The 53,810-nt window shown below is 58.5% G+C and carries 61 protein-coding genes and 1 tRNA gene (1 of these 62 only partly in view); 26 read left to right on the top strand and 36 right to left on the bottom strand.

The annotated features are described in order from the left end of the window. The first annotated feature begins 947 nt into the window (after positions 1 to 947). Both NDI79_RS20495 and NDI79_RS20490 read left to right on the top strand, forming a co-directional pair. Entirely contained in the window at positions 948 to 1,775 is an 828-nt protein-coding gene (locus NDI79_RS20495; RefSeq protein ID WP_049984715.1) for an IS5 family transposase, read from the top strand. Positions 1,776 to 1,844: 69 nt separating this feature from the next. Next, positions 1,845 to 2,051 (top strand): hypothetical protein, encoded by a 207-nt coding sequence (locus NDI79_RS20490; protein ID WP_156105561.1) that lies wholly within the window; start codon positions 1,845 to 1,847, stop codon positions 2,049 to 2,051. 475 nt (positions 2,052 to 2,526) lie between these two features. On the opposite strand, the gene NDI79_RS20485 is transcribed toward NDI79_RS20490, so the two are convergent. Both NDI79_RS20485 and NDI79_RS20480 read right to left on the bottom strand, forming a co-directional pair. Continuing rightward, the gene (locus NDI79_RS20485) at positions 2,527 to 2,919 is read right to left on the bottom strand and encodes a DUF7342 family protein (RefSeq protein ID WP_310930547.1); all 393 of its coding nucleotides are present in this window, start codon (positions 2,917 to 2,919) and stop codon (positions 2,527 to 2,529) included. Between the two features lie 125 nt (positions 2,920 to 3,044). Beyond that, positions 3,045 to 3,737, bottom strand: a complete 693-nt coding sequence (locus NDI79_RS20480; protein ID WP_310930546.1) for a nucleotidyltransferase domain-containing protein — start codon at positions 3,735 to 3,737, stop codon at positions 3,045 to 3,047. A 765-nt stretch (positions 3,738 to 4,502) separates the two neighbouring features. Here NDI79_RS20480 and NDI79_RS20475 point away from each other — a divergent pair. Next, positions 4,503 to 4,871, top strand: coding sequence for an ArsR family transcriptional regulator (locus tag NDI79_RS20475; RefSeq protein WP_310930545.1), 369 nt, complete (start codon positions 4,503 to 4,505; stop codon positions 4,869 to 4,871). Positions 4,872 to 4,990: 119 nt separating this feature from the next. Here NDI79_RS20475 and NDI79_RS20470 read toward each other — a convergent pair whose 3' ends face one another. After that, positions 4,991 to 5,392: a VOC family protein gene (locus NDI79_RS20470; protein ID WP_310930544.1), complete on the bottom strand. Its 402-nt coding sequence runs from the start codon at positions 5,390 to 5,392 to the stop codon at positions 4,991 to 4,993. A 111-nt stretch (positions 5,393 to 5,503) separates the two neighbouring features. Continuing rightward, on the bottom strand, positions 5,504 to 5,830 hold the full coding sequence (locus NDI79_RS20465; RefSeq protein ID WP_310930543.1) for a hypothetical protein: 327 nt from the start codon (positions 5,828 to 5,830) through the stop codon (positions 5,504 to 5,506). A 593-nt stretch (positions 5,831 to 6,423) separates the two neighbouring features. On the opposite strand from NDI79_RS20465, the gene NDI79_RS20460 reads away from it, so the two are divergent. The 3 genes from NDI79_RS20460 (at position 6,424) to NDI79_RS20450 (ending at position 8,011) form a co-directional block, all read left to right on the top strand. Beyond that, the gene (locus NDI79_RS20460; protein ID WP_310930542.1) at positions 6,424 to 7,038 is read left to right on the top strand and encodes a hypothetical protein; all 615 of its coding nucleotides are present in this window, start codon (positions 6,424 to 6,426) and stop codon (positions 7,036 to 7,038) included. Between the two features lie 63 nt (positions 7,039 to 7,101). Next, a complete protein-coding gene (locus NDI79_RS20455; RefSeq protein WP_310930541.1) occupies positions 7,102 to 7,407 on the top strand; it encodes a helicase C-terminal domain-containing protein in 306 nt (101 codons plus the stop codon). Positions 7,408 to 7,456: 49 nt separating this feature from the next. Beyond that, positions 7,457 to 8,011, top strand: coding sequence for a hypothetical protein (locus NDI79_RS20450; protein WP_310930540.1), 555 nt, complete (start codon positions 7,457 to 7,459; stop codon positions 8,009 to 8,011). Between the two features lie 9 nt (positions 8,012 to 8,020). On the opposite strand, the gene NDI79_RS20445 is transcribed toward NDI79_RS20450, so the two are convergent. The 3 genes from NDI79_RS20445 to mntA all read right to left on the bottom strand — a co-directional run bounded on the left by NDI79_RS20445 (position 8,021) and on the right by mntA (position 9,339). Continuing rightward, positions 8,021 to 8,173, bottom strand: a complete 153-nt coding sequence (locus NDI79_RS20445) for a hypothetical protein (protein WP_310930539.1) — start codon at positions 8,171 to 8,173, stop codon at positions 8,021 to 8,023. A 302-nt stretch (positions 8,174 to 8,475) separates the two neighbouring features. After that, a complete protein-coding gene (gene hepT / locus NDI79_RS20440; protein ID WP_310930538.1) occupies positions 8,476 to 8,904 on the bottom strand; it encodes a type VII toxin-antitoxin system HepT family RNase toxin in 429 nt (142 codons plus the stop codon). Then, positions 8,905 to 9,339 carry a type VII toxin-antitoxin system MntA family adenylyltransferase antitoxin gene (gene mntA, locus NDI79_RS20435; protein ID WP_310930537.1) on the bottom strand — a complete coding sequence of 145 codons (435 nt, stop codon included), beginning with the start codon at positions 9,337 to 9,339 and terminating at the stop codon, positions 8,905 to 8,907. 379 nt (positions 9,340 to 9,718) lie between these two features. Between mntA and NDI79_RS20430 the strand changes: the two genes are divergently transcribed. From NDI79_RS20430 to NDI79_RS20420, 3 genes are all read left to right on the top strand, one after another. Then, positions 9,719 to 10,048 carry a hypothetical protein gene (locus NDI79_RS20430; RefSeq protein WP_310930536.1) on the top strand — a complete coding sequence of 110 codons (330 nt, stop codon included), beginning with the start codon at positions 9,719 to 9,721 and terminating at the stop codon, positions 10,046 to 10,048. 619 nt (positions 10,049 to 10,667) lie between these two features. Beyond that, a complete protein-coding gene (locus NDI79_RS20425; RefSeq protein WP_310930535.1) occupies positions 10,668 to 11,870 on the top strand; it encodes a basic helix-loop-helix domain-containing protein in 1,203 nt (400 codons plus the stop codon). Positions 11,871 to 12,132: 262 nt separating this feature from the next. After that, on the top strand, positions 12,133 to 12,915 hold the full coding sequence (locus NDI79_RS20420; protein ID WP_310930534.1) for a recombinase family protein: 783 nt from the start codon (positions 12,133 to 12,135) through the stop codon (positions 12,913 to 12,915). 609 nt (positions 12,916 to 13,524) lie between these two features. Here NDI79_RS20420 and NDI79_RS20415 read toward each other — a convergent pair. The 6 genes from NDI79_RS20415 to NDI79_RS20390 all read right to left on the bottom strand — a co-directional run bounded on the left by NDI79_RS20415 (position 13,525) and on the right by NDI79_RS20390 (position 21,586). Next, entirely contained in the window at positions 13,525 to 13,911 is a 387-nt protein-coding gene (locus NDI79_RS20415; protein ID WP_310930533.1) for a DUF8076 family protein, read from the bottom strand. Between the two features lie 2 nt (positions 13,912 to 13,913). Beyond that, positions 13,914 to 16,568 (bottom strand): DUF1156 domain-containing protein, encoded by a 2,655-nt coding sequence (locus NDI79_RS20410; protein WP_310930532.1) that lies wholly within the window; start codon positions 16,566 to 16,568, stop codon positions 13,914 to 13,916. After that, positions 16,568 to 17,506, bottom strand: a complete 939-nt coding sequence (locus tag NDI79_RS20405; protein WP_310930531.1) for a PglZ domain-containing protein — start codon at positions 17,504 to 17,506, stop codon at positions 16,568 to 16,570. The genes NDI79_RS20410 and NDI79_RS20405 overlap by 1 nt, the downstream gene beginning before the upstream one ends. Then, on the bottom strand, positions 17,499 to 20,312 hold the full coding sequence (locus NDI79_RS20400) for a DUF499 domain-containing protein (RefSeq protein ID WP_310930530.1): 2,814 nt from the start codon (positions 20,310 to 20,312) through the stop codon (positions 17,499 to 17,501). The genes NDI79_RS20405 and NDI79_RS20400 overlap by 8 nt, the downstream gene beginning before the upstream one ends. 358 nt (positions 20,313 to 20,670) lie before the next feature. Continuing rightward, positions 20,671 to 20,916, bottom strand: coding sequence for a hypothetical protein (locus NDI79_RS20395; RefSeq protein WP_310930529.1), 246 nt, complete (start codon positions 20,914 to 20,916; stop codon positions 20,671 to 20,673). 94 nt (positions 20,917 to 21,010) lie between these two features. After that, the gene (locus tag NDI79_RS20390; RefSeq protein WP_310922360.1) at positions 21,011 to 21,586 is read right to left on the bottom strand and encodes a hypothetical protein; all 576 of its coding nucleotides are present in this window, start codon (positions 21,584 to 21,586) and stop codon (positions 21,011 to 21,013) included. 155 nt (positions 21,587 to 21,741) lie between these two features. Here NDI79_RS20390 and NDI79_RS20385 point away from each other — a divergent pair, with 155 nt between their 5' ends. Then, entirely contained in the window at positions 21,742 to 22,035 is a 294-nt protein-coding gene (locus NDI79_RS20385) for a hypothetical protein (RefSeq protein ID WP_310930528.1), read from the top strand. Between the two features lie 239 nt (positions 22,036 to 22,274). Here the strand turns inward: NDI79_RS20385 and NDI79_RS20380 are convergent, their stop codons facing one another. The 4 genes from NDI79_RS20380 to NDI79_RS20365 all read right to left on the bottom strand — a co-directional run bounded on the left by NDI79_RS20380 (position 22,275) and on the right by NDI79_RS20365 (position 24,281). Beyond that, positions 22,275 to 22,625 carry a nucleotidyltransferase domain-containing protein gene (locus tag NDI79_RS20380; RefSeq protein ID WP_310930527.1) on the bottom strand — a complete coding sequence of 117 codons (351 nt, stop codon included), beginning with the start codon at positions 22,623 to 22,625 and terminating at the stop codon, positions 22,275 to 22,277. Between the two features lie 34 nt (positions 22,626 to 22,659). Next, positions 22,660 to 22,872, bottom strand: a complete 213-nt coding sequence (locus tag NDI79_RS20375) for a type II toxin-antitoxin system HicB family antitoxin (RefSeq protein ID WP_310930526.1) — start codon at positions 22,870 to 22,872, stop codon at positions 22,660 to 22,662. A gap of 447 nt (positions 22,873 to 23,319) precedes the next feature. Further along, positions 23,320 to 24,027 carry a hypothetical protein gene (locus NDI79_RS20370; protein WP_310930525.1) on the bottom strand — a complete coding sequence of 236 codons (708 nt, stop codon included), beginning with the start codon at positions 24,025 to 24,027 and terminating at the stop codon, positions 23,320 to 23,322. Next, on the bottom strand, positions 24,024 to 24,281 hold the full coding sequence (locus tag NDI79_RS20365) for a hypothetical protein (protein ID WP_310930524.1): 258 nt from the start codon (positions 24,279 to 24,281) through the stop codon (positions 24,024 to 24,026). Before NDI79_RS20365 ends, NDI79_RS20370 begins: the two co-directional genes overlap by 4 nt. A gap of 951 nt (positions 24,282 to 25,232) precedes the next feature. Between NDI79_RS20365 and NDI79_RS20360 the strand changes: the two genes are divergently transcribed. Then, entirely contained in the window at positions 25,233 to 25,481 is a 249-nt protein-coding gene (locus NDI79_RS20360) for a hypothetical protein (protein WP_310930523.1), read from the top strand. Between the two features lie 504 nt (positions 25,482 to 25,985). Here NDI79_RS20360 and NDI79_RS20355 read toward each other — a convergent pair. The 7 genes from NDI79_RS20355 to NDI79_RS20325 form a co-directional block, all read right to left on the bottom strand. Further along, on the bottom strand, positions 25,986 to 28,118 hold the full coding sequence (locus NDI79_RS20355) for a tyrosyl-DNA phosphodiesterase (RefSeq protein ID WP_310930522.1): 2,133 nt from the start codon (positions 28,116 to 28,118) through the stop codon (positions 25,986 to 25,988). Between the two features lie 113 nt (positions 28,119 to 28,231). Further along, a complete protein-coding gene (locus NDI79_RS20350) occupies positions 28,232 to 29,083 on the bottom strand; it encodes a hypothetical protein (RefSeq protein ID WP_310930521.1) in 852 nt (283 codons plus the stop codon). Beyond that, complete coding sequence (locus NDI79_RS20345; RefSeq protein ID WP_310930520.1) at positions 29,080 to 29,313, bottom strand: hypothetical protein; 234 nt, start codon at positions 29,311 to 29,313, stop codon at positions 29,080 to 29,082. Before NDI79_RS20345 ends, NDI79_RS20350 begins: the two co-directional genes overlap by 4 nt. Further along, complete coding sequence (locus NDI79_RS20340; RefSeq protein WP_310922369.1) at positions 29,310 to 29,573, bottom strand: hypothetical protein; 264 nt, start codon at positions 29,571 to 29,573, stop codon at positions 29,310 to 29,312. Before NDI79_RS20340 ends, NDI79_RS20345 begins: the two co-directional genes overlap by 4 nt. A 1-nt stretch (position 29,574) precedes the next feature. Continuing rightward, entirely contained in the window at positions 29,575 to 29,808 is a 234-nt protein-coding gene (locus tag NDI79_RS20335; protein ID WP_310930519.1) for a hypothetical protein, read from the bottom strand. Further along, the gene (locus NDI79_RS20330; RefSeq protein ID WP_310930518.1) at positions 29,805 to 30,041 is read right to left on the bottom strand and encodes a hypothetical protein; all 237 of its coding nucleotides are present in this window, start codon (positions 30,039 to 30,041) and stop codon (positions 29,805 to 29,807) included. Before NDI79_RS20330 ends, NDI79_RS20335 begins: the two co-directional genes overlap by 4 nt. Positions 30,042 to 30,358: 317 nt before the next feature. Then, positions 30,359 to 30,431: transfer RNA gene (locus tag NDI79_RS20325), tRNA-His, on the bottom strand. A 124-nt stretch (positions 30,432 to 30,555) separates the two neighbouring features. Between NDI79_RS20325 and NDI79_RS20320 the strand changes: the two genes are divergently transcribed. Beyond that, positions 30,556 to 31,011 (top strand): DUF5814 domain-containing protein, encoded by a 456-nt coding sequence (locus NDI79_RS20320; RefSeq protein WP_310930517.1) that lies wholly within the window; start codon positions 30,556 to 30,558, stop codon positions 31,009 to 31,011. A gap of 65 nt (positions 31,012 to 31,076) precedes the next feature. On the opposite strand, the gene NDI79_RS20315 is transcribed toward NDI79_RS20320, so the two are convergent. The 3 genes from NDI79_RS20315 to NDI79_RS20305 form a co-directional block, all read right to left on the bottom strand. Next, complete coding sequence (locus tag NDI79_RS20315) at positions 31,077 to 31,484, bottom strand: DUF8146 domain-containing protein (protein ID WP_310930516.1); 408 nt, start codon at positions 31,482 to 31,484, stop codon at positions 31,077 to 31,079. A 94-nt stretch (positions 31,485 to 31,578) separates the two neighbouring features. After that, a complete protein-coding gene (locus NDI79_RS20310) occupies positions 31,579 to 32,253 on the bottom strand; it encodes an RPA family protein (RefSeq protein ID WP_310930515.1) in 675 nt (224 codons plus the stop codon). Further along, positions 32,254 to 33,183, bottom strand: a complete 930-nt coding sequence (locus tag NDI79_RS20305) for a replication factor A (RefSeq protein WP_310930514.1) — start codon at positions 33,181 to 33,183, stop codon at positions 32,254 to 32,256. Between the two features lie 198 nt (positions 33,184 to 33,381). On the opposite strand from NDI79_RS20305, the gene NDI79_RS20300 reads away from it, so the two are divergent. Together NDI79_RS20300 and NDI79_RS20295 are read left to right on the top strand one after the other, a co-directional pair. Next, the gene (locus NDI79_RS20300; RefSeq protein ID WP_310930513.1) at positions 33,382 to 33,669 is read left to right on the top strand and encodes a DUF7091 family protein; all 288 of its coding nucleotides are present in this window, start codon (positions 33,382 to 33,384) and stop codon (positions 33,667 to 33,669) included. Beyond that, positions 33,666 to 34,733 carry a mannose-1-phosphate guanylyltransferase gene (locus NDI79_RS20295; protein WP_310930512.1) on the top strand — a complete coding sequence of 356 codons (1,068 nt, stop codon included), beginning with the start codon at positions 33,666 to 33,668 and terminating at the stop codon, positions 34,731 to 34,733. Before NDI79_RS20300 ends, NDI79_RS20295 begins: the two co-directional genes overlap by 4 nt. A 16-nt stretch (positions 34,734 to 34,749) precedes the next feature. Here NDI79_RS20295 and NDI79_RS20290 read toward each other — a convergent pair whose 3' ends face one another. Continuing rightward, a complete protein-coding gene (locus tag NDI79_RS20290; RefSeq protein ID WP_310930511.1) occupies positions 34,750 to 35,298 on the bottom strand; it encodes a Tfx family DNA-binding protein in 549 nt (182 codons plus the stop codon). 83 nt (positions 35,299 to 35,381) lie between these two features. Continuing rightward, on the bottom strand, positions 35,382 to 35,885 hold the full coding sequence (locus NDI79_RS20285; protein WP_310930510.1) for a TRAM domain-containing protein: 504 nt from the start codon (positions 35,883 to 35,885) through the stop codon (positions 35,382 to 35,384). 121 nt (positions 35,886 to 36,006) lie between these two features. Here NDI79_RS20285 and NDI79_RS20280 point away from each other — a divergent pair, with 121 nt between their 5' ends. After that, positions 36,007 to 36,705, top strand: a complete 699-nt coding sequence (locus NDI79_RS20280) for a hypothetical protein (protein WP_310930509.1) — start codon at positions 36,007 to 36,009, stop codon at positions 36,703 to 36,705. 109 nt (positions 36,706 to 36,814) lie between these two features. Here NDI79_RS20280 and NDI79_RS20275 read toward each other — a convergent pair whose 3' ends face one another. Next, positions 36,815 to 37,810: a radical SAM protein gene (locus NDI79_RS20275; RefSeq protein WP_310930508.1), complete on the bottom strand. Its 996-nt coding sequence runs from the start codon at positions 37,808 to 37,810 to the stop codon at positions 36,815 to 36,817. Between the two features lie 212 nt (positions 37,811 to 38,022). Here NDI79_RS20275 and NDI79_RS20270 point away from each other — a divergent pair, with 212 nt between their 5' ends. Together NDI79_RS20270 and NDI79_RS20265 are read left to right on the top strand one after the other, a co-directional pair. Continuing rightward, positions 38,023 to 39,150: a DUF373 family protein gene (locus NDI79_RS20270; protein ID WP_310930507.1), complete on the top strand. Its 1,128-nt coding sequence runs from the start codon at positions 38,023 to 38,025 to the stop codon at positions 39,148 to 39,150. Positions 39,151 to 39,324: 174 nt separating this feature from the next. Further along, the gene (locus NDI79_RS20265; RefSeq protein WP_310930506.1) at positions 39,325 to 39,495 is read left to right on the top strand and encodes a hypothetical protein; all 171 of its coding nucleotides are present in this window, start codon (positions 39,325 to 39,327) and stop codon (positions 39,493 to 39,495) included. A gap of 104 nt (positions 39,496 to 39,599) precedes the next feature. Here the strand turns inward: NDI79_RS20265 and NDI79_RS20260 are convergent, their stop codons facing one another. Beyond that, positions 39,600 to 40,442, bottom strand: a complete 843-nt coding sequence (locus tag NDI79_RS20260) for a polyprenyl synthetase family protein (protein ID WP_310930505.1) — start codon at positions 40,440 to 40,442, stop codon at positions 39,600 to 39,602. A gap of 123 nt (positions 40,443 to 40,565) precedes the next feature. On the opposite strand from NDI79_RS20260, the gene NDI79_RS20255 reads away from it, so the two are divergent. Further along, the gene (locus NDI79_RS20255) at positions 40,566 to 42,224 is read left to right on the top strand and encodes a potassium channel family protein (RefSeq protein ID WP_310930504.1); all 1,659 of its coding nucleotides are present in this window, start codon (positions 40,566 to 40,568) and stop codon (positions 42,222 to 42,224) included. Positions 42,225 to 42,370: 146 nt separating this feature from the next. Here the strand turns inward: NDI79_RS20255 and NDI79_RS20250 are convergent, their stop codons facing one another. From NDI79_RS20250 to NDI79_RS20240, 3 genes are all read right to left on the bottom strand, one after another. After that, positions 42,371 to 43,327: an electron transfer flavoprotein subunit alpha/FixB family protein gene (locus NDI79_RS20250; protein ID WP_310930503.1), complete on the bottom strand. Its 957-nt coding sequence runs from the start codon at positions 43,325 to 43,327 to the stop codon at positions 42,371 to 42,373. Then, positions 43,324 to 44,127: an electron transfer flavoprotein subunit beta/FixA family protein gene (locus tag NDI79_RS20245; RefSeq protein ID WP_310930502.1), complete on the bottom strand. Its 804-nt coding sequence runs from the start codon at positions 44,125 to 44,127 to the stop codon at positions 43,324 to 43,326. Before NDI79_RS20245 ends, NDI79_RS20250 begins: the two co-directional genes overlap by 4 nt. A 74-nt stretch (positions 44,128 to 44,201) precedes the next feature. Further along, positions 44,202 to 45,482 (bottom strand): helix-turn-helix transcriptional regulator, encoded by a 1,281-nt coding sequence (locus tag NDI79_RS20240; protein WP_310930501.1) that lies wholly within the window; start codon positions 45,480 to 45,482, stop codon positions 44,202 to 44,204. A gap of 125 nt (positions 45,483 to 45,607) precedes the next feature. Between NDI79_RS20240 and NDI79_RS20235 the strand changes: the two genes are divergently transcribed. Both NDI79_RS20235 and NDI79_RS20230 read left to right on the top strand, forming a co-directional pair. Next, the gene (locus tag NDI79_RS20235; protein WP_310930500.1) at positions 45,608 to 47,002 is read left to right on the top strand and encodes a DUF7096 domain-containing protein; all 1,395 of its coding nucleotides are present in this window, start codon (positions 45,608 to 45,610) and stop codon (positions 47,000 to 47,002) included. A 79-nt stretch (positions 47,003 to 47,081) separates the two neighbouring features. Further along, positions 47,082 to 47,654, top strand: a complete 573-nt coding sequence (locus NDI79_RS20230) for an archaellin/type IV pilin N-terminal domain-containing protein (RefSeq protein WP_310930499.1) — start codon at positions 47,082 to 47,084, stop codon at positions 47,652 to 47,654. Between the two features lie 115 nt (positions 47,655 to 47,769). Here the strand turns inward: NDI79_RS20230 and NDI79_RS20225 are convergent, their stop codons facing one another. Next, on the bottom strand, positions 47,770 to 48,438 hold the full coding sequence (locus tag NDI79_RS20225) for a methyltransferase domain-containing protein (protein ID WP_310930498.1): 669 nt from the start codon (positions 48,436 to 48,438) through the stop codon (positions 47,770 to 47,772). Positions 48,439 to 48,572: 134 nt separating this feature from the next. On the opposite strand from NDI79_RS20225, the gene ahaH reads away from it, so the two are divergent. Together ahaH and NDI79_RS20215 are read left to right on the top strand one after the other, a co-directional pair. Continuing rightward, entirely contained in the window at positions 48,573 to 48,905 is a 333-nt protein-coding gene (gene ahaH / locus NDI79_RS20220; protein ID WP_310930497.1) for an ATP synthase archaeal subunit H, read from the top strand. Next, on the top strand, positions 48,892 to 51,183 hold the full coding sequence (locus tag NDI79_RS20215) for a V-type ATP synthase subunit I (protein WP_310930496.1): 2,292 nt from the start codon (positions 48,892 to 48,894) through the stop codon (positions 51,181 to 51,183). The genes ahaH and NDI79_RS20215 overlap by 14 nt, the downstream gene beginning before the upstream one ends. A gap of 200 nt (positions 51,184 to 51,383) precedes the next feature. Here NDI79_RS20215 and NDI79_RS20210 read toward each other — a convergent pair whose 3' ends face one another. After that, on the bottom strand, positions 51,384 to 51,572 hold the full coding sequence (locus NDI79_RS20210; RefSeq protein ID WP_310930495.1) for a hypothetical protein: 189 nt from the start codon (positions 51,570 to 51,572) through the stop codon (positions 51,384 to 51,386). 269 nt (positions 51,573 to 51,841) lie between these two features. Between NDI79_RS20210 and NDI79_RS20205 the strand changes: the two genes are divergently transcribed. The 4 genes in view from NDI79_RS20205 to NDI79_RS20190 are tightly spaced (at most 26 nt apart) and all read left to right on the top strand, a layout consistent with a single transcriptional unit that may run on beyond the window. Further along, a complete protein-coding gene (locus NDI79_RS20205; RefSeq protein ID WP_310930494.1) occupies positions 51,842 to 52,081 on the top strand; it encodes a hypothetical protein in 240 nt (79 codons plus the stop codon). Positions 52,082 to 52,107: 26 nt separating this feature from the next. After that, the gene (locus tag NDI79_RS20200; protein WP_310930493.1) at positions 52,108 to 52,695 is read left to right on the top strand and encodes a V-type ATP synthase subunit E; all 588 of its coding nucleotides are present in this window, start codon (positions 52,108 to 52,110) and stop codon (positions 52,693 to 52,695) included. Beyond that, positions 52,692 to 53,738 carry a V-type ATP synthase subunit C gene (locus NDI79_RS20195; protein ID WP_310930492.1) on the top strand — a complete coding sequence of 349 codons (1,047 nt, stop codon included), beginning with the start codon at positions 52,692 to 52,694 and terminating at the stop codon, positions 53,736 to 53,738. The genes NDI79_RS20200 and NDI79_RS20195 overlap by 4 nt, the downstream gene beginning before the upstream one ends. Then, a protein-coding gene (locus NDI79_RS20190; RefSeq protein ID WP_310930491.1) for a V-type ATP synthase subunit F crosses the window boundary here: on the top strand, positions 53,735 to 53,810 show its 5' end (the start). 254 nt of this gene lie beyond the right edge of the window; only the first 76 of its 330 coding nucleotides appear in the window; its start codon is at positions 53,735 to 53,737; the stop codon falls past the right edge of the window. The genes NDI79_RS20195 and NDI79_RS20190 overlap by 4 nt, the downstream gene beginning before the upstream one ends.

Raw genomic sequence — 53,810 nt, 5'->3', positions numbered from 1 at the left:
ATAGAACAGCATATAATCAGCTCCTCGACTTCCCTCTGTGGGGGCACCCCCGTCTAGAAGAGAAGTCACACGTTATGGACTGGTCTCTCTACCGGTTCAACATCTCTGGATGCTACGATGACAAATACGATTATTGGTGTGCGACTCAAGAAACTAATATGGACTCGGACGACCGTGTGGAGGCGACAACCGAAGACGCCAACGTTCGGTCAAATACAGTCCGACCGTGGCGGTATTCTCTCTTCCAGATACTCCGACGCTGGTTCGGAGGAGAAAACTAGTTCTCATTAGTGGCGCTCCCGCTGGTACCACAGTTTGACACCCAGCACGGTGACCGTGGTCTAAGCAAGTGGATTCTGCTCCCGGGAACCGAATGACTGGAACAACAGCAGCCCGAGAGACACAGACATAGCAAACAGAGTAATGGCTGTCACGAGTTTGCCAGTCAAGGCACCAGACATAGCAGAGAGACTCAGACTGGCCGTGAGAGCGGCAGTAGCAACGATGAGCATAGAGATTGGTCCCCTATTATCCATACTGGAGAGGACGAACTCCCCACCCAAAATATCGACGACAGAGGGAATCCGTTATTGATGTAGAGCTCACGCCACACAACTAGTCTGGCGCTTCCAAAGACAGGCCGCGGCACGAATCTATAGAGTTGGATTGAGCGCGAGAATTTTGAGGATGGCTCTGTTGAATCCCTCAGATACGGACAAGAGTTGTGTGCTGAATATAGAGGGTGTATTCAGCACAGAGGACTCGTTTATTCCGTCTCACTCACGCGGAACTAACTGCAGAGTAGCGCGTGCCCAGCTAACGATATGAAGGCGCTGCTAATCGGAGCGAGTTCTATTCAAGGACCCATACTATGTTGAATTAGAGTCCCGTCGTGGGCTCTGTTGAAATCCTCGGAGGGTTACAGGTTCGCCCGGTAGTCTGACCGGATGCAGGCCCTCCCAAAGTCGCAGTTGCTTCGGTTCGTTGAGCAGGCGTATCACTTGGCTCGGCGAGCTGTTGCCCGCTACTCGTCGAAGTTCTCGAAACGCCGGTACACACTCCACCAGCACATCGTCTTGCTCTGTCTCAAGATGCGGAAGAATACGACGTACCGGACGCTCCTTGACGAACTTATCGAGATGCCTCGCATTCGGAGCGCCCTTGACCTTGAGGAACTCCCGTCTCCTTCGACGTTATGTAAGGCGTTTAACCGGCTCGATATGGCGGTTTGGCGTGTGCTTCTCAACCTCTCGGTTACCCTCCTCCCGACCAACGGTGTCGTCGGTATCGATGCCTCTGGCTTTGACCGTAGTCACGCCTCGAAGCACTATACGAAGCGAACGAAGTTGACGATTCAGCAGTTGAAAGTAACGCTTCTCGTAGATACGAGGTCGAACGCGATTCTCGACGTACACGTGACAACGACACGAAAACACGACTCGCAAATCGCACCATCGCTCCTCAAGAGGAATACTGGTGACGTAGCGATTCTCCTCGGCGACAAGGGATACGACGACCAGAAGATTCGCGCATTAGCCCGTGAGACTGGTGTTCGTCCGCTAATTAAGCACCGCGAGTTTTCATCACTCCATAGGGCGTGGAACGCTCGACTTGACGCCGACCTCTACGGTCAGCGGAGTCAAAACGAGACCGTAAATTCTCGCCTCAAACGCAAATATGGCGCATTCGTCCGCTCACGGCGCTGGTGGAAGCAGTTCCGTGAGATTACTCTCGTCTGTTTGGTTCACAACCTCGACAAGGCCCTCGCATCATAGCGCGACTATCGGAGTGTGACTACTGCAACTCGCAGAAGGCTCATATGAAGCGGCGATAATGGCTAAACAATGACCGAAGATACGCTTGTACCGTGGAAGACACTCATCAATATGATTGGATTAGGACTGATAGCTGCGCTGGTGGCAGTTCTTCTCATTATGTTCATTCCACTTCCAAGCCTTCCGTCATGGGCTCCAATTCTACTGGGACTACTCGTCGCATTTCTGTATTATTCCTATGAGGAATTTGGAGGGGACGAAGTGACAGCGTCGTAATTCGCTGAGATACTATTTAGCACGCGTTCGTGTCTATCTGATAGGATTTCAACAGAGCCCCGTCGTGTGTTTTGGTACATGTAGACGAGAAGACCGAGAATACCAAGAAACCCGTACGCGACTCCTCTAAACTGTGGGGAAGAGAGACCTCTCTCCTTTGAATCGGAGTAGACGTAGTATCCAACTGTGGGCCAGAAGATAAGAAGATAAAGGCCCATCCTGACGAACACACCATTAAATGTGGTGAAAGGGTCCATACATCTAAGATTGGAGTCTACAGCTATATTTGTTCCCCTTGTGTCGGACAGACAACGTTACCAGAGCACTGCGAATCTATTCGCATGTCCTGAGCGACTCGATTCTCTCATATGGGGGCGCTGTGTCAGCGACCGATTCGCGCTCTCTATTCAGCACGGTCTCAACAAACTATCATCAGTAGAGGGTTTCAACAGAGCTGTGAGGACGAGAGTCAAGGTCACTTATTCTCCTCCTGTTGAAGATTGAGTGCTGCGCGGGCAAACACAAGATTTCTCCGCGTTGTTTCGTCTGGTTCGTCCATCGCCTCCATCTCGTGAACTCGCTCCAGCAGAACCTCGCGGTCGTCAACGCGGTCTAAGATGTCACGAGCCTGCTCGTCGACCACTGACTCCCAGTTTCGCGTCCACTCGTCTTCGTCAACGTGGTCAATAAACCCCTCCTCCTCCATCTTAGTGAGATGTTCCTCGGTCTTTGACTCAGAGACGTGGGCTGTCGCTGCGATGTCTGAGAGAGGTCGCGGTTCGTACGAGCGACGCATCACCTCGCGGACGCGGTCGTACGGTGTAGTCTCGTCAACCCATTCCGAAATGACCTGCTCGTTCACGTCCATTTGAGTAGAAATCAACCGCGTGGATAATTAGCATGGGGGTGGCTTGTGAAGGTGAAGTGTTGTTCTTCGTTGAAGTCGTCAAATCCCAGCCGAGGTTTAGCTGGGGACGAATCCGACACTACCATTCACTCATTGACGCTACCGTGCAAAATCATACTGTAGACGGTGTCGAACCCGCCTGTTCGGTGGGTAACGATACTGTTCTGGAGGATTTCCCGTAGGTCTTCTACGTAGTTCGGCACGGCTTGCAAACCCTCAACATCAATGTCGAAGGCATATCGATTGCCGTCAAACGTGTTCTCTTCAAGGGACTTCCTGACTTGATTCGCCCGCCGCTGATTGCTCATCCTGTTTTCACGCACTAATACCCAGAGGTCAATATCACTACGGCGGTCAGCTTCTCCATGGGATACACTCCCGTAGAGGACAACGGCAAGGACACCATTGAGTTCCTCTATCAGTGCTTCTGTCGCCGCCTCTACCGGCGCATGAAACTCCGACTGAGGGATTTGGAGATAGGGACTATCTGGGATGGTCAATCGGTTCCGATTGATTTGTACGAGACGACGCGAACCATCACGCTCCTCAACAACAAGGTCGTTATTCGAGAGGCAATCGACTGCTTTGGTAATTGTCGGTCGTGTGTAGCTGACTGCTTCAGCGATGCCTGTCATTGAGAATGATTCGTTATGATGTCGGGCTAAATAAAGAAGGATGTCGTCAGCGGCTTTTCCTCTGAATAGTCGACTATCTTGAAGAGGAACATCAATCGCTATTTGAGCTCCATTACTGGAGTTGTCGTTCGCACCAGTTTCCATTGTAAACCGAGTGCGCACAGGAGAATTTAAACTTTATACGTATCAGAGCATCTCTACGGAAACCCTCTGCTGATGATAGTTTGCTGAGACCGTGCTGAATAGAGAGCGCGAATCGCTCACTGATACAGCGCCCGGTCTGAGATAATTGAATCGCTCAGAACAGCGTGCGAATTTAGCAAACCCGATACCTCCATTTGGAGTGTTCTGATTTGATAATCTTCGAGTCCTATATCGCGGGAGTAGACTTATTACATTTTAATTGAAATTCACTCTTAATGTCACGGAGACCGCCAAATGCGGAGGTAGTTGATTGCGGCTATTGCAGGGGAACTGGGGTTGAGGGAATCGGTGAGTGCCCAGCGTGCCGCGGTAGAGGGCGTCACAAGTTTCAACTCCGACAGGGGGAGCAACTGGAGAGGTGCCGCCCTTGTAATGGTAGCGGCGCTCACGGGGTCAGTCTCTGTTCACAGTGCGGCGGCTCAGGTTGGATTAGATTTTAATTGGACGCCTACCGGCATGGGTGGTTTGAATCTCACGGGCTAACTACGCAAGATGCATCCTGTGTATCTTGCACACCGCTACTGACAGTGGTTGAGGAGTTAGCTTACCGCCTGCAGAATACAACCCAGCAAGTAGCAGTGGGGGGTCTGCACATGAAGCGGAAGTCCGCAACAATCTCTCGTCACAATAGAACGGATTTCTATCCAACCGGAACGGGCAACAAAATAGACCCGGCTATTTACTACCGAGCGACCGAGTACAAGCATGGTAATAGATATCGCTATAGCTTCCGACAAGGACCACGCCGATATTCTTGCAGATGTCGTCGGCCACCCGGCAGGAGCACCGACTGTCGAAGAACTCGATTATATGTGTTCAAACTTCGACGCAGAAGAGATTCGTCGCCATCTGAGTACGCTTGAAGACGCAGGTATCGTTCAGATTAGCGAACTGGAGCCAGTCCCTTCACCTTCAGATTCTCCGACTCAATTCGCCAAGCTGACCAGTGACGCGCGTGAGCGACTCAACGCCGAGGGTCTGTTTCCTCAGGAAGCATGGCAGCGACAATACACCGCTGTTGAGAAGCCACCTCGAATCAAAGAGCTTGAAGCGTTACCACGACCGAGGTCGTGATTCTCCTCAGTGCAAACTTATCGTCTCGTCCTCCTACTAACGACCTCTCTTACTATCCAACGCAGACTTCGGATGTTCCCCCATAAGCCCTCTTTCAGCTTTACTGGTGGCTATAGTAGCTAGTTGTCGGTAAGTTGTGGACACGCCACCTCCCAAAGATGTTCGTCTGGGTCAGCAAAATAACCAGAATAGCCACCCCAAAAGGCTTCCTGAGCTGGATTCACGATGCGCCCACCAGCAGCTTCTGCTTCAGCAAGAACTGCATCTACCTCTTCTTTCGTCGATACATTGTGAGCGATAGTGACTCCAGAAAAGCCGCTGCCGTCCGTGGTAACGGTCGCGTCTTCGGCGAGTAATTCTCTTGGATAGAGTGAGAGCCATGTTCCGTCGAGAGGGAAGAATGCGACGTTGCTGTCATCTTCCTGTTCTTGCATCGGCAATCCAAGACCATCTCGATAGAATCGAATAGATTCAGCAAGGTCAGACACACCAAGCGTAATGAGCGTAATCCGAGGGTCCATGCTCAATAGACGAGTACTGTGGCGATAAGTCGTTCAGCTGTATGAAGTGGGCTGCTGCCAAGAGGCGATTGTGGAACAGAGCGTACAGTTTGCTTTAACGAATTCAGCTTCTCAGGAGAAGAGTGTAAATAGAATTACGCCTCCTACAGCGAGTGAAGAGTATGTGTACCAAACAATCTCGTAATACCCCTTGGGAAGATTCGTCTCCATTACATACGATACTATCGCAACTCCACTTACGAGAATCCCGATATCAGCGTATAGAAGCAGCCATTCTGGCGGTATCGGAATCTCGTAAACGTAGACGTTCAAGGCGATTCCATTAGCGAACATCGCTGGGCGACTCACGTAGTGCTTCTCAACAAGAAATCCGGTAATAATTAGCCCGAACACCCCCAAATTCACGACGAAGAACTCAGGTAGCGACTCCACTATCATGCTACCTCTTCTGAGAGCTACAATATTATAAGAATTTCTTTGATTAGACTATTTCTTAGAGAGAACAAGTGCCAATTCTTACTGAGCGTCACTCTTGTGACTGCACCGTTGGAGGTGAAGCTTTTCGCGTATCTCTCGTGCTGAAACCTTAGTCCCACACTTTTCACATCGATAAAACTCGCCCGACTCGTGTTGATAGATGAGGAACCCGTCAGTTAGCTGCCGTGGCCATGTAGTCATAAAAGACCAGAGACAGGCAGACTGCAATGGTTTTATTCAGAAAATAACCTCTGGACTAAACTGTCTACTTCAAATATGCGCCCGTAGAAAAGAGGGCTGAGAAATTCATGACGCTACGTGACGAGGCTTGGAACACCGTCCTAGAGCAGATTATCCGGACTGGGAAATTTAAAATCGGAGACCTACCGTTCAGAGAAGACGAGCGACATACTGTCCGACGGGTCCTTAGAGAGGCGGAAGCATTTGACTGGCTAACAAGAGATTCCTGTGGGAGTTCTATCTGGCGGGCAGGCCCCAAGGCTGAGATGCTGATGAATCTCAGTGAGCACAAGTTGAGACAAGCGCAGAAGTAGATGCATATCGAGAGACGGAGCGCCGAAGCTGCGCTGGACATTCCACCTCCCGGCAAACACGAAAATAGCCGACTGAAAAGCCTGATAGAGAAAGAGTATCTCTCACTGGAAACTGCAATCTTCCCATTTGACGAGATTCCGACATCCGAATTTGCGCGTGCTCGTCGAGCAGTGGCCGGGTCTGTCGTACTGACTCCCCTCCACGCCGACCTGAAGGCAGTGGCGACATGGTATCTACAGCGACAAGGCGTCTCCAACATCGCTTATGAACCCTGCTACCCCGGTAGTTCTCGACGTGCAGACGTTGCAGAAATCTCACAAGGATTTTACGCCGAAGTAGGACAGGTTGAGGACTTATCGCGGGTCTATGAGCAGTTGGGCATAGATGTCGTGATGCGCGGGAGCTCTGTTTCCTCGGTTCTCAGGAGATATCCCACCGACGAAGACCCAACCGATGACGTGAACGCCATCCTGTCCATTCCGTTTCCAGTGGCTGATTCCTACGCCCGAGCATGGACACTCGACGAGCTTTCAGTTCATACCTTTACTCGGGGAGCGAAGGTTCCGACAACCCCAAATCGGCGAAATCCGTGGTGGGGAAAAGAATCTATCTGAGACCTCTGCCCGAAAGGAAGACCATACGGTCAGATACGGAACTGGCAACTGAGCGACCGAGATATGTTCTTCTCGCCCGCCGCGACCGACGGCGTGGACCTACCGGGCGACGAGTGCCGCTGGCAGGCGCTCGTGAAGGTACCCTACCCGCAACCGAGCGACCCGCGGGTACGATTCCTCTTAGACGAACATAGCGCGTGGAACTGGTACTACGAGATAACGTCGCAGGGCGTACAGCAGGCCGTTGGACGCGGTGTACGGAGCATGGAGGACGAGTGCTCCTTCTACGTCCTTGACGCATCGTTCTTCGACGCACTCGGTCGTGCATCGGTTCCGAGTTGGTTCAGTGATGCGATAATTGAGGCATAGGCAGACTCAGACGGTTACTTTATCTGACAACAGAACCACACGCTAAACCATGGTTTCTGAGACCGTAGCTGTTGGACTGATTAGTGTTGGTGGTACTCTTGGTGGTGCTCTTGGGGGGGCACTACTCAGCGGTTTCTTCAACCTATTATCAACTCGTGAGCGTCTCAAAGAGGAGAACACACGCCAACACGCAGATTACTTCTTGCAGCAGAAGGTCGAATCACTGGCCGAACTTCATGCACAGATGGAGCGATGCTACCAGTATTATCGTTCTAACTGGGGCCAAGCCCACAAGATGAGCGAGCAGGATTACGAAGATGAGGTCTTAGGCCGATTCCACGACTTTGAGTATGCGATGCAACGCGCTTCGATATTCCTCGATGAAGAACAGTTTAGAGTTATGAAGAGGTTGCGCTGGAAGTTCCAGAAGACAAATACGTATTTCCTGAATCAGGCGCTACACTTCGATGAAAACTCATCAGAAGAAGACTTCCTTAACCAAGATGTCGAGTACAACGACGTAGAGTTGATAGCTGAAATGAACGTAGTCCGAGAAATGCTTCAAGGGGAAGTCAATGAGCCAATCAAGTATTTCGAAGGGTAAACTACGCCCTTAGACGTTCAGCCGAAACACGTTCTCCCGGTACTTCCGCTCTATCCGGTCGTCGTGCGGGTGTAGGTACTCGTCCATCGCCGCTCGGTCCTTCATCTTCCCGACTCTGTCGCCCCGCACGTACTGAATCTCCTCGTACTCGAACGCATCCACGTCGAACGCCAGAACGACCTGAAGAAGTGACGCCCGAGTGCGACATAACCGGCCGGTACTCCGCTGTTTCCTCGTATTCCGGCTGAAAGTGACGAGACCTGATTGATAGCGTCCTTATCTTCATGGTCGTGCGTTATCTCCGAGAAAACCCACAGCTTCCCATCAGAGGCCCGGACGAGCAGGTAGTCACAGGCATCCGTCGCACCTCGTCATTGACTGGGTGCACCACCGGAACCTCGCTTGAACTCAATCTAGATGAGGAAGTGGTCCCGTCTGACTGTAATACTCAGGCGAGTAGATAGTCATGAGCCGAACTGCTGGAACCACTGAGCGAGTTCCTGCTGAAACTGCTCGAACCAGTGGAGGTCGTTATGGAGAACATCATACACAACATCGTGGTCAATATCTCCATATCGGTGTGCGAGGATATTCCGAAACCCGATGGCCTCTTCCATTCTCCCTTGTGTTTCGGGCGAGAGGATGTCCGCATTCTCAAGGGCTTGCATCTCCTGTTTCGCCGTTCCACTCGGAGAAAGGTCCTCTTCCGAGCGGATGTGCTGAGCAAGGTCGATGCATGCTTGGACGAGGTTCATCAACGTTCGTTCGACTGCTCGTTGCATGACCACGTCCTTGACGTACTCTTCCTTCGACATTCCACGCATCTGCTTCAGGTCGTCAGTGTACTGGTTGATATACCGTAGCTTGTCTACGACGACATCTTCATCAACCATCTACGTATCTCCACGAGCTAGTCGGTCGATGAATTCCCGGCGTTCTTGTTCTCGGTCAACTGCAGTATCCTCGTACTCCTGCTTCACTTGCTCTTGGTACGACTTGACTGCCTGTTCATCGCCAACGAGAACGATACCGTCCCGGAGTGCAGCGTGGGCAACTGGTGTTGGGAGTGAGCCGATATCACTCACATCGACGAAACCTTCGGCGTACTCCTGCAGATGAGCATCGATACGGTTGCGGAGGCGGAACCGTTCGTGGGCGTCCATGTTATCGGGGAATTGGAGGGCGATATCTACATCGGATGAATCATGAGCTGTCCCCCGGGCGTGCGAGCCGAACAGCAGCGCAAAGACAATCTCCGTCTGGGCGAGATACTCACTCATCTCCTTGGTGTTCACGCCTTCAACGGTTGGCTCGTCCCCACTCGACATACGAGGATGTTCGAGAGCCGCCATTAATACATTTGCGTCCACTTCCAGCTAGAATACGCTATTGCATCTCGGTGGCCCAGTATCGGCAACCTATCCATTGGGCACTAACAGTTGTATCTCAATTCCTCTTGAAACCTTGAATCAGGACTCGGACCAGTTGTTAAAGACGAACCAATTTCTCGCTGAAAGTTATTCCTGTCTTCCGGGCAAGGCATCGCGTGTCGCAGGTGTTGTTGTGATTTCTTCCCGTATCCGCTCTTCTCCTTTCCACTTGATGTACTGATACCAGATTTCACCTGAGTCATGGGAGAGTGTGTCAGCTATGCCGTGCTCACACTTGACACCTAAGATTCATAATATTTAGTGAATATATGCCATCATGGCAATCGTTCGCTGTCAAGACCACCCCCCGCGGAATACACACTACGCAATCGCAGTCAAACCAGTCGGTTATCCCGACACAGCGCTCGTCTGTGGTCGCGAAGGCGATGAACATGGTGAAATCGGGTGGGTATACCTTCTCCCTGATGAGCATCGTGAATACGAAGATGGGAAGCGTGTTTTCGGTCTCTGGGGGCCGGACTCATCTTCTACTGCGGCTAAGGTCTGCGTGAGTAACGAGGTCGTTGAAGGCCTAAACAAGTGGAATAAGAAGGAGAAAGCTCCGAGAACAGGCCTACAGTCTCAGTCGAGTATAGACCGCTACTGAACGGACCCTGAGAACTGCGTTGATAGATGCTCCAGTCCAGTAGCGTACTTACTATGAGACCTGTCTCACCAGTATTTTAGTTGAGGATTTGTCCTAATCGTTATCTGGACTTAACAGAAGTTCGCCTTCATGTACTCTGTAGTTCACTGCGGTCGTTTTCTCAGGATTGACGCCTAGTTCTTTTAGCTGTGCTGATGAATGGAAAATTGCAACTCCTATCGGTTGACCTTCACTGTGTCGACTAATCCTTGCAGTTCGGACTTCATCCTTCTTTTCTGCTCTGTTTGTGCCCATTCGATGTGATTGTGAATACTGTGTGTATAATAAGAATATGAACACCTTGGAATCGCATCAGTGAAGCCATGGAAGTAGTAACTACAAAGTCGGTACTCGGTGTTCTGTACCTAATTAACTCAGTCAGTACCAGTAGAGACCGATTCCTCGTATTATATATCAATAACACTACTGGACTCTAATCAGACACTATTCAATGGTTTAAAAAGAAATGCTGATAAACAGGAGGAGGAAATAGGATGTCAGTCACAGGTGTGTACTACCTCTCTTCGGTGATTTCTTTAAGTGGGTGATGGCGGGGGACAGTCAACCAGCGAGCGAACGAATGCCGGGTATCTATTCATTCGTAGAGAATAGGGTGTCCAGTGTTTTGCAGGATTACTCGGCATGGCCTGCAAATATCCTCAAGCTAGAGTGCGAAAAGTATGGAATTTACCAAGATGCAACTGGGGCGGTTTTAGCCGAGTTGCTAAGCAACGGAGACGTAAGCAAAATTTCAGTTGAAATTAGTAATAGTAATCACCCTTTCTTTACTGAACCCGGCGGAAGCAAAGACAATGTTACCCATGAGATAGAATCGGCTCTCAAAGACTTGGACAAGTTCCAGACGAATTACGCCTACTTCGCAGAACTAACGGCATTTGTTGCTCTGTGCAAAGTACACGACGAGATAGGACCACATATTGCAGGATTTGACGTACTTCCCAAAGGACCGAGACCTCATTTACTGCATACCTCTGATGGTACTCCAGATGGCTTTGCAATACTTCCGGGGGAGTACCTACCTCTCGAAGTATACAATGGGCGCGATTATCTGGGAACCGGTGGTGACAAGCATGGTCAATTATACGATTTCTCTTCTGACGAAGGAATCATAAGCAACCCAATTTTAGTCAACCGACGTTCGGACCAAGAAATCAAGAAAGAAGCAAGAAGTCTAAACGGGATGGTGATTGATACCGATGTGATAATTGGTTGTGAGGATGCTGTTCCTAATCTTCCAGAAATATTGGAACTATTCAATATTGAGGAACTCTTCGAACTGCTATCTCCATTAGAGACAGAAGGTGGACTCAAACTTGACGGGGGAGACTATCACAGCATCGCCCTTAACGGTGAAGAAGGTCGAAGCCTCAGACCACCTTCAAAGATGGTTCCCGCAGCCAAGCAACTCCCAGAAAAGTATATAAAGAGAATCCGAGGTGGAATACAACTTCAGTACGTAAACTCTTACTATCGTCAAGCCACCGACCGGACACAGCGCGAAGCGAGTTTGGTGCTACAAAACATCTACAACCATCTACTACGAGAGGGTGGGAAAAGACGAAGTACAGCCATAGATGCTGGTTGGGACAGAATGATTGACCAGTATCGGCGAATTAAGAGCGCTCAAAAACGCCGTGAGATGATATTGGACAAAACAAGAGAGTATATAACGGAGCTGCACAGTAAGAACGTAATCTACGAAAGAGACGGGAAAATTTACGCCCGGTCTTCGGAACATCCGCAGCAGTCACTATCGTTCTGAGTACTCTTCTTGGTTCAAGCTACATTCAGGAATACACCCGACCAGAACGCAAGAAGCGGACTCTGAATATCTATGCTGAATACACACTTTGAGAAAACTCCTGTTCAACCCCCCTTAGTAGGCGGTCAATTTCCATTGGCTCTCTGACGAACGGTAGTGTAGTCTATACGACAACTTCTGAATATAACTACCCAAATCAACAGTTCTGAGTAAGCTACCCAAAAGCAGGTGAGATTATATACAGATTCATCTTACTCAAACTATGACTGCGACTGCCGTCTATCTCCGCGTCTCTACACGGAAACAATCTACTGAACGACAACGACGCGAAATTGAAGACTACCTCAACGGTGACGTGTTCTCTGAAGCTGAAGTCTACGTCGACGTAGCAAGTGGAGCTAATGACTCTCGTCCGGACTTCCAGCGTTTGAGAGAGGATATCGAGATGGGCGACATCAATCACGTTGTGACCTACGAGATGAGCCGTCTGTCCCGACGACTCACTACGACATCAGATTTCATCGACCTGTGCGTCAAGCACGAAGTTGCGCTTACGACTACGAACGACGGGTTCCCCAATCTGAGTGGTGAGGGGAATATGGGGGACGCCCTCATCGGCAAACTCTTCGGCTGGTTGATGGAGTTTGAGCTCCAGATGATTCGTGAGCGTGTTCAATCCGGAGTCAATCGAGCAATTGAGGCCGGGAAGTGGGTCGGTCGTCCTCCGTATGGCTTCGTGACTGATGACGATGGATACCTCGTCATAGACATGGAAAATTATCTTGCGATGCAGATGGCAGTGGAGACGGTGCTACTCAACCCAGAGCAATCAGTGAATAGTATTGCTCGTGCATACGGGGTTCCCCAATCAAGCCTTGACCGCATCTACAAGGACGAAGAACGCCGCAAACTCTACCTATACGGTGATTCCGACGACGAGCGGCTTTCTACGGCTGTTGGAGAAACGACTAATCGTAAGAGCGAACTGAGCGACCTAAAGGAGCGTCTTGCAGAACTCGAAGCCAAGGTTACTGCCGACGAGTAGAAACCATCCCGCTTTGCAACTTGCTCGACTGAGCTCATTTCAGTTGCCGCTGGGCACTGATATCCGTCGACGAGCAACGTTAGGAGTTATTGTGCTTATGCCCTCAACGACTGCACCCGAGAAGGCTAGCCAGCGAGCCCAGAATGTACTTGATGCTCGTGGGTTCCAGTTGTCAAAATAGCATACGTCGTATTCCCGTTCAATCAGGAACTGCTATATACACCCGAAACCTACGTTTTACACAGTAGAGACGCTGAAGCGGGAACCGAGGCCCGTTCAGGAACGGTGCACTACCAACCTACCTGTGTTGGCAGGTCGGATTTGTGGAAAATTGGTAGTAAACCACCGATTTAGCTCCTCCACTGAAGAAGGACAATCAAAACCTAGCCGAACCCTCTCTGTACTTCGTTATTAGACTTCCTCGGTTAGTGTACCGTCTACTACCTACAGGGTGTCCCATAGGGTCACGCTGTCAGTTAGCCCGGATACCCACCTGCCAACATTGGTAGGTGAGATTTCTGTTGGCTTCGTGCTCCTCTTGTTACCTCTTCAGCTCAATCAATGATACTGGTATCCGCTAAAACTCAAGCTAAAAAATACAGCCAGCCGTTACTTCCGAGCAACCGCGTGTGTTGCGCTCATCGGCTGGGGTTCTTCAACGAACATTTGCCCGATGTCTAGATAGATACCGTCACCACTCCGCTCGATTCGAACGCGGAACTCCGAGTCGTCAACGAACCGACCGTCAAGGATGAACTGCACGGCATCCATCGACCCGAGCGACCGACTCTTACGGAGCGTCTGCCGAAGGTCACTAAGAATCGCCTTCCGCTCGTCTTCCACAGAGCCATAGAGCAGGTCGGTGAGTCCAGTAACCGTGACTGGCGTCTCTATGTCCTCGTCGGCGGCGACTCGCCTGAAGAACTCCAGTGCGGCCAGTTCGCTCTCGGTTTCGGCGACCGACTCCGTCACAAGGTTGTATCCGGGTTGGAGCATGGTCAGAACTGGCTGAGGTTCATCTCCATCACGTGTTCGTAGCGCTCGTCGCCGGTCACCTCGGACATAAACTCGGCGAGTTCCTGTCGGTCGTCGCTCTTCCAGTCCTTGAGGTACTCGGTCGTGTTCTGGTCTGTCTTATACAGGTGGTAGAGATACTGCACCTTGTCGATGTCCAGTAGGGCCTCTCCATCGCTACCGTTCTTGTTGAGCTTCCGTTCGATGAAGCGAACGCGCTCGTCGGCGGCGACGGGTTCCTTCTTGTCGCGCGGCCCCTTCACGAGCTTCTCGTCTTCGAGGTCGCTGACGTTCAGGTTCTTCCCGAGCAGAGTCTTGTTCAGGTCGTCGAAGGACTCACTCCCGCGCTGACAGAACGCGGCGTACGCCTGTGTGAGCGAGTCGATACTCGACGGGAGATTCACCGACCCTTCGAGAACTTGTTCGATGACGGAGTCAACCGTATCAAGCGCCTCGTCGATGCCGACCTCCTCGCCGTCGGAGTACACGTTCGGGTAGTGCTTCGAGTAGTAGTACATACACTTGCCACGGAGGATGACACCGAGGTCGGCTTTCGAGAGGTCGTCGTGTCGCTCACGTTCCTCTGCGGCGAGGTCTTGTAACTCGAAGAAGAGGTTCTTTCGCAGACCGCCGAGCGTGAGTTCTTCGTCGACACGCTCCTTGTTGGCGTAGATGAGGATGTCGTACTCCGCATTGTCAAGGTCAGAGATGTGAGGGTTGTTCGGGAACTCTGACTGAACTGGGTATGCGCCAGTAATAGTGAATCCACTTCGGACAAGGGCTTCCAAGATGACTGACCAAGCTTCGTTCTCGTTGTGGTGGTAAGTGAACACTATCTCCCCATCACTCTTCAGAACTCGGTGACACTCAGAGAAGACATTAGCCAATGAATCTACGAAGAACGTCTCGTCTTTTCCAGACCTGCTGTTGGCGACGATTTCACGTGCTTTCGGTACCACCTCTGGCTGGAATTCTTCATAGTCTTCAAGTAGACCTTCGCGTAACCACACGTAGAAGAAGTCAGATAGTTCCGAGTATTGAACATTATCAAAGTATGGTGGGTCGGTGATGATATAGTCTACAGATTCATCTTCCTGAGACATACGCTCTGAGGTTTTGCAATAGAGGCCAGCAACGCGGTCTTCACTTATATTCTCACCTTCGACATAGAACTGCTCTACTTTACCTTTCGAGTTGTTCTTTATTTTTTCAAATGGCCGCTCGCAGAACCTCTTGGCTTCGTAAACTTTATTGAAGTAGTTCTGAAGAGAGGTCAGGGTTCCTGACGAATTTAACAAGTTTGACTCAACAGGCTGAACACGTGGCACTAGCGAGTGTCGCCGGAAAACGTTCTCTCCCTTGCTATCTATATAATTCCACATTGTGAGCTTACAGTTCCGTTCAAGGCAAGAAGAAACTGCAGTAAGTAGGAATTCAGAAATATTCTGCGAATCCCCATTGTCGAATTCCTGCTCTTTAACATCTATACATTTGTCAATTAGGACACCGAATGTGAGAAGATGCCTGTCGGTGAATAGGTGCTTAAATCGTTCGTAATTGTAGTTATTAACAATCCTATTTGTCTCTTCTCCGACCGGTATCCGCTGACTCGGGATTGGTAACGAACTTTTTCTCTCTAAGAATTCGTCATTGGCATCTGAAGCGGTTTTATAATCATCATCGTCGAGTTCTTTTATCCGCTTCTTCCCTCGGGGGTCTGCATATTGAAGTGCAAACCGTTCAAATTTCGGCCTCTGGTCAAGCCTTTGTAGTGTTTCCTTTACGTCGTGTTTATGGCCATTTGAACACGTATACTTCCCATACCCGTATGTTCCGTCGGTTGGGTCAAACTCAATACCACAGTTTGTACAGACTTCGTTCCCGTCCTCACCTACAGTCACTGTGCTACCGCCTTTGACTGTGACCGTCTCGCCTTTGTCGAGGCCTTTTTCACGGCTTTTCAGTTCAATGATACGGTCGTCGCAGTCCTGATTCGGACAGTAGAGCGCACCGGGGCGCGTCTTCTTGGTCTTTGCAAGTTGGTATCGTGGGAAGAGCTGAACCTCTTCGTCGCAGGTTAAACAGGGAATCCGCTGTGACTGGAAGTAGTAGAGGACTTCGCACTCTTGTCCTGTCTCGGGGTCAACAGTCGTGTAGTAGTCTCCGAGTTCCTCGCGCGTCTCTTCCAGAATTCGGTCAAACTCTCGTCTGAGGACATTGAGGTTCACGTCGTCCATCGATTTCTTCTCAGTCCACCACGCGACGGGATTGAGTTCGTATCCGATAACGTCCGCACCGAGTCGGTTGAGTTCAACCAGCGTCGTCCCGCCGCCACCGAAGGGGTCAAGTACGGTTACATCACGGTCAATATGTTCGTCATCAGGATTGATTCGCTCGTCGTACGAGTCGATGTAGAGACCGTCATGACTCCCGCTGTTCCGCTTGGTTAGGATGTCGTCCTTCGTGATGGTATCGTCGGTAAGAGCCGCGAGACCAAGACAGCGAAATGTCGAACCGGGACGGCGTGCCCACCACTTGTGTAACGAGTATATAGGGCGATACACGTCGCGCCGGTACGATTCTTTTTCTGCGAGTTTGTCCATCAAGCTGAGGGGGAGTTTATCCCAAGTTTCGGTCATTAGTTATCTCCAGTCGCGTTTGTGTTGATACGCAGTACAGGCGTCATGCACTCAGGCAGGCTGAAGCCCCCGTGCATAATCTTCTTCGTCGCACCTCGTTTCGTCCATTTGTGGTGACCGCGTACGACGTAGTGGTCACCTACCCGTTGAATAATGTTCGCATGTTCGAGCAGTTGGAACGCTTGGCTGTTCGAGACCTCGGTGAAGCGGCTACTGAACTTGCCTTTCAGCGACTCTTCCAACTCGTCCGAGAGCGTGTATGGAGACGTTCCGAGGTGATTCACGTAGCCGTGGTCGCTTGTGACGAAGAACTCTGTGTGAACACTCTCGTGGACGATGTCCTCCAGAAGGCCCTTTGCATCCTCGTAAATATCCTCGACCTCCTCGGTCGAGTAGTTACCTTCGAGTGCCGCTTCGAGTCGTTTGTCGGGGTGTCGCGTCCAGACGTACTCCGGGGACGTGCCGGGTAGTTGTGGTACGTCGAGGTCACCGATGTAGCGGTAGTCGTCGCGGTTGACCACCGACGGACTCTGTGCGTCGAACCACTCCCGGCAGATGAACTGCGTCTCACTCGGAAGGCGCTCAATGGGAGCCCACGTGAGCGATACATCCCAGCCGTGTTCATTCGCGAGTTCCTGTTCAAGGCGGAACCCCTCGCGGAGACTGAGTGCGTCCATAATGACGCCACAGCCGTCTTCGAGCGACGTGATGGGGTGGTCGCCCATCTGCTCGGCAAGCTCGTCGTAGAGCGGTGGATATAGCTTAGCAAGTTCACGTTCGAGCAGTCGGGTTCGATATTCCGACCCCCCGAGTTTGCGTTCACCGAGTGCATCCTCGGTACCCCAGATTCGACGGAGACACTCGAAGACCCCGTCGAAGACGTTCTCTTCGGTCAGGAGTGCATCGAACTCTGACTGACCATAGAGTCCGTCAGTCACCCTTGTTCACCTTCAGCTTGACCGAGAGCGAAGCGTGTTCGGGGACGTTCAGGTCCATCATGAGCCCTAAGAACGACTGTCTATTCATTGGCTCGTCAAGCTCGATTGTGAACGTCTCTGTGAGCGAAACCTGCTTGTCGAGGGCACTCGCGCTGATACCGTAGTTCGAGAGTTCGTCTGCGGTCAGCGTCCCATCGACCGTGATTTCTGTCTCGTGAATTTCCCACTCTAACCCGAGTTCGCGCTCCAGCGTGTCGATGATGTCCGGCTTGTTGTCGGCGTCCAGCGTCCCCATAATCGGGTGGGGACGAATCGTCGGCCCACTCTCTTCCTCGATACCGAACGCATCGAGCATATCCTCCGTGTTCAGGCCGTCAACCGAGACTTTCCCTTCACGAACGTCGCTCGCGCTGAATTCGAAGCCGCACTCGCTACACTCTGAGCCTTCTAACTCGGTACCGCACTGTGGACACTCAAACGCGGCTGATGCCTCGTCCTTCTCTTTCTCTTCCGTTTCTGTATCGGGCTTGGTTGTCGCACCAGTCGACGTAGTTCCTCCGTTAGTACCCTTCGGAGACGTAGAGGATATGCTGGTCGTGTCGATAGTGATAGCCGACTCGTCTTCGTCGTCATCCTCCTCTTCGATGTACTGCTCGTGGAGGAGAGTCGTATCGCTCCCAAGGCTCCCGACCCGCTTCTCGAAGTAGTTACCGACTTGGATGACTCCGTCACGACAGAGCGAGTCGATGGCGTCTTCGAGTCCATCTTCACTGGTCAGCGTCGTGAAATCCGTATTGCGGTAGAAGTCGTTCTTGAGGTGTTCGTACTGGATTCCTTTGGCTCCTGCCTGCTTAACGACGTTTTTGACTTCCGAGCGAAGCTGACTGCTGTCCGGCTTGACGACCTCGACTGTCGCCGCGTAGAAGTCGATGTTGCCTCCGGTCGGAAGGTCTTGCGGGAACAGGCCCCGCTCCGTTGACGTGTGGACGGTCCCATACTTGTCACGGACCCGGTCACGGAGACTCTGGTAGTTCTGCTCGTCAATCTCGTCGAAGCCCTCGGGGAGAACGTCTTCCTCGCGCGTGAGCTGTTCTCCAGCAACAACCTTCCGCGCGAGTTCGATGATGCCAGTGTTGGTATCAACACTCGACCGCTTCTCAGGCGTGACGAGGACGAGGGTGTTGTTAAATTCCCGACTTTGACCCGTCGTGAGTTCCTCGAAGTCTTCGTCGTAGCTCCGCTTCGCGCCGAGTGAGACGACAATCTTCAGTGCCTTGTTATCGGGGATGTCCTGCTCAGTATTGACTGGGTCGAGGATGTGGACATTATTGTGGCCTTCAAAGAGGTCTTCGCGGACGAGAGACTCGACACGGTGAATTGCGGTGTGTTTGTGGATGTCCTGAGCCTTCTTCTCGATTCGCGCCGCAGGATTCTCGTCTACGTCGAAGGCGTACTCGCCGTTGATACGATGTACGTGCCACGCATGGCCGTAGACCTCCTCAGTGAATATTTGGATGATTCGATGAGCATTGACTCCCTTCCTCATCGTACCCATCAGCATCTGACGCTTGTTCGCGCCTTCCTCGCCCCCACGCGCGAGACTGTGGAGCAGAACGATGTTGAGTAGTTCCTCGTGGAATTCGTTGAACGTTCCGTCGGGCTTCTGGAGTCGGTGGTAGTCGTTGACGTACTTCCCGACTAACTCACTGTCGATGTATTGGAAGCGGTCGGTGTAAGCGAATACGTCTACGTCCCCGGAGAGAATGAAATCCACCTCGGAGAAGTTGTCTCGAAGAATTTCGGTCAGGAAGCGGAGGAGCCCACGTGCGTCCGAACTGATTCGCTGTTCAGAGTACTTCTCCATGAGGAGATTCAGCAAGAGCGGATGGAATGGATAGTAGCGCTCAATACGCTCCTGCATATCGTGGTAGTCGTCAAGTTGTATCTGGTCGTTCTGACGGTACACGTCAGTGTACTCCTTCGCCAGAGCAGAGACCCCGTTCGCGTCGTCAACAGAACCAATGAGACGGTGGAGGATGAAGTCGATTTTCTCGTCACGCCGGGACGAGAGGTCGTGTGTGAACGGATTCGTTCGCTGAGTAATCGCCTGTATCTCTTCGTCCTTGTAGAGGAGTGAGACGAAGACGCTCAGAGGAGTATCGTCACGCCCAGCCGCTTCGAGCAGGTTCTGGAGGAACGCGAGGTTATCCTCTTCGTATTCGGTACGGCTGGCCATCCCGAACCAACGCTCAAGCTCGTCAATGAGGACGAGCGTTGGTTTATCTTCGAGCGTGTTCCTTATCTCGTGAACTTGCGGGAGGTCGGCACCATCGGCCCATTCGTCGATACCAAGATAATCGCCCACTGCTTCTGACAGTCGGTCGTAGTTCTTGTCCAGATTGAACATCTGGAGCGCCGCTGTTCGCGTCTCACTCGGAAGCTCCACGTCAATTCCGCGTTGGTCAAGCCACTGCTGACCAATGTCTGGTGAGTTAAAGAGGTGATAGACGACGAGTTCGATGTGACTCTTCCCACTCCCGTACTCACCACCGACGATTTGACCTCCTTCAGCAAAATCTACATTCCCGCTGAGCTTACGAGCGGTATTCTTGATAATTGCAGTGAGAGTTTTTGTTGGGTAAGTGATGTCAAGGATTCGTTCTGCGTCTTGCTCTGGTGAGTCGCGTTCGTCGTAGAGGTTGTAGAGCGAAACCTCGTCAAGTAGACCAGCCGGGTCTATTCTCCCATCAGACGCTTGAATCTCTTCACTAGGAGTGACATAGTCGGCGATGACGCCCTCAGTCATCGAATTCCCCCATGGAGTAGATTCCGCAAGTTGAACGCATATCCTCACCCTTTCAGAGGTAGTGACATATATGTTATGAAGAAACCATTTTGAAGAAAATCGAAGCTCTGTCTCTCCGTCTTTCCAGAGGCTAAGAATTCACGAATCCGGTTTTCACGAGTCGCAGCCTATGCACTAACTCAGTCTTCATCACCGTCATCTCCTCGTAACTCATTGTCCTCGTCCTCAAACTCTCTCTTGGCGACCCGCCAGCAATAATCGCAGACAATCCCAGCGCAGTCGCGGACCAACTGCTGACCGCACTTGGGGCAATTACTCGCTTCCGGGGCAGGGATAGTTCCCTCCCAAGTCTCGTTGTTCATTGTGCGTCACCTGTGTTTAGGACGTTGTCGAGCCAGTCGCGCATCGAAATTGAATATCCCCGGGTCTCACCAACCGCGAAGGGAACAACGTCAACGTCGGTGCCATAGGCCCCGCGACGCTCGTCAGCGAGATGCTCTGCTTCGGTCTCCTCAATGTAGATTCCAAGGATGTCGTATTCACCAAGGACGAGCCAGACGCTGTCTGTCTGTTCTTCCTGTGCTTGTTCTGTGTTTTGTTTCATGTGTTTTAGCACCTCCCGTTTGGATTTTGAGACTGGGCGGAGGTCAGTCGGAATCCTGAATCGGGACTCGAACCCGAATCATCGTGCAACCGGCTCAGAGAAACGCTCGTTCGTACTCGTCTTCACTCACTACCAGCACCCTAACGAGATGTGGAGTCGTCCGCATAATGTCAATCGTCTCGTCAGAGAGCTTCTGACTCGTCTCGTCAGAGAGCTTCTGACGGATAACCTCAGTGAGCTCCTCATCTGACATTCGGACCATATCTTGCCTTTCAAGGTCATACTCAGACGCCGAGGGAAGTTCCCCCGACATCCTATCATATTGATTTGAGTATCGTAGGTGAGTTAGATATTCCTCAAGACCGCTTTTCACTGAAATTTTAATATCGCTCTGAATCTCCTCTCGGATTTGGGTGATAGCATTATCTATAGCGTCTACAGCATATTGTCCGTACCCGACTGTATAGCGCAAATCCGACATTTTGTCGTAATCGCCATCTACTAATATCTTATCGTTGTTGGGAAGATAACCAGTTTCATGCAGGATATGTGATACAACTGCTTTTGCATCTGCTTCAACGCGTTCTGAAGTAGTGGCGAACCGACGACTAGTGTCAACAAGAATTCTTGGTGCTTCTGTACGGTCGTTATCGTCCGTGTTTGGTGCCATAACCGCCAAGACGGGAAGAAAGTATATATTCCTTTCGGCTATACTATGGTAATAGTCCCAGAATACAGTAGGGTGGATGGTAGTGGTCCCAGAATACAGTAAGAGATATGTTCATAGGCACAATAGAGATAGGCAGATACCACGAACCATAGAACATGACAGCATCACAGAAAGCAACTAAAGATGCCGTAGAACAGCTCATCAAACACAAGAAACTCCAAATCAAGGATTTACCCGGACGCGGAACCGACTACAAAGACGACACCATACGCGCAGTCCTACGCGACCTCGAAGCAGATGACTGGGTCGTCCGACGAACAAAAAACAGCCAAATCTGGTACATCGGCAAAGACCTCGTCGACCTCATGTGGGCCAACTCACAGCCCGTGGCAATCCCCGAAGAAGCACTTGAGCTCTACGAAAACGAGGAAGAAGGCGACTCTCAATAGAACGGTCAGCCTTGTTTAGACGCTCCAGATAGCGTCGGTTGGTGACTCTGTGGGTTGAACAGAATCTGTTCGTGAGAGTTGCTCTCCCCGATTTCGTCGGTTGGCAAATAGCTGTAGAGGACGAACTGAACCGCGTCTAAACAAGGCTGAGAGGGAGTATTCAGCACAGGGGTCCGTTTATTCAATCTCACCGACGCTGAACTAACTGCCGGGTAGAGAGGCTGTTCTGAGCGGTTGATTCAAAGAAGATTCAGCGAATCAAATGAGTCGAATACCCTCTCAGCTGCCTTGATGAGACTGTTTGGCCGTTCTCTATACTCGTCATACTCCTCAGGAGTGTAGCAGATGTCGTGAAAAGCCCCGTATTCCTCGTAGTCCCAGAGCTCTCTGAATGGGGTCCCTCGATGAGCCCCGGAGACGCCCTCAAAATCAGCGGAGACGACGATGACATCAATGTCGCTGGTCGCATCATGTTCCTCCCGAGCGACTGAACCAAAGACGATTGCGCGGTCAATATCTATGTCAACTTCGTCAAGGACATAGCGCAGGTGGTCGAGGAGGTCATCTCGGTCAACCCGGTCCATGCTCATTTAGGAGACACCCCTGTTTCCGGAGCTCTTTGTTCTACTGAGAGACGCCAAATCGCTCGAACCATTCATCACTCGCTTCCACAGCTTCGCTATCTGACCGTTGATGAAGTTTCAGTGCTTCCACAAGGGCTCGCAGAGCGTCTTCCCGGGTATCTCCTTGTGAGGCAACGTTGGAGGGCACATGACGGGCGCAGTACCCAAATCCTTCTGCGTAGGTGAGTTCTACTATCTCTACGTCTTCGCTCATTGCTTCTATTGTGCCAGTCTGGGAGTATAGATGTGTGTGCGACCACTATTTTGAGAATATGCACAGAAACCCTCGTGGGAACCTTTGCAGGAACACTCTGAGCAATCTTCTGGGGAATATTTGCGGAAATCTTCTAAACAATGGGGTAGACAAGCGTCGTCTACCCCCCATGTCCATGTTACGACAAAAGACCGAGTAGCTCAGCTTCGCTTCTACTACTCTCCTCAAAATAGACTTCCATCTCAGTAATAGTAGGTAGGGGGTGGGGGTATATATATCTATCTCTTGGAGGAGAATGTCGGGCTAACGAGAAATAAAACTCGAAGGCTAAGACATTCTCCGAGTTACTTGTATATACCAACTCTTCTGCTCGAATAGGCCGTAGGTAGACAAAAATCTTCGAGAGAGGTAGACGACGTTTGTCTACCCAAAACCTGATAAAAGTAGTCAGTTCTTGTCCGAGATATTCGCTCTCAGCTCTTCTTGCGACCACACAGCGTTGTTGTAGTCATCAGTATCGATGTGGACGATATTCACTCCCCGGTCATTCTTGGTATGCTTTGCTTTGCCATCCCAAAGGTCCGCGAATTTTTTCATCGCACGGGCAATCTGTCGAGGGGTGAGTTGGTCCCCCTTCGAGAGGTCAGAGCCCGGTTGTTCTATCTCTCGTTGTGATACAAGGGACTTGAGCGAGTGATTGTCCATAGCCAGCGTATGGCCAGTTGGTGTGCGCGTCCCGCTAAGGTCGTGCATCAGTTCTGCGAGGATGACTGCACGAGATTTACTCGTTCCCGGAGAGGGTCGTTCCTCCAGACCACAGAGGATACGTTCCATTTGGGAGAGTTCAACTTCGACTTCAATTCCTACTCCAGTTGTGAGCAATGCTTCAAGAGAGGCGATGCGGGATTCGATATCCTGCTCTTCGTCACCCCACCATTCATCGTACTTCTTTGTACGCCTACCATCGTAGCCATGGATACCGAGTCCTTCTTCAATTCCGGTTACTCGCTGTGCAAGTTGAGATATACGGCGTTCTTGGTCCGAACGATTGTGGTCGACTTTCTTCTCCAGTTCGTCAAGCCGTTCCATCAACTCATTGAGAGAGGCCCCACTGTCAATCGCTGTTGAGGGCTGTCCTATCTGTTCTTTGTTCATTGCTCATCACCATCTGATTCCTCAAATCCGTTAAACCGAACTTCGGTAGTCTTGAACGTGGTCAGTTTCTCTGACGCATAGCACGCGTGCGTTTCATCGTTTTCCTTAACGAGCCATCCGTCTTCTCGGAGACCTCGGAGGACTCGGGCTGCTATCTCTTCGCTGTACTTCCCGTTGAGGTCTGTTGTGTCTACGTGTTCCCGCCTGTAAAGCAGCGAGAAACAGCTAGATAGCATACCAGTCATTAGCGACATATCAATAATATTGGGACAACCGAATAAATGGATTATGCAAGGATGGCTCTGTTGAAATCCTCAGCCGCTGATAGTTAGATGATGTCGTGCTGAATACAGAGCGCGAATCGGTCACGGACTCGGCACCTGCTGTGAGAGAATCGAATCGCTCCGAACGGGGCTAAGAATTGTTTGGCGGAGAAGAAAGTACTTACTAACAAGACAACAATTTCACACATGGTCCAATCTCGTCGTTCGGCTCTCCATTTGGTAGGTACAACCCTGATTGGTGTCCTCGGCGGTTGTACCCGGGACCCAATAGCAGGTGAGTCAACTGAGCAGACAGTGAGTGAACCAACTCGAACGCCTCGTCCTCCAGCGACGAATGCGACTCGGAGTGGAGGTGGCGTCCGTAGTTGGTCGGTGCCGTTAAATCTCGAATCAAGTGGAGGACCTTTCGTCTCTTTCACCGTCGGGGACCCCCAATCACTTCCAAGAGACGTTTACCCTCACTATGTAGTAGTGGAGAATCAGGGAGACAGTGAGCGAGAGATAGCGATACGAGTCCGAGACCAAAAAGCCACTACAGCCGCCATCAACACAGAGATTCAGTTCCCGTCTCATGGAATCGCTCAAATCGAGATAGCAACACCTGCTACCTACGAGGTATCAATTACCGCTTCGGGGAAGACAGCGAACCTCACCGTATCTCAGTCGACGTTTGATTGCAACGATTCTGCGACGGGCGTGTACGTCCGCTCCGATGGCGAGATTGAACATGCGAGTGTTACAACGGAGATGGCGTGTAGCACGGAGACCGAACACTGAAGTTCCTCCCCCGCTGTGTACGTCCCTCTGAGTCGCTCACGACGCTTCTGACAGCGTTCGGTGAGGTTTCTATGGGCGTGCTGAATAGAGGGCGCGAATCGGTCATGAGGGAAGTTTAATTTCCACAACAACTTACTCAACGATATGGCGGATACCCTTACAGAACTCTCCCAGCGGAACGAAGCGTTCTGGATTGGTTTAGCCCTCTTTCTTCTAGGGGTGATTGCTCCCGAGACCCTCCTCCTCGGAGGAATTGAACTCTCACGGGTTCTCATCTGGGTTGGTGGTGGGATTCTCATGGTCAGGGTTCTCGTTGGAATATACCGAATCCTGAAAACGACGGCTGAGGCAGGAGTATTTGGCTATCGTGAAGGGAAACAGAACGACCGATAGAACCTCTGAATCGGTCACGACGCTTCTGACAGCGTTCGGTGAGGTTTCTATGGGCGTGCTGAATAGAGGGCGCGAATCGGTCACGGTCTCGGCACCCAGTAGGAGTGAATCAAATCGCTCAGAACAGGATATAAATTCATCAGCGGAATCGGTTTGTGTACCGACATTGAACGCTTTGTATAGTGCCTGACTCCTTTCCCTCTTTGAAACAACTCGTCTCAACGCTCGGGTTGTGGGTGTTAATAGTACTGAGCGTTGTTCTCTTAGTTCGCGTCCTTCCTATTCCCGATTCACCGTTCTTTCTTGGCGTTTCTATCGCAATTGTCTACGGTGTAGTGAAAAAGTATGCGAATAGAGCTGACGACTGACGGATAACCTATTCTCTACCACAGAGAAGGTCATAACTACATCATCGGAGGGTAGAAGTTTGGTATGCAAGCGCTACTGAGTAGCTGTTTCAGCAGGAAAAGTATCGAACTCAGAAGATTCAATAGAGCCAGTCGCTCAACCGCTAAAGCGCGAGCGAAGGCGTGAGAGGAATCCGGGACGAGCCACTGTTGCTGTATCCTCACCAAGCCACTCGTAGAACTCGTCAGGTGTCTTTATCACCAAGTCCAGTCCTCGTTTTTCGACACGGACCGTCATCGGAGGGTCGCGTTTGTAGGTGTGTATCTCATAGCTCATCGACTCGTCAAAGGAAATCACGAGCGTATCCTTTTCTTCGGAGAGCTCAACGTCGTCACGTTCCAGCAAATCGTGCCAGCGTGAGCGGCCTGTGTCGTGAATACGCTCAGCAGGCTCATGAGGAAAGTACTCGGGAGGGTTGCGTTCGGCACGGTCGTAGAGTGCGAGCATCGTTTCGCGCACCTCTGCGAGTGTGTCGTCGTCTTCAGCAAGTCGCAAGTCGTGGGCAAGATACTCGCAGCCGAACCATGAGAACAGCGGGTTGTGCTTAGAAATGAGTTCGTTGACCTGTGCCTCCCCGCGCCGCGAGGTTTGGAAGTTCACGTCGAAGTGCAGAATCTTCGCGCGGTTTCGGAACCATTGGTTGGGACGCTTGTCGTTTGAGATGAACGCGAACATTGGGTACGGTGATTCATCCGTCCAGCCCTTCCAGAAATTGCGTAGCGTATCGAGACTGTGGACCTTCTGCTTGGTGATATCGTCCACTACGACGGGGAAAGTAGTGTGCGCAGAGCGCATATTCCGCACGTTGCGTTTTCCGATTTCGTCAGCGTCCACCGCTGATTCGACGCGTCCCGCGCTAATCATTCCGAGTGCGAACTCGGTGAACGTTCCCTTGCCGCCATTAGATTCACCATAGACGTAGAGATAGGGTAATGCCTTGTCAAGGTCCACGTCGTGCGAACGGTAAAATCGCGCCTGCCGGTTCGCGAATGGAGCCCAAAAGAACCACAGCAGTGCTTCCATCATGTGTGCCTTGACCGCTGTCGGGTTATTCGAGTTACCGTGGTTGTCTACTGTTTCAAAATACGCCTCCATATCAGCGAGCGCATCGTTGATGAGGGTGGTATCGGCAGGAGGTGGGCTCGTCATGCTGTAGACCTGCCCATCGTGATGGAATTTCAGACGGTCTTCGGCGTCATTGAGCTTCATCGTCGGCACCGAGAAGACCTCCTTCGTATAGCGATGGAATGCCGAAGGTGTGAGGTTCAGCGTGTCATTCGAGACGGTCGCATCAAAGTCCTTCATCTTCGACACCGTGTCGACTGTGGTGGCGTCATAGCCACGTAGCGAGAGATTGATTTGGGCTTTGGGAGCGTCCGAAATAGGAGAATCAGATTCTTCCTCACTATCAGAGTCCGCGTCTGCATCTACGGCGCTACCATCCTCGGGGAGTTCAGCCTCTGAGCCGTCATCGAGCACGAGATTAACCGTCTCAACCTCCGAGTCGATATGGTCGGCGAGTTTACCGTGAATCTCCCCGAGTTCATCAGTCGTTCCGACCTTTCCCTCGGTGTAGAGGTTAATGACTTTCTCGCGGTCATCACCTGACAACTCGATTCGCTCGGTGAGGTCTTCAAGGAAGGGTCCCTTGTTGTTGTATGCGCGATGCTCTTCGTATAAGCCCATGAACTCCGTGTGAAGAGTACTCCCTTTCGCGGTGTCGTAGACGACACCCATATTCGTCTGGTTCGACCACGCGTTCTTTGAGAGATTAGGTGAACCTACGATGATGCGAACCCGTACTTCAGAATCGGCAGGCTTGTCATTTGAACTGCTGTCGCCGTAATCTGCGAGTGACACAGACTCGTCGGCGGCAGAAACAGTGGTGTCTGGTTTGGCTTCGTACTCGATAAGATAGAGTTTCGAGTGGACCTCCTTGGTCTCGCAGAGATAGATGACCAACCGTCCCTCACAGCGCAGACGTTCGAGGCGGTCCGCGGTTTTTGGTTTGTCGATGAGGCGCTCGCGATAGTCGTCTACGTCACCAACCACGACTTCCAGTACCTCAAGGTCATCAAGCTCGTCAAATAATTTGAGAACGAATTCTGGAGAGTCACAGTACGTAACTACGTGCATTCGAGTTGCGTCGGTGAAGTTTTCAGAAAATGACCGCCAGCTTTTGAATATCTCTGCGTGGCACGAGTCATCTGCTTCAGTAGCGAGTGGCATCTCAAAGCCCATTACCCCGTACAGATGAAATTAAAGTTAATAAACATATCACATGCACCCGTGCGATATGAAATTGATAAAAAAGCCGTACGTTTGGTCAGCCATTCAGCATCTCAGCTGTCAGAGAGCATCTCTTCGGGAGCGCAGTCACCGCAATAGACGACTTGGCCGAACGATTGGTCGCTCTTCTTGTCGGTTCGGTCGGTCCGCTTATAGGATGCAACGATGGCAGTGCCATAGGTGCGATGCACAGCACCGCAAACATCGCAGGTCAGCGGACCCAACTCGAATCCATCGTCATTCAATTCGTCCCAATCGGCGTCTGTCCACTGAACGGTGTCTGGGATTGTCCATTCTTTGTTCGTCTGTTTTGCGTGGTCTGCGTTCTTCTGATATGCTTCGGCTAGCTCTTCGTCATCTGGGTCCGACTGCAGCCGCTCAGTCGCTTCGTCGAATGAAAGTCGGTCATTGTCCTCGTCCCCAGTCTCGTCGTCCTCCAAAACAGTCTGTTGAGCATTTTCGTTAACTGAGTCGGAGGGGTCGCCTTCGTCAAGACGTAGAGCTCGCTTGACCTCTGCTGGGAGCTCTGGGCGTGGGGCCGCTTCGAAGCCAAGGACTTTGGCGGGTTTTTCCATTTTCTGATAGATTGCTTGAACGAGGGGGTAACCCTTGAGATAGTTATTCTCGCCGAGGAATCGAATTCCCAGAGGGGTGAATCCATAGAACTCAGATGGGCCTACAGGGACCTCATCGTCAAACGAGTAGACTGCTAAGATGTTTTTCTTGATAAGGGTTTGAAGTTCGTCTTCCACGTGGTCCTGACTGGTATCTGTGACGAAGTGGTTGATTTCTTCAACTGTTGCAAGGTGCTTTGGATGGCCCAGTACCATCTGGACGATACTGTGCGGAACAGACTCGCGGAGATAGTTTCGCAAGGCGTCCTCGTCGTGGTCTAAGTCAGTCATGGGTAGCCCTCACTCGATTCTGCGTTGCTACGGTACTTACGAGCCAGTTCGTCGTCAGTCACTGGCTGGACTCTCTCGTTCGATATCTCAAAGGCTGCGACCCGCGATATACGGTTCCACTGCTCTTCGTTGATGATATTCATCGCCTCAGCGCGGGAAATCTCCCCGTAGAAGAACTGTTTGTAGACGCCCACGAGATGCTCTATATTCTCGGAGTCTGTGTCGGTCATGGGTTAGCCTCTGGTTCTTCTTCTACGCCGTCTCCGTCTTCGTCAATGATGTCGGCTTGAGCAATCAAATATCTTCCAACTCTTCGGGCTTCGTCCGGGTCGAGCCTAACTCCAAGAGCGATGGACCCATGGCTCATCATGGATTCTAAGCCGAGTCGAAGGTGCACACCATGAACGACCTCAAGTTTGGTGCGGACGTTACGACCAGTTTCGACTTCCGCAAATCCACCTTCGTTGTTGCTGGGAAATTCTATCTCCATTTCACTGGTCCTCCTGCGCTAAGGTCGCTTGGGCGGTCAGATATTCGCCGACTCGTTGGGCTTCTTTGGGGTTGAGGTTGATTCCGAGACGGAGTCGTCCATGGTGCATTTGGGCCAACAGGTCAATGCGGATTCCGTTGTCGTTGATAATCCGGAACGTCGTATCAATATGACCGCCGCTCTCTAGTTCGGCGAACCCACCGTGGTCGTTATCGGGAAATTTGATTTCCATCATTGGTCTTCGTTCTCTCGGATAATACCTGATTGGAAGCTGAGATATTGACCAAATCGCTTGGCTTTGTTAGGGTTGAGTCCGACGCCAAAGGAGATGCGTCCTGTGCTGGATTGAGGCATCATAGAGATGCGAACTTTGGATTGCGCAGAGCGGAAGGCCTCTAGTTTGTTGCAGGCGGTGGGTCCTGAGTCTAGTTCTACCCACTTGCTCTCGTCTTCAACGATGAGTTCCATGATGGTGGTATCTCGACTCCCCTATTCAAGGGTAGAGTATAATTCAGAATATCAGTTATCGACATTTTACACGTCGACATCCGCCATGGAATAGTTAGATTTCCAGACGAAATGTGGGGGGTCGGAGCCACTGGAAATCTCTCACTTAATCCACCCTGTTTGTGTATGGAATTTAGAAGACCAGAGCATTTCTGGTCGGGTCTGGTTGCTTATAAGCTACCGTCCGTCGATTCAGGCTTGAGTCGATTTGCAGGGTGTTCGAATGTCTCAGCCTTAGAAGGCTGAAGCGATGGCTCAGAGTGCTGAAATCGGAGGAGGTCCGGGTGCGAGAATCGAACCCGCGTCTCAGCCTCCACAAGGCTGAAGGATAGTCCACTACCCTAACCCGGACACGCAGTTACTGGTATCCTCGTGTGACTAAAATACGTTACGACTCCGCGGAGGCGTGCGAGAGCGACGCACGCCGCCGCTCACCGGGACGCTTTTGCCGACGACCGGACTACAACCGGCAACTGTGGCCATCACGGACAAGATATACCTCAAAAACCACCGCGAAATCGTCTCGCAACTGGACGTGAACATCCCGAAGGGGGCGTTCAAGGGGGCGACGATGGACGTGCTCTACTCCGGGGAGGGTCTCTCGAAGGTGGACGCCGCGACGCGCGACAGACTGCTCGACTTCGCGAAGGACTTCCTGGACCCCGAGAACCCCGACGACCTCTACACCGGCTACCCCGAGCGACAGTTCGTGACGTACCTCCTCGAACTCCGCGCGCAGGGCCTCGGTCCGGACGCCATCGTCGACGTGATGGGCGACGAGTACATGCTGTACGCCTACCCCGGCGACGTGCTTTCCTTCCTCGACGACGCCGTGCGGACGCTCGAAGCCGTCGAGACGCTCTCGAACGTCGAGGGGAACGCCGAGATGGAATCGAAGGCGCGCGAGGCGAAGCGGGCGCTCAGCGGCTGAGAACGCGGAAACGGGAGAATGCGTAACGGAACGCCTGCGCGAGAGACGGATGACGAGCGACCCGGCTACCCGAGACGGAACGACGGTTCGTCCGCCTCGCTGTCCAAGTCCTCCAACTGAATCACTTCCTCCTCTTCGTCTTCGAGTTGCTCGCGGAGGTAGTTGACGTACCGCTTGTGCTCTTCGAGTTGTTCGCGGAGGTGGTCCGCCTCCAGTTCGAGACGCTCGTGCTCGCGGATGAAGCTCTTCGGAACCCGGACCTTCGGCGGGAACGACTTCTCCTCGTCGGCGCTCGCCCCGTCGAGTTCGTGCTCCGGCACGACCTGCACTTGGCCGTCGTGGGCAACGAGGGTGTCCACGTAGTCGCGGAAGACGGCCGACAGCGAGATGTCCCGCTCTTCGGCTATCTCCCGAAGCGTCTCGAACGCGTCCTCGTTGACGCGGAACGAGATGGTCTTGTTCTTGTTGCCCATGATGCCCGGAAGTTATCGCTCGGAGATACTTAATGCTTCGTCAGACGATTATCGCGGCGAAAAAGGGAGCTGAGCGGCTCGCGCGGGCGGCGGCCTACGCGTTCGGTTCCGGCGAGGCGGCGTCCGCGTCGGTATCGGTATCGGTATCGGCGTCCTCCGAGTCGGACTCTTCGGAGCCGCCGAGTTCGTCGCCGCCGGCCTCTTCGAGGCTCTGCAGGGCGGAGACGGCCGCCGTCTTGTAGCGGTCGATGGGGAGGTCGTACTCCTCGCGCGCCATGCGGCCGTACTCGTTGCCCTCCTCGTCGAACCGCTCGATGCGCTCGACCGTTCGCTGCGCCGTCTCGACCACCCAGCGGTCCCGCGTCTCGGCGTCGACGACGCTGATGGACTCGGGGCGCACGGAGACGTTGACGCTGCCGTCGTCCGTCTCGTACGTCCGGGGTTTGCCGACGACGGAGACGTACGCCGGCGGTTCGAGGTCGCGGAGCGCGCTCGCCGCCTCGGGCTGGTACTGCCCGGCGTAGACGAAGAACGTCCCCGTCGGGTCGACGATACGGCCCCGCCAGTACTCGTTGTCCTCGCCCACGTCCTCCTTCTCGGTGAGCGTGCCGACGAGGAAGACGCGGTTAGCTTTCTCCCCCGAGGGGAGGAGCAGGTACACCGGCGCTCGCTCGTCGTCGGACTCCTTGAACGTGTAGCTGGCGTCGTTGAACTCTTCGGCGAACACTCGTCGGGCGATTTCTCGGGAGGGGACTTCGTTGGAACTCATTTAGATCGACCTCGCTTGGATGAGGACTGCTTCGGCATCCGCCGGTCCGTTCAGTCGTTCGGTGTCGTCGGCGAGCACGTACCGCCCCAGTTCGGGGCCGGAGACGCGGTAGTAGCGTCCGATGAGGTCCGTGCGCATCTCGTCGACGACGACGGTGGTGTCCAAGGCGTCCATCGCCATCTCCTGGGCCTCCTCCAGGGAGATGCCGGTCAGCTCTTCGGTCATCTCGCGGCCGAAGATGACCTCGTGGACGGCGTCGCCGTCGTCGAGGACGCCCTTGATGCGGAGGTCGAACTCGCCCTCCACGTTGCCGTGTTCGTTACAGCGGCCGTTCTGGAGGACGCGCGTGCAGCCCTCCTCGGGGCAGCGCTTGATGAGGCCGCTCCCGGACTGGATGTCGACGAGTGCACCCTCGACGGTGGTGGCGTCGTCGCCCACCTCGATGTCCTCGTCGAGTTCTTCGATGCTGGTCGTCCGGTTGAGCTTCACGGAGTAGTTGCCCTGGTACTCGTCGGTGACGACGTTGCCGAGGCGGTACACCTTCCCCTCCTCTATCTCGGGGAGGTCGGAGGTGGTGAAGGAGACGAACTTCATCCGCCCGGATTCGTCGCCGAGGAGACCGACCTGCGAGATGGACTCGCTTCGGGGCTCCCACAGTTCGACGACTTTCGCGGTCACGTCGACCCACTGCTCGTCCTGGTCGATGTCCGCGAGATGGACCTCCTCGTTCCCGCCGCGACCGAGTTCGTCGCGGTCGAGGCCCGCCTCGTCGAGGTAGCTGTTGACGACGGAGCGGCGCGCCTCGTCGACGGGCACCCGGTACTCGTCGACGAGGTTCTGCAGTCGCTCCTCGACGTCGTCGGCGTCGATATCCAAGTGGTCTGAAAACTGGTCGGCAATCTCCTCCGCGTGGTTTCGCAGGTCTGACATGGTTTCACTCGCCTCCGCCTTGGTTTCCATTGGGAGGCGTACGTCGGTTGGTTCGCTATGGTTAATAAGGTTACGTGCGAGCCGAAACTGAAAACGCACTCCACGCGACCCCTACCGCCCTAATTCGGCACTCTCCACCGTGCCGAATCCGGCCACCAACGGACCTATAGCCTCGGCGCGCCCACCGCCCGATAAGCGATGGACGACCGATTCGCACGCTTCGTCCGGGACCAGTTCCGCGCCGCCGGCCGGCAGTACGCCCGCGCGAAACGGGCGTACGACGACGGCCGAGACGCCTCGCAGTCCGACCTCCCCGACCTGCCGCGCGACGAGGAGGGCCGCGTCCGCCTGGTCTGCCGGCGCCACGCCGAACGCCGCGCCGTCGGCCTCGACGAGTCGGGCCTCCCGGCCTGTTTCGAGGCCGGCCACCCCGACTGCGAGGGCTGTGCCGAGGACGTCCGAAGCGGGGTCGTCGAGACGTGGTGACCGACCTATCTAAGAAACCGGTCGTCGCCCTCGTCCTCGCCGGCGGCACCGGCTCTCGGCTCTACCCGGCGAGTCGCGCCGACCGACCCAAGCAGTTCCTCTCGCTGCTCGGCGAGGAGTCGCTGCTCTCGCGCACGGTCGAACGCGCCCGCGAGGCGGCCGACGAGGTGGTCGTCTCCACCCGCCCGTCGTTCGCCGAGGCGGTCCCCGACCACGCCCCCGACGCCGAGGTGGTCGTCGAACCCGCCGCGCGGGACACCGGCCCCGCCCTCGTCTACGCCACGCACCGCATCCGGGAACTGTACGGAGACTGCGTCGTCGTCGCCCTCCCCAGCGACCACCGGGTCGAAGGCGAGTTCGCGGACGTGATGCGCCGCGGCGCTCGCGTCGCCGCCGACACGGGGTCGCTCGTCACGTTCGGCGTCGAACCGACCCGGCCCGACACCGGGTACGGCTACATCGAACCCGGCGCGTTCGCGAGCGAGGGAGGCGGCGGGAGCGAGACGGGAGAACGCGGCGGCGACGACTACGCCCCCGTCGCGGCGTTCCACGAGAAACCGGACGCCGAGACGGCCGAGGCGTACGTCGACGCCGGCCACTACTGGAACGCGGGCATCTTCGCGTGGACGCCGGCGTCCCTCATCGACGCCGCCCGTGACACCCCACTGTCGGGTCTCGTCGCCGCCCTCGACGCCGGCGACGACCCCGAGACCGCCTTCGCGGACGTTCCCGAGGTGAGCATCGACTACGGCGTGATGGAACGCGCCGACGACGCCGTCGTCGTTCCGGCGACGTTCGAGTGGGACGACCTCGGCTCGTGGGACGCCCTCGAACGCGTGCTCGACGCCGACGAGGACGGCTCCGTCGTCGCCGGCGACGCGACGCTCCGGTCGGTCGACGCCGCGGACAACGTCGTCGCCGGCGACGACAAACACGTCTCGCTCGTGGGCGTCTCCGACCTCGCGGTGGTCGCGTGGGACGACCGCGTCCTCGTCGTGCCGAAGTCGCGCGCGCAGGACGTGCGCGCCCTCGCGGACGAGTTGAAGTCCCGCGGCGAGTTCTGATTTCCTCCCGCCTCGCCTACTCCGACGACCGCCGGACCCGGACGGCTCCCTCGGTGGTGACGCCCACGAGGAGCGACGAGCGCACCTCCCGGCCCTGGACGGCGTCGCCGGCGGCGTCGGCGACGGTCTTCATCAGGTCCGGGGCGGTGTAGCCCACCTTCACGCCCGCCTCGTCGCAGGCGTCGTAGACGAGTTTCGGCACGTCGTACAGGTCGGCGCCCTCCTCGACGGCCACCTGAACGGGGGCCGTCAACGCCTCCGCGAACGCGACGGTCTCTCTCGCCTTCTCGACGTTCCGCCGCGCACTGGATTCGACGCTGGAGACGTTCGCGCGCGAGGTGCCGAGGTGCTCGGCGATGGTCGACTGGCGGACGCCGCGTTCGCGGAGGGCCAACACCTCGGCCTGCCGGCGCGTGAGGACGCTCGTCTCGGGGTCGAACCCCGTCTCGGCGAGGACGCCCGCGGCGCCGACGTCCGACTCCGCGCCGTCGCCCGCCTCGGCGCTGTCGCCGGCGTCGGCGTCGGCACCGCCCTCTCCCCCGTCGCCGCGGTCCGCGTCGTGCATACCCTCCGCTACCGGCGCGAGTCGCAAAAAACTACAGAAGGATGTGACTGTCCGTTGGGTGGCGCGGCGCGGCGGTCCGGGGGTTAGCTCCCCCAGAAGTTGTCGCGGCTTCCGAGGGCCGTCGGTCGCTTGGGGCCGCCGTCGCTTCCGCTACCGCCGTCGTCCCCGTCTTCACCGTTGTCGCTCCCGTCGCCGCCGCCGTCGCCGCCTCTCCCGGCCGCGCCGACGTCGCCGTCCTCCTCGTCGGGGTCGGTCGGCAGGCGCTCGACCACCTTCTTCGATTTGGCGTGGTTCGACTTCACCCGGTCGATGCGGACGACGGCGCGCGTGGTCGGCAGGAGGCCGTCGACGAGGACGATGAAGCCGTCCTCGGTCCGCCCGACGCCGGCGCCGCTCTCGTGGATGTCGTCGACGGTGACGACGACGTCCTCGCCCGGTTTGACCGGCTGTTGTTTCAGGTCGCGGATCGGCTGTTCGTAGCTGTTACACCACTCTGCCCCCGCGCGGTCCCCGTAGTACTGACACCCCATCCCGTTGATGCGCTCTGAGTACCGCGGGCACTCGTCCGCCAGTGGACAGTCTGACATACGAGAGGCTACTCTATCGCTCGTCTAAACGCTTCCGGGTGCGTATCCACCCCCGATACCGCCCCGACGCCCGCCGCTCGCCGGACGCAACGCTTTCCCGCGCCTGTTCCCGACTTCGACTATGAGCCGTCGCGTCCCGGAGTTCGCTCTACTCATCGGCGTCGTTCTCGGCCTCACGGCGGTCGTGTTCGGCCTCCTCTTCGGGCTGAGACTCCTCGACGTCGTCGTCCTCGCCGCCGTCGGCGCGTACCCGTTCGTCGCGTTCGGCCTCCTGCGTGACGACGACCCCGCCTCGGTCGTCCCGCCGCGCTGGATTCTCGTCGTCGGCGTCCTCTGGGCGTTCCTCGGCGTCGTCGGCGTCCTCGCGGCCGACCCCTCGCCGTCCGCGCTGGTTCCCGCCGCCTTCGCGGGCCTCGTCCTCGCCCTCCCGCCGGCGGCCTACGCCGTCCGCCACGGCGCGGACGTGAATCCGCTTCCCCCGCGAGCGACGCTCGGCGTGGGCGTCGTCGCCGGCGTCGGACTCCTCGCCCTCGGACTCGTCACCGTCCAACCGGTGCTCGGAACCGTCAGCGCCGTGCTCCTCTCCGTCGCCGCCGGCCTGTACGCGACGGCCCGCGGCGTCCGACTCGCCGAGCGAACCCGACGCGCGGCCGTCGCGGCGGGAGCGCTCCTCGGCGTCGCCGTCGTCGCAGTCGGCGTCGTCCGCGGCGCCGACCTCACGAACTGGGTGCTCGCGGGCATCGCCGTGGCGTTCGAACCGAGCCTGTACGTGGTGCTGTCGCGGAATCGGAGTCGAGGACGGCGACGGCGAACGCGGTGAAAACGGAGAAACCTACGCCAACGGCGTCCGCTCGACCACGGTGCCATCCCACCTTTTGCGTCGCTCGCGTCCGCTCGCTCGCAAAAGCTGGACCAAAATGAAGAGAAACCTACGCCAACGGCGTCCGCTCGACCACGGTGCCGTCGACGGTGGGATACTGCTCGACGATTTCGCCCTTCGGCGCGTCGCCGTCTTCGACCATCTCTTCGAGGAGCCACCACGCCACCTCGACGTGGTCGGACTTGACGGTGTAGAATTCCTCGGGGACGCCGAGGGCGTCCAACTCCTCCGACGTCAGCCACGTCTTCCCGTAGACGAGCGTCCCGTCGTCGGTCACCTCGTCGAACGGGCGGCGGATGTTCTCGGCCATGCGCTTCAGCCGGTTCCTGTGTTGTGCGGCGTCCTTGAACACGGAGGTGCAGAAGTAGACGCGTTCGTGGTCGGCCATCTCCTCCAAGATGGCGTCCTTCGAGCCGTCGACGGCCGACATGTGGCCCTCCTGCAGTTCGTAGCCCGCCTCCTGCATCCGTCGATAGTTCCCGTCGGACATCTCGAACTCGTTGACGTTGCAGAAGTCCGCGGCGCCCTCGTCGAGGAACTCGAGGAACTCCTCCTCGGCGCGGATGCCCGGAATCTCGAAGGCGGGGGTCAGCCCCTCCTCGCGGGCGACGTAGAGGATGTCCTCCCACTCCGTCCCGTGCAGGTCGCCCCACATCTCGTACGGCGGGTGGAAACGAATCTCGTCCAGTCCCGCCTCGGAGAGGCGGCGCATGTTCTCGCGGCCGCCCGTGATTCCGGTGTACAGGTGAGTGTGGTGGTCCTCGCCGAACTCGTCTTTCAGCAGTTCGAGGTAGCGACAGGTCTTGTCGAGGGCCTCCTGCGGCTCGCCGCCCGTGATTGACGTTCCGAGCGCCTCCATGCGCTTGGCCTCGGCGACGACGTCGTCGTCGGACTCCACCTTCCGCTCGTTGGCGTAGACGTCCGTGACGTTCTTGCGGTTCTCGCCGAGGGGGCAGTAGAAGCAATCGCGCTGGTCGCAGTAGCCGTAGACGAACAGCACCATCTTCCCTCCCATGGCGCACTGCTCACAGCCCTTCGATATCATTCGTTGCGAACACGGTACACGTCCCACGGGCAAAAACGGTGCGAAACGCGGCTCGCCCGTGGTGTTCGGTCGCATTGCGCGCCCGCGGGGTCCCCTCGAACCGACCGCGCGGGCCGCGGCGACCGCCCTCGGTCGACGGCGACCGGGGGCACCTGTCTCCGTTCGTGCGGGTCCCCGAAAACAAATATAGCCCGACGGCATACGGTCGCACGATGCTGTTGGTCCTCTGCGTCGACCTCGACGACGACCTCGGCCGGAAGACGAGGTTCGACACGCCCGTCGTCGGTCGGGACCGCGTCGAGGCGGCCGCGGTTGCGCTCGCGACCGCCGATCCGGAGGACTCCGACTCGAACGTCCTGTTTCAGGGCATCCACGAGCACGACGCGCTCTCGGCGGACCCGGAGGTCGGTCAGCAGGTGGAAGTCGCCGCCGTCACCGGCATGGAGGGTAGCGACGTGCAGGCCAACCGCGCCATCGGCGAGGAGATAGACCGCGTGCTCGCGGGCCTGTCGACCGGCGAGAACGTCAGCGCCATCGTCATCACCGACGGCGCGCAGGACGAGTCGGTGCTGCCGGTCATCCGCTCGCGCGTCCCCATCGACAGCGTGCGCCGGGTCGTCGTCCGGCAGGCGCAGGACCTCGAATCCATCTACTACACGATGAAGCAGGTGCTCGCAGACCCGGAGACGCGCGGCACCATCCTCGTCCCCCTCGGCATCCTGCTTCTCATCTACCCGTTCCTCACTATCGCCAGCGCCTTCGACATCCCCGGCGCGGCCGTTCTGGGCGTCATCTCGGCGCTGCTCGGTCTCTACACTCTGTTCCGCGGGCTCGGACTGGAGACGGTCGTCGACGACGCCGTGGGCCGCGGGCGCGACATCCTCTACGAGGGACGCGTGACGCTCATCACCTACGTCGCCGCCCTCGCGCTCATGACCGTCGGCGGCTTCCGCGGCGTCGCCCTGGCCGAGGAACTCCCCGACCCGGCCGCGCCTCTCGTCCTCGCGCTGTTCGTCCACGGCGCCATCCAGTGGTTCGCCGCCGCCGGCGTCACCTCCAGCCTCGGACAGGTGACCGACGAGTACCTCGCGGACCGCTTCAAGTGGCGCTATCTCAACGCGCCGTTCTACGTCGTCGCCATCGCCATCGTGCTGTACGTCGTCTCGGGCTTCTTCCTCAACGTCAACGGCGTGGCCGGCGTCCCCGGCGTCCGGGCGTTCTCGGCGGCCGACCTCGCCGTCGGCCTCACGGTGGGGACGCTCCTCGGCGTGTTCAGCACGCTCGCGTTCGCCATCGCGGAGTCGCGGTTCCCCACCAGCGTCGAACCGACGCGCGGGTGAGGGAAGGGAAAGACCGCCACCTCGGCAGTAGTCGACACTCCGCTCTCCCCCCCTCGGGAACCCCCTCCGCCGCCCCGACCCACCGACGACGGAGAGCGGCGACCCAGTCGGATACGCCGTACGTGGCCTCGAATCTTCGACAGAGATATATCTGACCTCGCCTCTATTCAGACGATGTCATCGGTGGATGAGTTTGCTCCGAGCGAGAAGGAGGAGTTCAGGACCATGCTCCGTGAACTGATTTCGAGTGCGGAAGCCAACGGCGTGGACGTCTCCGGCGGCTGGTATGTAGAGCGGCCGCACGCTGAGTCCGATTGGGACGTCGAAGTGACCGAAGTAGTCTGAGTGTCTCGTCCGGGCGGTGACCGCCGCGCACTCCTTCGCGTTCCGAGCGGTGCAGTTCCCTTCGGTCCCGAGAAGCGTTCCTCCCGACGAGCCGTTGTGACCGTTCAGCGCTCGCGGACGACGACGAACTCCGCGAGGTCGCGGAGGTAGCCGATGGAGTCCGTCTCCTCCACCTCCGTCGCGTCGAGGGCGTCGAGCGCCTGGTCGGACTGCTCGCGCGCGCGCTGGTTCGCCTCCGCGGGTGTGAGGTCCGTCACCTGCACGACGGAGGGGCGGTCCATCACCTCGTCCTGTCCGGTGGGCTTGCCGAGTTCGTCGGCGTCGGCCGTCGCGTCCAGCACGTCGTCGCGTATCTGGAAGGCGACCCCCACGCGTTCGGCGTACTCGCCGAACGCCTCGACGGTGAAGGGGTCCGCCTCCGCGGCGACGGCGCCGAGTTCGGCCGCCGCGCGGAACAGCGCGCCGGTCTTCCGCCGCGCGAGTTCCATGTACTCGCGTTCGTTCGACGGGCGGGCGACCAGTTCCGTCGCCTCGCCCTCGCCGAGTTCGACCATCGACTCGGCGACCACCTGCATCGCCTGGTCGTTCACCGAGAGGAGGGCGAACGCCTCGCCGAGGAGGCCGTCGGAAGCGATGAGCGCCGGGCCGTAGCCGTACTCCGCCCACGCGCTCGGCGTGCCGCGCCGGATGTCCGACCGGTCGATGATGTCGTCGACGACGAGGGAGGCGTTGTGGACCAACTCGACGGCGACGGCGAAATCCACCGCCGCGTCGGCGTCGCCGCCGCAGGCCTCGCAGGCGAGAATCGTCACCGCGGGACGGACGCGCTTGCCGCCGGCGAGGGCGACGTGCGCGAGTTCCTCCGACAGTTCGGGCGGGTCGACCGCTTCGATGACCTCCGCGAGGCGTTCGTCGACCATCGACACCCGACGCTCCAGATACTCCATTGTCGGTTCGTAGGAACGAGACGGCAAGTACGTGACGGGTTTCGCTCGCCGCTCGCCGAGCGCGCCGCCGACCGCGACGGTTCGGCCGGAAGGTTCCTTGGTCTACTCGCCAAACGGATGACGATGCGTGCGCTCCGCGATTTCGACGGACTACGTCCGCGGGACCTCTCCGGACGACAGCGACTGCTCGTCGTCTACGTCACCTGTCTCGTTACGACGGTCCTCGTCTATACGTTCCTCTACAACGTCGGAATGCGGACGCTCGAAGGTCGTCCGCAGTCGATGTTCCGTTCGCTCAACGCGGTAGTCGCGACGCTCACGACCACCGGGTACGGAGCGGACTCGCCGTGGACGTCGCCGCTCATGCTCGGCCTGTTGGTGACGATGCAGGTGACCGGCGTCGTCATCGGGTTCGTGACGCTCCGCGTGCTCGTCATCCCCCTCTTCGAGCGCGCGCCGCTCACCCTCGACGACCGCCTCTCGGTGAAGGCGAACCACGTCGTGGTCGCGGAGTACCGACGCGACACCGACCTGCTCCTCGACGAACTCGAAGGTCTCGACGTGGGTTACGTCCTCCTCGAATCCGACCAGGAGGAGGCGAAGCGCCACTCGGACAGCGGCTACCAGGCCATCCACGGCGACCCCGAGGACGGCGACGACCTCGAGCGAGCCAGCATCGCCGAGGCGTCGCTGCTCATCACGGACGCGGGCGACCGCACGGCCAGCATCGCCCTGACCGCGCTCGAACGGAACGAGGACCTGCGCGTCGTCAGTTTCACCCCCACCATGCGCCGTACGGCCGCGCTGACGGAGGTCGGCGTCGACCGGAGCGTCGCCCCGCACGGACTCATCGGACGCCGCCTGGCCGAGAAGGCGGCGACGCCCGTCGCCGTCGAGGCGTCCGGCGACGGAAACGACATCGTCGTCCGCGAGGTTCTCGTCCGCCGGAACAGCCCTATCCACGGGACCCGGCTCGGCGACTCGACCGTCGCCAACCACCCGGACCTGACGCTCGTCGCCGGGTGGTTCGGCGGCGAACTCCGCGTGCCGCCGTCGCCCGACGAACGTCTCACGCCCGACGCGGTGCTGGTCGTCGCCGGCCCCGAGGACGACATCGCGGCGGCCACGGGAGACCTGTCGAACGTCCGGTCCCCCCTCGGCTCCTCGCGCTCCCCGGTCGTCGTCGCCGGATTAGACGAAGGCGGTCACGCGGCGGTCGACGCCCTCTCCGAGGGAACCTCCGTCACGACCGTCGACGCGGACGCGAACGCCGACCCCGACGTCGTCGGCGACTCGACCGAACCCGAGACGCTCCACGAGGCGGGTATCGAGGACGCGTCGGCCCTGATCGTCACCGTCGACGACGACGCGACGGCGCTGCTGACCGTGGCGATGGCCCGTTCGCTCTCGGACGACATCGAGATACTGGGGCGCGTCACCGACGCCGACAAGGCCGCTCCGGCGTTCCGGGCCGGGGGCGACTACGTGCTCTCCGTCCAGCAGGTGTGTGCCCGTCTCGTCGCCTCCGAGGCCCACGGCGAGGGCGTCGTCTCCCCGGCCGGGCAGATTCGACTCGTCCGCGCCGACGCGGCGCCGTTCGTCGGCGAGTCGCTCGCCGACGCGGGCCGCGACGCGGAGCGGGGATGGATAGTCATCGGCGCCGTCCGCGACGGGACCGTCAGAACCGAGGGATCGGTCGTCGTCGAGAGCGAGGACGACGTGCTCGTCGCCGGCGGCGACGACGCCATCAGGTCGTTCGAGCGGACGGTCGACTCGAAGTAGCGCGCGGAAAAATCTGGACCAAAAATCCGCCGTAACCGCCTACTCGAACTGCTCGATGAGCGCCGGCACCACGCGCGACCACCTTTTTCCGGACGCTCACGGGTTCGCGTCCGCAAAAATCTGGACCAAAAATCCGCCGTAACCGCCTACTCGAACTGCTCGATGAGCGCCGGCACCACGTCGAACAGGTCGCCGACGACGCCGTAGTCCGCGATGTCGAAGATGGGCGCGTTCGGGTCGTTGTTGACGGCGACGATGGTTTCGGAGCCCTTCATGCCGGCGACGTGCTGGACCGCGCCGGAGATGCCGATGGCGATGTACACCTTCGGCGTGACGACCTTCCCCGACTGGCCGACCTGCCGGTTCTTCGGAAGCCAGCCGTTGTCGACGATGGGTCTGGAAGAGGAGAGCGTCGCCCCGAGAGCGTCCGCGAGGCGTTCGACGAGTTTGATGTTCTCCTCCTCCTCGATGCCGCGCCCGACGGAGACGAGCACCTCCGCGTCCGCGATGTCGACGTCGCCGCCGGCCACCTCCTCGAAGCCGGTGACCTCGGAGTTGACCGCTGACTCGTCCACCTCGAACTCGAACGGGGTCACCTCGGCGTCGCCGATGGCCTCCGTCGTCACCCACTCGCCGGGGCGAATCGTCGCGACGGCCCGCTCGGCGTCGACTTCGACGGTAGTCTCCACCTTCGACCCGTACATCTCGCGCGTGACGGTGAGGCCGCCGTCGTACTCGATGCCGACGGCGTCCGTCACGAGGGGGAGGCCGAGGCGGTTCGCCACGGCGGGCGCGTAGTCGAGGCCGTTCACGGAGTTCGGCGCGAGGACGTACTGCGGGTCGAGTTCGTCCGCGAGGGCGCAGACGACCTGCGTGTACACGTCGTGGTTGAACTCCTCGCCGTGGTCGACGGTGTGGATGCGGTCGACCCCCTCGAGGTCCAAGCGCGTCGTGAACTCGTCGATTCGTCCGCTTATCACGGCCACGTGGAGGTCGCCGCCGGTCGCGTCCGCGAGTTCGCGCCCCGCGGTCACGAGTTCGTAGCTCACCTCGCGAACGTCGCCGCGGCGGTGCTCGGCCACCGCGAGCACGTCCGGACTCATTCCGCGCCCACCCCCTTCTCCCGCAGGGCCGTCGCGAGTTGCGACGCCTGTTCGCCCGCGTCGCCGTCGAAGTACGTCGCGTCCGACTCCGCCTCGGGTTCGTACATGTCGGTCAGGAACAGTTCGCCCGCGACGGCCTCGTGGTCGAGGCCGAGGTCCGAGAGCGCCTTCGGCGCTATCTCCTTCGACTGCGCCTGCCGGATGCCGCGGAGGCTGGCGTAGCGCGGTTCGTTGATGCCGGTCTGGATGGTCAGCACCGCGGGGAGGTCGATTTCGGTTATCTCGTCGATGCCGCCCTCCAGTTCCCGGTGAACGTGGGCGACCCCGTCTTCGAGGACGCCCTCCGTGTCGAGGTGGTTCACGACCGCGCCCCACTCGAAGCCGACGGCGTCCGCGAGAGCGACGCCCGTCGCGCCGAACCCGGTGTCGTTCGCCTGCACGCCCGTGAGGACGAGGTCGGGGTCCTCCTCGGCGACGACGGCTTCGAGGAGGCGGACCTTCGAGGCCACGTCGAGGAACTCCGCGGCCTCGATATCGTCGTCCCAGATGCGGACTGCGCGGTCGACGCCCTTCGCGAGGGCCATCCGGACGGTCTCCTCGCTTCGCTCGGGGCCGATGGTCGCAGAGACGACTTCGACGTCCTCGTCGGACGCCTCGGCGAGTTGGACCGCCGCCTCGACGGCGTACTCGTCCCACTCGTTCAGGTCGTACTCGAGGTACCGGGGGTCGATGTCGAGGTCGGCTATCTCGAAGTCGTCCTCGACTTCTGCCACCTCCTTGACGGTCACGAGAACCTTCATCATCGTTTCTTCCGCCAGAGCCGGGTAAATCCTTTCGGAACCCTCACCCGAACCGACGGCTGTCCGTCCGAAGGCTACTTCGCGTCCGCGCTCCCGTCGCCGTCCTCGTCCCTATCTCTATCTCCGTCTCCGTTCCCGTCTTCGCCGCTCCCTCCCCCGTCGCCGCCCTCCTCCGGCAGGGAGATGAGGTTCTCCCGGCCGAGGCGGAGTTTGTCGACGCGTCCCTCGTCGGCCATCGCCGACAGCAGTTGCGAGACCTTCGCGTCCGACCAGTCCGTCTCCGCGACGATGTTCGCCTGCTTCATCCGCCCGCCGTTCCGTTCGAGCAGGTGTTCGATCCGCTCCTCGTCCGAGAGCAGCGAGAGGTCCACCGCGGGTTCCTCCGCCTCGGCTTCTTCGGACGCCGGGGCGGCCCCCACGCCCTCGCCCGCCGCGGCGGTTCCGGCGTCGACGCCGCCGTTCGTCGTCCCGCCGGACGCGTCCGGCGTCGGGCCGCCCGGCCGGCCGCCGCCCCCTCCCGTTCCGGACCCGGATTCGTCCCCGGTTCCCGACCGCCACCGGAAGAGGACCACGGCCAGGAGGACGAGGAGGGCGACGAGGACGCCGCCGCCCACGACGAGCGTCCACGGGATTCCGCCGGGGTCGGTGATGTTCGTCGGTCGGTACGTCACGACGAGTGCGTCCTCGCCCTCGAACGTCGACGGCCCGTCGAGGATGATGGCGTTGTTCCGCTGGAGCACCTCGATGCTCGTGGTGTTCGTCGCGTACCCGGGCGGCGTCTCGACGTACAACCGCTGGTCCTCGCCCAAGAGCGACAGCCACGACTCGGGTTCCCCGGACGCCTCGCTCGGCAGTCGGAAGGCGTCGCCCAGCGCGAGGTCGCCGTTCTCCATCTGCCGCAGGAAGTTCGTCCAGACGAACTCGACGGCGAGCGTCCCCGTCCCCGCTTCCCCGTCGATGCTGTAGTCGTACGTCGCGTTCCGAATCTCCATCTCGCGGCCGGTCGCCTCGCTCGTCCGCGCGGCGATTCGCTCGAACAGGTCGGCGCGGACGCCGACGTCGGTGTCCCCGTCGACGTACTCCTCGCCCAGGCGCCTGAAGGCGTCCGACTCGTTCGGCGAGTCGAACCGGTAGTGCATCTCGACGCGCCACGACGCGTCGCCGTCGTCGCCGAGGCCGATGCGTATCACGGTCCGCGGGTCGCCGTCGAACGGTCCGTCGACTTGGGGGCTGACGGCGGCCCCCGGCTCTTCGACTCGGGGGGCGCCGCTCTCGGCGTCGGTCGCCGCCGCGGCCGCGGGGACGACGCCGGAGAGCACCAGAAGGAGGGCAACGGCCAGCGCGGATATCCGCATTAGCTGGTGGTTGGACGTGGAGCGCTCAAAATCCTTTCCATGCCGAGAAAGTCGAGAAAACGGGCCGCTCGACGGGTTTCGACCGAGCACGACGTTTTAGTAGCCGTCCGCAGAAGCTATCAGACATGAAAGCCCTCTCCGCCGTGCTCGTCGCGGTCCTCGTGCTTTCGACCGTCGCCGGAGCGGCGGCGCCGGGTGCGGCCCCGGTCTCCGACGGAACCGGTTCCGCCCCCGTTCTCGACTCCGATTCCGCCGCCGGCGCCCCCGCCGCGAACGCCCCGGCGCCGGCGCAGGTCGGCGTCCCGGCGACGCAACTGGCGTCGAACGAGACGGCGAGCAACGCGACCCTCCACGTGCTCGGGATTCCGCCCGACCGGGTGAACCGAAGCTCTCTGGAGGGGCGGTCGGTCGACTTGGGTCCGGCGCTCGCCTTCGAGGACAACGAGACGAAACTGACCGTCGAGACGCTCGCGGCCGTCGAGCGGATCCGGTCGACCGACACCGAGGACCGCCGACAGCAGGTGATACTCCAGGAACTGACCACCATCGAACAGCGCATCATCTCGCTGCGGTCGCGCCAGCAGGCGGCCATCAGCGCCTACGGCGCCGGTGAGATAACGCCGCGGCGGTTCCTCGTCCGCCTCGCCGTCATCGACCTGGAGGCGCGGGCGCTCGACGAACGGAGGCAGCGCATCGACGCGTTCGCCGAGTCCATCCCCGACTTCTCGGTCGAGTCGCGGTCCGCGACGCTCGAACGCGAACTCGACACGTTCACCGGACCGGTGCGACAGCACGCCGTCAGCGTCCTGCAGGGCGACGCCGAGCACGCGCGCTTCTTCCTCCAGACGGGTCCCGACAGCGTCGTCGCCGCCACCGTCCGGAACGAGACGTACGTCCGCGAGGCGTACCGCGGGGACCTGCGGGCGCGGGGCACCGGGGTCATCACGCTCGACGAGGCCCTCGACAACACTACGCAGGCGTACCCGTACATCAGCGCGCTGGGGCTGCGCGAGAGCGGGACGAGCGTCACCGGCACTCGGCAGGGCGACAACAGCGTCCTCGTCCGCATCCAGCACGAGCGCGGACAGCTGTACGCGTTCGTCGACAGCGGCTCCAAGGAGGTCTTCAAGGAGTTCCAGTACCGGCCGCTCGACACGCTCCGGACGACGTCCACCGACGGCGCGGTGAAGGACGGTCTCGAACTCACCGCCCACCAGACGTACGCCGGCGGTCCCGTCCGCATCCAACTGAACCGGACCGACGCCGACCGCCCCGTAAACGCCCGCATCACCGTCGGCCCGCAGAACGGGCAGAGCGCCGTCGTCGGCGAGACGGGCGACGACGGGACGCTGTGGACGATGGCGCCCGGCCAGACCTACCAGGTGACCGCCATCAGGGGGAACTCGGTCGTCGTGCTGACCGTCCAGCCGGACACTCCGCCGCTCGTGAACCAGACGGGAGCGGGTGGCCCCGAGAACGCCACCGCCTCGCAGTCCCCGCGGTCCCCGTCCGACGCCTGACGCCCGAACGCCGCCCCACTCCTCCGGACGCCGCCTCCCAGTCCGAACCCTCTTATCCGAACGGGCGGCCAGCGCTCCCGTGACCGACCGCGCGCTCTCGCCCGTCGTCGCGACGCTGCTGCTCGTCGGACTCGTCCTCTCGACGGCCGTCGTCGTCGGCGCGGCGAGCGACGCCCTCGTCGCCGGCGCGTCCGCCCGCGCCGCGGCCGTGGACTCCGATTCGGCGGGTCTCCGCGGCGTCGGCGCCCCCGGCGCGTCGGCCGACCCCGCCGCCGGCCTCGGACCGAGTCCCCGGCCGACGGCGTTCTCGCTGTCGGCGACGGGCGACGAACTCGCCGTGACGTACGAGCGCGGTCCGACGCTCGACGCGTCGGCGCTCCGGCTCCGAATCGCCGTCGACGGCGACCCGCTGGCGTTCCAGCCGCCGCTCCCGTTCTTCGCGGCGCGGGGGTTCCGCTCGGGTCCGACCGGCCCGTTCAACGTCGCCGCCGACGGCGCGTGGTCGGCGGGGGAGACGGCGACGCTCGCGGTGGCGGAGACGAACGACCCAGAACTCGAACCCGGTCGGACCGTCACGGTTCGGCTCTACCGCGGGTCGTCCTCGCGCCCGCTGGCGACGCTGACGGCGTCGGTGAGCGCGGCTCCGGGGTGATTCGGCGAAGGTGAACCGGGTGAACGGGGTCGCGGGAGAAACGGGCGGCCGTTGAGGCTCTCGTCGGTCTACGTTCGGCTCTCGTTCGGTCTTCGGCCGAACGGTCGAACTCCGGTCAGGCCTCGAGTTCGGCCTCGGCGCGGGCGTCGGCCTCGTCTCCATCGTCGTCCGGTACCCGCGCGACGGTGGTGATGGCCCGCGGCGTGCCGGGGGCGGCCTGCTGGATGTGGTGTTCGATGTCCACGAAGCCGGCCTCCTCGAACATCCGCTGGGCCTCGTGCTCGTCGTAGAACAGCATGATTGCGTCGGCGAGATGTTGGAACGGCCCCGTCTCCGGGTAGTCCGGACCGACGACGAGGACTCGGTGGCCCGGCTTGACGACGCGGCGGAACTCTTCGAGGGCGTCGACGGGGTTGGGCCAGTACTCGATGGAACCGGAGGACCACAGCACGTCGAAAGCGTTCTCCTTGAAGGGGAGGCGCTCGGCGTCGCCGCGGTAGAAGCGCACCCGGTCGCGCTTTCCGAACTTCGCGAACGCCTTCTCCATCTGGTGGATGCTCTGGTCGAGGGCGTGGACGTCGTCGGTGTACCGCAGGAGTCCCTCGGTGGCGAACCCGGTGCCGGACCCCACGTCGAGCACCCGGTCGTCCGGTTGGATGTCAAGGAGTTCGAGCGCCTCGTCGCGCATCTCCTCGTTCCAGATGAAGGGGTTGATCCGGTCGTACACCTTCGAGAGGTACTTGTAGAACAGGCGCGCCCGTGACTTGTTCTCGAGGACTCCCATCGTCCGGACGTTCGAACCGGGCGGTGATAACCGTGCGGATTCGCCCCGAGAGGCGGTCGGGACGCCCCTGCCGCCCCGAGAGGTTTCCGCAAACACCTTATACGGCGGTGGCGCAACTTTCTGACGATACGAGTATGCCGAGACCAGAGGTTCTCGAACGGATCAAGACGGCCGAATCCGAGGCTGACGACATCGTCGCCGAGGCTGAGGCGGACCGCGAGGAGCGGATCGCCGACGCGCGTCAGGAGGCCGAAGAGATCCGTCAACAAGCCGAAGAGGAGGCACGTGAGTACGAGTCCGAGCGTCTCGAGGAGGCTCGCGAGGAGATCGAGGAGGAGCGGGAGGCCATCCTCGAAGAGGGCGAAGCGGAGCGCAGACGACTCGTCAGCGAGGCGGAGTCGAACGTCGAGGAGGCGGTCGAGTACACCATCGACCGGTTCGAGGAGGCGGTGAATGCTCAGACCTGAGCAGATGAGCAAGGTCTCCGTGACCGGGTCCAAGCGCGTGATGGACCCCGTCATCGAGACGGTCCACGACCTCAACCTGCTTCACGTGACCGAGTACGACAACTCGTGGGACGGCTTCGACCCGGGCGACCCCGCCGCGGGCGCCGAGACGGCGTCGGACAAACTCGTCACGGTCCGGTCCCTCGAGAGCATCCTCGACGTCGACAAGGAGGACGCGGGGCCGACCCGCATCGTCACCGACGACGCGTTGGAGGCCGAACTCGAGGAGATCCGCACGAAGGTCAACGAACTCGACGACGAGCGACAGGCGCTCCGTCAGGACCTCCGCGAGATCGAAGAGCGCATCGACGCGATGGAGCCGTTCGAGGACATCGGTATCGACCTCGACCTCCTGTCGGGGTACGACTCGATACAGACCGCCGTCGGACGGGGGAACCGCGACGCGATAGAGCGCGCCGTCGTCGACTCCGACCACCTGGTCGAATACGAGATATACGAGGGCGACGACGCGCTCGCGGTGTTCGCGCGACCGGCGTCCGGCGCCGACGACTCCGCGCTCGCCGACGCCCTCGTCAGCGCCGATTTCGCCGCGCTCGAAGTCCCCGACGCCGACGGAAGCCCGCAGGAGTACATCCGGGAACTCGAACACGAACACCAGCAGATATCCTCGAAACTCGGCTCCGTCGACGACGAGCTATCGAACATGAAGCTCGACGCGGCGGGCTTTCTCCTCGCGGCCGAGGAGAAACTCTCCATCGACGTCCAGAAGACCGAGGCGCCGCTGTCGTTCGCGACGACGGAGAACGCCTTCATCGCCGAGGGCTGGATTCCGACCGAGCGATTCACCGAGTTCAAGGCCGCACTGAAGGAGGACATCGGCGAACGCGTCGAAGTCGAGGAACTCCAGCGCGCGAAGTTCTCGAAGGACGGCACCGACCACGTACGCGAGGACCCGGCCGCCGGCAGCGGCGGGTCCGGGAAGCCGGCCGCCGCGGACGGCGGCCGCGCGAGCGATTCCTCGTCCGACAACGAGGCGCGCGCCGACGGTGGAGCCGTCGTCATGGACGACGACGAACCGCCGACGGTCCAGCAGAACTCGGGCCCGGTCAAACCGTTCGAGGTTCTCGTGCAGGCGGTCAGCCGACCCAGCTACTACGAGTTCGACCCGACGGTCATCCTGTTCTTGACGTTCCCGGCGTTCTTCGGGTTCATGATCGGTGACCTCGGCTACGGGCTCATCTACATGGCCATCGGCTACTTCCTCTACGCCAACTTCGACGACCGCCCGGCGTTCAAGAGTATGGGCGGCATCACCATCGCGGCCGGCTTGTTCACGACGTTATTCGGCATCCTCTACGGCGAGGTATTTGGACTGCACCTCATCGCGACGTATCTCTGGGAGGGCGTCGTCGGCCTCTCGCACGCCCCGATAGAGAAGGGGCTGTCGCCGGCCACCTCAGAGTGGGCGCTCGGATGGCTGGTCGTGAGCGTTATCGTCGGCATCATCCACCTCAACATCGCGTGGATATTCGACTTCTTCGAGAACCTCGAACTCCACGACGCCAAGCACGCGGTCTACGAGAGCGGCTCGTGGCTCCTGATGCTCAACGGCCTCTGGATTTGGGTCTTCAGCGACGCCCTGCGCGGCACCGCGCCCGAGTTCATCTACGAGACGTTCTCCGCCGACGGCGTCATCCCGCTCGGGTTCTCCAGTTTCCCGACGATGGAGCTGTTCACCATTCCGTTCGTGAACGCGCCGTTCACCCTGCCGCTCTTGGTGTTCTTCATCGGACTCGGACTCCTCATCGTCGGCGAACCCGTTGAGGCTGTCGAATTCCTGAACGTGCTGGTGAACGTGCTGTCGTACACGCGTCTCGCCGGGGTGCTCCTGGCGAAGGCGGGGATGGCCTTCACGGTCAACCTTCTGTTCTTCGGCGTGTACGTCGACGACCACGGGGGCTGGCACTTCGGCCTCGGCGGGATGCCGGACGCCGCCGCCGTGGCGGCGCTCGGGCCGGGCGAGACGCTGAGCTATCACGGCTACGAGGTCACCGAAATCATGTTCGGCGGCCTCGTCCACGGCGGGGCGGCGACGATTCTCGTCGGCCTGCTCGTCCTCGTCGTCGGCCACATCGCGGTCCTCGCACTCGGCGTGACCAGCGCCGGTCTGCAGGCCGTGCGTCTCGAGTACGTCGAGTTCTTCAACAAGTTCTTCGAGGGCGGCGGCCGCGACTACGAACCGTTCGGCTACGACCGGCAGTTCACCACCGAGGACTGAACTCCCGGACGCCCCGTTTCGGTACGCTCCTTCCGCTTCTTCGTGTTTTCACTCTTTTCGACTCGGGTCTATATCGCTCCGTCCAGCGCCGAGTCGGTATAAACCCCACTCGCACACAACCCGTTCGTTGAGGGGATTACTCGGACCAGTACCTCGCGTCCATCGGGGCGGACCGTTCGACGCATTCCACGGAGAATCACTCACTCTCCGTCCGTCCTCCGATGGACGCTGTTCGGCTCCAGTCGTGCGCTCGGAACGCAGGCAGTTTCTCGGAGGCCCGTCCCGTTCCACGCCGCCGTCCGCGCTCCCCACTCGTATCCACCACCAGTATCCTCTTGCGGCCGGCCGAACGCGGACCGACTGTACGCCTTCCGCGGGACCGGTTCCACGCCCGACACCACGCCACTGCGGACGCGATACGGTACCGGGTTGCGACGACGCGAACTCGGTCGCGAGTTCCTCCAAAGTTCGCCGCAACTCGGTTTCTTTTTATCTGTTCGGCTCCAACCTCGTCGGGTCGGCATTTCTGCGATTATCCGGGCGTATTGAGGCCCCTTCTCACCGTTTTGCGAAATCGGTTTGGGAAGCTTTATGAGATGCCCCCGGTGACATAGGCGTGTTCGGAGACACAATCCGGTACTAAGAGGACACAACACAAATGCTCGATAACATCCTACTTCAAGCTCAGTCCAGTGGTCCGGCTATCAGTCAAGGTGCGGCGGCGGCTCTCGCGGTCGGTCTCGCCGCTTTCGGCGCGGGGTACGCGGAGCGCGGTATCGGAGCGGCGGCGATGGGCGCTATCGCCGAGGACGACAGCCTCTTCGTCAACGGTCTCATCCTGACCGTCCTGCCGGAGACGCTCGTCATCCTCGCGCTGGTCGTCGTGTTCATCGGCTAAAGCACCCCCCTCTCCCTTTCCATTACATGAGTTTGGACAACGTCGTCGAAGACATACGAGACGAAGCCCGCGCGCGTGCGGAGGAGATTCGTGAGGACGGAGAACAACGCGCTTCCGAGATCGTCGCGGAGGCCGAGTCCGACGCTCAGGACCTCCACGAGTCGCGCAGAAACGACGTCGAACGCCAGATCAAGCAGGAACGCGAGCAGGCGCTCTCCAGCGCGAAACTCGAAGCCAAGCAGAAGCGCCTCGAAGCGCGCCGAGACGTCCTCCAGGACGTCCGCGAGGAGGCCGAGTCGGAACTGGCCTCGCTCTCCGGCGACCGCCGCGAGACGCTCACGCGTTCGCTGCTCGACGACGCGGCCGAGGAGTTCGACGCCGGTGACGACGTCGTCGTCCACGGTCGCGCCGCCGACAAAGCGCTCCTCGAAGACATCCTCGAAGACGAGAAGTACGACGGGTACGGCTACGGGGACAGCTACGACTGTCTCGGCGGCGTGGTCGTCGAGAGCACGCAGTCGCGCGTCCGGGTGAACAACACGTTCGACTCCGTCCTTGAGAGCGTCTGGGAGGACAACCTCAAGGAAGTGAGCGCGCGACTGTTCGACCAATGAACGCCTCCGGCGGTTCCAACCCCGAGTACGTGAACACGCGCGTCCGGTCGCGCCAGAGCCAACTGTTCAGCGACGAGGACTACCGTAAGCTGATCCGGATGGGGCCGGCCGAGATAGCCCGGTTCATGGAGGAGTCGGCGTACGAAGAGGAGATAAACGCGCTCGGGTCGCGGTACTCGGGCGTCGACCTCATCGAGTTCGCGCTCAACCGCAACCTCGCGAAGCAGTTCAACGACATCCTCAAGTGGGCCGAGGGGCGGCTGTACGACCTCATCGCCCGCTACCTTCGCAAGTTCGACGCGTGGAACGTGAAGACGATCATCCGCGGCATCTACGCGGACGCCGAACGCGACTCGGTGGACGCGGACCTCATCCGTGCCGGCGAGTTCGACGACCGATTTCTCGACCGGTTGCTCGACGCGACCACCATCGAGGAAGCGGTCGAGCGCCTCCACGGCACGATGTTCGACGTGGGTCTCGCGCAGGCCTACGAGGACTACGAGGAGACGGACGTGCTCGTCCCCCTCGAGAACGCCGTCGACCGCGCCTACTACGAGAGCCTGCTCGAAGGGCTCGTGGTCGACGAGGCGACGGAGCAGTACCGCGAGTACCTCGAAGCGGAGATAGACTTCCGGAACGCCCGGAACGCGCTCCGCCTCGCGCGGAGCGGTGCGGACATCGACCCAGCCGACTACTACATCGAGGGCGGGTCGCTGTTCTCCGCCTCGGAACTCGTGACGCTGTCGCAGAACACCGACGAACTCGTCTCGAAGATACGCGATTCGCAGTACGGCGACGAACTCTCCACCGCGCTCGACGAACTCGAATCGGTGAACAGCCTCATTGGCTTCGAGCGCGCACTAGAGACTGCGTTGCTCGAGTACGCTGACAGTCTCGGTAACGTCTACCCGCTGTCGGTGAGCCCGGTCATCTCGTACATCCTCTCGAAGGAGCAAGAGGTGGACAACATCCGGGCCATCGCCCGCGGCCGCGAGGCCGGGCTGTCGGACGACGAGATAGAGGAGGAGCTGGTCATCCTATGAGTCAGGAGATAGCCGTCGTCGGCAGTCCGGACTTCACGACCGGGTTCCGACTCGCGGGGGTTCGGAAGTTCG

It is taken from the genome of Halogeometricum sp. S3BR5-2, from assembly GCF_031624635.1.
Taxonomy (GTDB): Archaea; Halobacteriota; Halobacteria; order Halobacteriales; family Haloferacaceae; genus Halogeometricum; species Halogeometricum luteum.
This window is presented reverse-complemented; position numbering and strand designations above follow the sequence as displayed.

What these genes read in the sequence shown, in the direction of transcription:
- NDI79_RS20420 (WP_310930534.1), top strand. Translation starts at nt 12,133, where the DNA reads ATGACTGCGACTGCCGTCTATCTCCGCGTCTCTACACGGAAACAATCT.
- NDI79_RS20315 (WP_310930516.1), bottom strand. Translation starts at nt 31,484, where the DNA reads ATGGGCAACAAGAACAAGACCATCTCGTTCCGCGTCAACGAGGACGCG.
- NDI79_RS20410 (WP_310930532.1), bottom strand. Translation starts at nt 16,568, where the DNA reads ATGACCGAAACTTGGGATAAACTCCCCCTCAGCTTGATGGACAAACTC.
- NDI79_RS20345 (WP_310930520.1), bottom strand. Translation starts at nt 29,313, where the DNA reads ATGACCGACACAGACTCCGAGAATATAGAGCATCTCGTGGGCGTCTAC.
- NDI79_RS20370 (WP_310930525.1), bottom strand. Translation starts at nt 24,027, where the DNA reads ATGAACAAAGAACAGATAGGACAGCCCTCAACAGCGATTGACAGTGGG.
- NDI79_RS20475 (WP_310930545.1), top strand. Translation starts at nt 4,503, where the DNA reads ATGGTAATAGATATCGCTATAGCTTCCGACAAGGACCACGCCGATATT.
- NDI79_RS20455 (WP_310930541.1), top strand. Translation starts at nt 7,102, where the DNA reads ATGTTCTTCTCGCCCGCCGCGACCGACGGCGTGGACCTACCGGGCGAC.
- NDI79_RS20400 (WP_310930530.1), bottom strand. Translation starts at nt 20,312, where the DNA reads ATGACTGAGGGCGTCATCGCCGACTATGTCACTCCTAGTGAAGAGATT.
- NDI79_RS20415 (WP_310930533.1), bottom strand. Translation starts at nt 13,911, where the DNA reads ATGCTCCAACCCGGATACAACCTTGTGACGGAGTCGGTCGCCGAAACC.
- NDI79_RS20265 (WP_310930506.1), top strand. Translation starts at nt 39,325, where the DNA reads ATGTCATCGGTGGATGAGTTTGCTCCGAGCGAGAAGGAGGAGTTCAGG.
- NDI79_RS20395 (WP_310930529.1), bottom strand. Translation starts at nt 20,916, where the DNA reads ATGAAACAAAACACAGAACAAGCACAGGAAGAACAGACAGACAGCGTC.
- NDI79_RS20255 (WP_310930504.1), top strand. Translation starts at nt 40,566, where the DNA reads ATGCGTGCGCTCCGCGATTTCGACGGACTACGTCCGCGGGACCTCTCC.
- NDI79_RS20450 (WP_310930540.1), top strand. Translation starts at nt 7,457, where the DNA reads ATGGTTTCTGAGACCGTAGCTGTTGGACTGATTAGTGTTGGTGGTACT.
- mntA (WP_310930537.1), bottom strand. Translation starts at nt 9,339, where the DNA reads ATGTCGAGTGGGGACGAGCCAACCGTTGAAGGCGTGAACACCAAGGAG.
- NDI79_RS20485 (WP_310930547.1), bottom strand. Translation starts at nt 2,919, where the DNA reads ATGGACGTGAACGAGCAGGTCATTTCGGAATGGGTTGACGAGACTACA.
- NDI79_RS20470 (WP_310930544.1), bottom strand. Translation starts at nt 5,392, where the DNA reads ATGGACCCTCGGATTACGCTCATTACGCTTGGTGTGTCTGACCTTGCT.
- NDI79_RS20235 (WP_310930500.1), top strand. Translation starts at nt 45,608, where the DNA reads ATGAAAGCCCTCTCCGCCGTGCTCGTCGCGGTCCTCGTGCTTTCGACC.
- NDI79_RS20460 (WP_310930542.1), top strand. Translation starts at nt 6,424, where the DNA reads ATGCATATCGAGAGACGGAGCGCCGAAGCTGCGCTGGACATTCCACCT.
- NDI79_RS20275 (WP_310930508.1), bottom strand. Translation starts at nt 37,810, where the DNA reads ATGATATCGAAGGGCTGTGAGCAGTGCGCCATGGGAGGGAAGATGGTG.
- NDI79_RS20280 (WP_310930509.1), top strand. Translation starts at nt 36,007, where the DNA reads ATGAGCCGTCGCGTCCCGGAGTTCGCTCTACTCATCGGCGTCGTTCTC.
- NDI79_RS20340 (WP_310922369.1), bottom strand. Translation starts at nt 29,573, where the DNA reads ATGGAGATAGAATTTCCCAGCAACAACGAAGGTGGATTTGCGGAAGTC.
- NDI79_RS20200 (WP_310930493.1), top strand. Translation starts at nt 52,108, where the DNA reads ATGAGTTTGGACAACGTCGTCGAAGACATACGAGACGAAGCCCGCGCG.
- NDI79_RS20215 (WP_310930496.1), top strand. Translation starts at nt 48,892, where the DNA reads ATGCTCAGACCTGAGCAGATGAGCAAGGTCTCCGTGACCGGGTCCAAG.
- NDI79_RS20430 (WP_310930536.1), top strand. Translation starts at nt 9,719, where the DNA reads ATGGCAATCGTTCGCTGTCAAGACCACCCCCCGCGGAATACACACTAC.
- NDI79_RS20270 (WP_310930507.1), top strand. Translation starts at nt 38,023, where the DNA reads ATGCTGTTGGTCCTCTGCGTCGACCTCGACGACGACCTCGGCCGGAAG.
- NDI79_RS20205 (WP_310930494.1), top strand. Translation starts at nt 51,842, where the DNA reads ATGCTCGATAACATCCTACTTCAAGCTCAGTCCAGTGGTCCGGCTATC.
- NDI79_RS20355 (WP_310930522.1), bottom strand. Translation starts at nt 28,118, where the DNA reads ATGCCACTCGCTACTGAAGCAGATGACTCGTGCCACGCAGAGATATTC.
- NDI79_RS20225 (WP_310930498.1), bottom strand. Translation starts at nt 48,438, where the DNA reads ATGGGAGTCCTCGAGAACAAGTCACGGGCGCGCCTGTTCTACAAGTAC.
- NDI79_RS20285 (WP_310930510.1), bottom strand. Translation starts at nt 35,885, where the DNA reads ATGTCAGACTGTCCACTGGCGGACGAGTGCCCGCGGTACTCAGAGCGC.
- NDI79_RS20250 (WP_310930503.1), bottom strand. Translation starts at nt 43,327, where the DNA reads ATGAGTCCGGACGTGCTCGCGGTGGCCGAGCACCGCCGCGGCGACGTT.
- NDI79_RS20305 (WP_310930514.1), bottom strand. Translation starts at nt 33,183, where the DNA reads ATGTCAGACCTGCGAAACCACGCGGAGGAGATTGCCGACCAGTTTTCA.
- NDI79_RS20260 (WP_310930505.1), bottom strand. Translation starts at nt 40,442, where the DNA reads ATGGAGTATCTGGAGCGTCGGGTGTCGATGGTCGACGAACGCCTCGCG.
- NDI79_RS20360 (WP_310930523.1), top strand. Translation starts at nt 25,233, where the DNA reads ATGGCGGATACCCTTACAGAACTCTCCCAGCGGAACGAAGCGTTCTGG.
- NDI79_RS20240 (WP_310930501.1), bottom strand. Translation starts at nt 45,482, where the DNA reads ATGCGGATATCCGCGCTGGCCGTTGCCCTCCTTCTGGTGCTCTCCGGC.
- NDI79_RS20300 (WP_310930513.1), top strand. Translation starts at nt 33,382, where the DNA reads ATGGACGACCGATTCGCACGCTTCGTCCGGGACCAGTTCCGCGCCGCC.
- NDI79_RS20380 (WP_310930527.1), bottom strand. Translation starts at nt 22,625, where the DNA reads ATGAGCATGGACCGGGTTGACCGAGATGACCTCCTCGACCACCTGCGC.
- NDI79_RS20290 (WP_310930511.1), bottom strand. Translation starts at nt 35,298, where the DNA reads ATGCACGACGCGGACCGCGGCGACGGGGGAGAGGGCGGTGCCGACGCC.
- NDI79_RS20465 (WP_310930543.1), bottom strand. Translation starts at nt 5,830, where the DNA reads ATGATAGTGGAGTCGCTACCTGAGTTCTTCGTCGTGAATTTGGGGGTG.
- NDI79_RS20390 (WP_310922360.1), bottom strand. Translation starts at nt 21,586, where the DNA reads ATGGCACCAAACACGGACGATAACGACCGTACAGAAGCACCAAGAATT.
- NDI79_RS20365 (WP_310930524.1), bottom strand. Translation starts at nt 24,281, where the DNA reads ATGTCGCTAATGACTGGTATGCTATCTAGCTGTTTCTCGCTGCTTTAC.
- NDI79_RS20330 (WP_310930518.1), bottom strand. Translation starts at nt 30,041, where the DNA reads ATGGAACTCATCGTTGAAGACGAGAGCAAGTGGGTAGAACTAGACTCA.
- NDI79_RS20195 (WP_310930492.1), top strand. Translation starts at nt 52,692, where the DNA reads ATGAACGCCTCCGGCGGTTCCAACCCCGAGTACGTGAACACGCGCGTC.
- NDI79_RS20385 (WP_310930528.1), top strand. Translation starts at nt 21,742, where the DNA reads ATGACAGCATCACAGAAAGCAACTAAAGATGCCGTAGAACAGCTCATC.
- NDI79_RS20425 (WP_310930535.1), top strand. Translation starts at nt 10,668, where the DNA reads ATGCCGGGTATCTATTCATTCGTAGAGAATAGGGTGTCCAGTGTTTTG.
- NDI79_RS20335 (WP_310930519.1), bottom strand. Translation starts at nt 29,808, where the DNA reads ATGATGGAAATCAAATTTCCCGATAACGACCACGGTGGGTTCGCCGAA.
- NDI79_RS20310 (WP_310930515.1), bottom strand. Translation starts at nt 32,253, where the DNA reads ATGAGTTCCAACGAAGTCCCCTCCCGAGAAATCGCCCGACGAGTGTTC.
- NDI79_RS20480 (WP_310930546.1), bottom strand. Translation starts at nt 3,737, where the DNA reads ATGGAAACTGGTGCGAACGACAACTCCAGTAATGGAGCTCAAATAGCG.
- NDI79_RS20245 (WP_310930502.1), bottom strand. Translation starts at nt 44,127, where the DNA reads ATGAAGGTTCTCGTGACCGTCAAGGAGGTGGCAGAAGTCGAGGACGAC.
- NDI79_RS20495 (WP_049984715.1), top strand. Translation starts at nt 948, where the DNA reads ATGCAGGCCCTCCCAAAGTCGCAGTTGCTTCGGTTCGTTGAGCAGGCG.
- hepT (WP_310930538.1), bottom strand. Translation starts at nt 8,904, where the DNA reads ATGGTTGATGAAGATGTCGTCGTAGACAAGCTACGGTATATCAACCAG.
- NDI79_RS20490 (WP_156105561.1), top strand. Translation starts at nt 1,845, where the DNA reads ATGACCGAAGATACGCTTGTACCGTGGAAGACACTCATCAATATGATT.
- NDI79_RS20375 (WP_310930526.1), bottom strand. Translation starts at nt 22,872, where the DNA reads ATGAGCGAAGACGTAGAGATAGTAGAACTCACCTACGCAGAAGGATTT.
- NDI79_RS20350 (WP_310930521.1), bottom strand. Translation starts at nt 29,083, where the DNA reads ATGACTGACTTAGACCACGACGAGGACGCCTTGCGAAACTATCTCCGC.
- ahaH (WP_310930497.1), top strand. Translation starts at nt 48,573, where the DNA reads ATGCCGAGACCAGAGGTTCTCGAACGGATCAAGACGGCCGAATCCGAG.